Source organism: Kitasatospora sp. NBC_01266 (assembly GCF_036242395.1).
Taxonomy (GTDB): Bacteria; Actinomycetota; Actinomycetes; order Streptomycetales; family Streptomycetaceae; genus Kitasatospora.
Window position 1 is genome coordinate 1,141,243 of the sequence record NZ_CP108458.1, and the last position, 55,444, is coordinate 1,196,686.

The following is a 55,444-nucleotide window of genomic DNA, read 5'->3' on the forward strand; positions in this document are numbered from 1 at the left end:
CGATGGAGGACGCCGGCGCCGCCCCGTCGATCCGCCTCTCCAAGGGCGCCCACGTGGTGGTCAAGCGCCGCGCCCCGTGGCGCGCCGCGCTGACCATCCCGATCGACAAGTACCGCGTCTCCTTCGCGATCCCGTGGGAGGACCACGTCCTGCTCGGCACCACGGACGAGGAGTACACCGGCGACCCGCGCGACGTGCGGGCCACCGAGGCCGACATCAACCAGATCATGGACGAGGCCGGCCACGCGATCAAGGACGAGCACCTGGACCGCGACCTGGTCACCTACTCCTTCGCGGGCCTGCGGGTGCTCCCCGGCGGCCCCGGCGACACCGCCGCCGCCAAGCGCGAGACCGTGGTGACCGAGGGTCGCGGCGGCATGCTGTCGGTGGCCGGCGGCAAGTGGACCACCTACCGGCACATCGGCCGCACCGTGCTGGCGAAGCTCTCCCACGTGCGCGGCACCGGCATCGCCGAGGACATCTCGCCGATCGCCGCGACCGTCCCGCTGCCGGGCGTCGGCGCGCCGAACGCGGTCGCGCACCGCCTGCTGGTCGACCGCGAGCCCGGCTCGCGGATGGAGCCGCTGGTCGCCAAGCACCTGGCCAGCCACTACGGCACGCTCTCCTTCGACATCGCCCGCCTGATCGCCGAGGACCCGGCGCTGGGCGACCCGATCCACCCGGACGGCCCGGACGTGTGGGCGCAGGTCGCCTTCGCGGCCGACAACGAGTGGGCCTACACCCCGGACGACGTGCTGCGCCGCCGCACCACCATGACGGTGCGCGGGCTGGACACGCCGGAGATCCAGGAGCAGGTCGCGGAGTTCCTGGCCAAGCGGAACCAGGGCTGACGGCACGACAGCTGACGGTCCGTGACCGGCCGGGCGGCCACCCCCACCGGGGTGGCCGCCCGTCGTCTAGGCTCGGAGCGCCCCGTCCCGACCTTCAGGAGGCATCCCCGACGTGACCAGGCCACCGCTTCCGCACGACTTCCAGCGTCCCGTTCCGAGCTTCACCGTGACCAGCACCGACCTCACCGACGGCGGCGTGCTGCCCACGGCCCAGGTGCTGGACGGCGGCAACACCTCACCGCAGCTGAGCTGGTCGGGCTTCCCGCCCGAGACCCAGAGCTTCGCGGTCGCCTGCTTCGACCCCGACGCCCCGAGCGGCAGCGGCTGGTGGCACTGGGTGGTGTTCGACATCCCGGCCTCCGTGACCTCGCTGCCGACCGGCGCGGGCAACGGCGACTTCGCGGGTCTGCCGGCCGGCGCGGTCCAGGCGCGCAACGACTACGGGATGAAGGACTTCGGCGGCGCCGCCCCGCCGACCGGGCACGGCCCGCACCGCTACGTCTTCTCGGTGACCGCGGTGGGCAGCGAGAAGCTGGGGCTGGACGAGGACGCCTCGGCGGCGGCGATCGGCGCCACGCTCGGCTTCAAGGCGGTCGGCCGCGGCACCATCATGGCGACCTACGAGAACAAGTAGTCGGCCGGTCTTCGCGGTTGGCGTCGGGCGGGGGCCTTCGGACCCCCGCCCGACGCGTGCTGGGCGGGCTGGGCGCCGGGCTCAGCTGGGGCCGGCCGCCGGCTCCAGCACGAAGACCGGGATCACCCGGTCCGTCTTCTTCTGGTACTCGGCGTAGTCCGGCCAGGCCTGCACGGCGCGGTCCCACCACTGCGCCCGCTCGTCGCCGGTCGCCTCCCGGGCCGTCATCTCCTGGCGCTTCGGGCCGTCCTGCAGTTCGACCCCCGGGTGGGCGACCAGGTTGAAGTACCAGGTCGGATGCTTGGGCGCGCCGCCCTGCGAGGCCACCACGGCGTACCGCCCGCCGTGCTCGACCCGCATCAGCGGATTCTTGCGGATCTTGCCGCTCCTGGCCCCGAGGCTGGTCAGGATGATCACGGGCTTGCCGCGCATCGTCGTCCCCTCGGTGCCGCCGGAGGTCTCGTAGGTGGCCACCTGGTCGCGCACCCACTGCTCCGGGCTCGGCTCGTACTCGCCGGTAAGAGGCATGCTGTTCCCGTCCCACTAGCGGAGGACTCACGGCGGCTGACGCGGGGTCAGCCGCCTCAGGCCCTCGGATGGATCTGCCGCCTCCATGATTCACCAGAAGGCCGCGGCCCGGTGGGAGGTCAGCAGGTCGCGGCGCGTGCTCGGCGGCGCCGCGGGAGCCGCATCGGGAGGAGCGGACCGCGGTGGGGCGGTCGGCCGGTCAGCGGGCCGCCGCCGCGCTCCGCACCAGTGCGGCCAGCAGCGCCCCGGCGAGCGGCTGCGGGCGGGCCCGGCGGGCTGTCGCCACCCCGATGTGGCGGGCCGGGCCCGGTGGGTCGAGCGGGACGACGGCCAGCTCGGGGGTCGGCGGGACGAGCGCGATCCCGGGGATCAGCGAGACGCCCACCCCGGCGCCGACCAGGGCCTGGGCGAAGAAGTAGTCGGTGGTGGCCGCCGCGACCGCCGGCTCGAAGCCGGCCCGCTCGGCATAGCCGGCCAGCAGTGCCCTGGTCTTCAGGCAGCCCAGCACCCAGCGCTCCGACATGAGTTCCGCCAGCTCCAGGCCGGCCCGGTCGGCCAGCCGGTGATCGCGCGGCAGGACCACCGACAGCGGGTCCACCAGCAGGGGCGTCCAGTCCAGGCCGGAGCGGTCGCCGGGCCGGAACGGCCGCGACAGGTCGAAGTGGTAGGCGAGGGCCAGGTCGGCGCGGCCTTCGCGGACCATCGGCAGGGTCTGCTCCGGCTCGCCCTCCAGCACGGTGAGCTCGACCTCGGGATGCTCGGCGACGAACCGGCTCAGTGCCGCCGGCAGCAGCTGCCGCCCGCCGCTGGTGAAGGTGGCGACGGTGAGCCGGGGACGGGCCAGGGCCAGCCGGTCGATCTGCTCCTGGGCGTGGTGCAGCTCGGCGTTGATCGCCTCGGCCGCCTCCACCAGCAGCCGTCCGGGCTCGGTCAGCGTGACGCCCCGGGTGCTGCGCTCCACCACGGCGGTGCCGAGCGTGCGCTCCAGGGCGGCGATCTGCTGCGACACCGCCGAGGGTGTCAGCAGCAGCGCGGTGGCGGCCCGGTTGAAACTGCCGTGCCGGGCCACCTCGCGCAGGATCCGCAGGCGTTGGACGTCGATCACCAGGTTTCCTTATGACGGGGTGAGCAGATCACCACTTCTGCTGCTGGTCAGTCTCGGGGAGGCTCGGGGCACAGCACAAGCACGGCCGCGGTCGCGCTGACGAGAAGCTGACGGAGAAGAGGAAGCGATGCAGCAGGTGGCCGTCATCGGAGGCAGCAGGTACTTCGGTCGGCAGGTGGTCCGGCAACTGCGGGAGGCGGGTGCCGAGGTCACCCTGATCAACCGGGGCTCGGCTCCCGCACCGGACGGGGTGCGCCACCTGATCGCCGACCGCGACGACGCGCGGAGCCTGCGCGCGGCGCTGGGCGGGCGCGAGTTCGACGTGGTGCTCGACCAGGTCTGCGGGACGCCGCTGCAGGCGGCGGTGGCCCGCGAGGTCTTCCGCGACCGGGTGGCCCGCTATGTGATGACCTCGACCATCGAGGTCTACGACCCGGCCACCGACGCGTCGATCACCCCGAGTCCGCCCGACCGCCCGGTGCGGGAGGAGTCGATCGACCTGGCGAACTGGCCGGTCCGCCCCGAACTCCCTTGGCAGGATCCCGCGTTCCGCGAGACGCAGTACGGCGAGGGCAAGCGTCAGGCGGAGGCGGTCTTCGGACGCGATCCGGTCTTCCCGTTCGCCTCGGTGCGCTCGGCGCACGTCCTGGGCGGAGGACCGGCCGACTTCACCGGCCGACTGCGGCACTACGTCCAGCGGTTGCGCCAGGGCCGCCCCATCGACGTCCACCGGGTGAACTTCCGCTCCTCCTTCACCCATCGGCACGAGATCGCGGACGTCCTGGTGTGGGCCGCGGGTTCGGACTTCACGGGCCCGGTGAACGCCCGTGCGCACGGCGAGTTCGACGTGGTCGAGCTCTGTGCGCGGATCGCGGAGCAGGGCACACCAGCGCCCCGCTACCGCACGGTCGAACCGGGCGCCACGGCCTCACCGTTCGCCTTCGACCGCTACTACGGGATGGACAACTCCCGGGCCGAGCGGCTCGGTTACCGATTCTCCCGGAGCGCCGACTGGCTGTCCGGGGTGATCGCCGAGGAACTCGCCGGCTGACCCGGCCGGTTCACCCCGCCGAGCCGGCGCAGCGTGAGGGCGGCGCCGAAGAGCTGGACGCCGTGGGTGGTGTGCGGGTCGACGGCGGTCAGCCGGGTGATCCGGGCCAGGCGGTTGTCGACGGTGTTGGGGTGCACCTGGAGTGCCTGGCCGGTGCGGCGCCGGTCGAGGTCGCAGGCGAGGAAGGCGGCGAGGGTCGTGAGCAGGTCGGCCTGCCGCTCCAGCGGCTCCAGCAGTGCGGTCAGTTCGGCGGCGCTGTCGGCCGGTTGGGCCAGGTGGTAGTCGAGCAGCAGGTCCTGGATCCGGTACGCCCCCGGGGCGGGCGCGATGGCCGCGAGCCGGCGGGCCCGCGCGGCGGCGGCCGGGACGTCCGCCGGTGTCGCGGCCCGGGCGGTGCCCACGATCGGCGGCTGCGGCAGGCCGGTGGCGAGCTGCCGGACCAGGTCGGCGTGGCGGGTCCCGCCGGGCAGCAGGAGGTGGCCGCCGGCCTCGTCCGGCAGGCTGAGCGCGCGGCCCTCGGCCAGCGGGGCGAGCCGCGCCACCACCTGGCGGAGCAACCGCCGTACCGCCACCGGCTCCTGGGCCGCCTCGGCGCCCCTGCCGCCAGCGGCGGCGCGCACGCTGAGGACCAGGTAGCCGGGTTCGAGCACCAGGCCGTAGCGGTCGGCCACCTGCTCGGGCGCCTCGCCGTGGATCAGCGCCCGCGCCAACTCGCGGGCGGCCACCTGCTGGTCGGCCAACGCCGCGAGGTAGGCCTCGGTGACGATCTCGACGGTGGCGTTGAGCGCCGTGAGCTGCTGACGGCCCAGTCGGAGCAGCGCGGCCTCCTCGCCGGGGCGGGCCACGGCACTCAGCGCGTCCATCAGCCGCTCCACGCCGATGTGGTACGACCTGAGCAGCTTGGCCAGCGAGACGCCCTCCTCGGCGCGCTGGGCCGCTCGCTCCCGGAAGACTTCGGCGTCGTTCTCGGAGTACGGCAGCCCCTGGGCGTAGCGCAGGAAGCCGCGGATCGCGTGGCGGGTGGTGGCGGCGATCTCCAGGTCGCGCATGTCGCCGGGGAGCCGGTCGAAGCCGGGGATCTCGGCCCGCTGGCGCTCCACGATCTCCCTGGCGAGCTGGTTGACCCGCGGTTCGAGGCGGGCGGCGAGCCGCCTCGCCTGCTCGCGTACCCGGTCGTCCGCCGGAGGCGACTCGTCGCGTTGTGACATGTCACAACGATACGGCGCCCGGGGTGTTGGCCCGGCCGGTTGTCCGGGTCCCTGGGACGGGTGAGGGTGAGGCACGGGCGAGCGGATCTTCGCCTCGCGCTGTCACCGGGCCAGGGTGCCCGGGCGATCCGACAGAACAGGACGTGACATGGGCTTCTCCCTCACCGAATACGCCGACCAGGTCTGGCACGGCGCGGTCGACGACAGCATCGCGCACACCGGTCAGGCCGGCTCGGGAGTGATCGAGGTGATGGACGGCGTCGGCTGGTACCCGGGCTTCGGCAATGTGATCACCTTCCGCACCGGCGGTGAGATCCTCCTGTTCGACACCGGCAACCCGCTGACCGCCGGCCCGCTGCACCAGGCCGTGCGCGCGTGGAGCCCGGACCCGGTGGGCACCGCGATCTTCTCGCACGGGCACATCGACCACGTCTTCGGGATGGGCGCGTTCGACGCCGAGGACGCCCCCCGACCGACCGTGATCGCCCAGGAGCGGATCGGCGAGCGGTTCGACCGGTACCTGCTGACCAACGGGTACAACGCCGTGATCAACCAGCGGCAGTTCCAGGCGCCGAGCCTGACCTGGCCGACCGAGTACCGCAGGCCGGAGCTGACCTACCGGGACGGGCTGACCCTGACCCGGGGCGGGCTGACCTTCGAGCTGTTCCACGTCCGGGGCGAGACCGACGACGCGACCGTCGCGTGGATCCCCGAGCACCGGATCCTGTGCCCCGGCGACATGTTCATCTGGGTGACCCCCAACTGCGGCAACCCGCAGAAGGTGCAGCGCTACCCGCGCGAGTGGGCACTGGCGCTGCGCCGGATGGCGGCGCTCGGCGCGGAGATCATGCTGCCCTCGCACGGCGCCCCGGTCTTCGGCGCCGAGCGGATCCGCCAGGCGCTCACCGAGACCGCCGAATGGCTGGAGAGCCTGATCGAGCAGACCCTGGACGGGCTCAACTCCGGTGCCCGGCTGGACGACCTGGTCCAGTCGGTCCGGCCGCCCGCGCACCTGGCCGACCGGGTCTACCTGCAGGCCAAGTACGACGAGCCGGAGTTCATCGTGCGCAACCTGTGGCGCGGCTACGCCGGTTGGTACGACGGCAACCCGGCCCACCTCAAGCCCGCCCCCGACGCCCGACTTGCCGCCGCGCTCGCCGAACTGGCGGGCGGCGCGCGATCGCTGACGGAGGCCGCCCGGCGCTGGGCGGACGCCGGCGAGCTGCGGCTGGCCGGCCACCTGGCCGAACTGGCGGTCCAGGCCGCGCCGGAGGACGCCGCCCTGCACACGGTGCGCGCCGAGGTCAACGAGGCCCGCGCCGCGGCGGAGGACTCGCTGATGGCGCGGGGCATCTTCAGCTGGGCCGCCGCCGAGTCGCGGCGGCTGGCGGGCGGGGACGCGGACGCGGTGGACGGGCCCGCAGCGGGGTTGCTGGGTGCGGGGGACCAGTAGCCGGGGGCAGGCCTCCCCGAACAGCGTCCGGATCGCCTACGCGGTCGGCGGGCTGCTGTTCGGGGCCGCCTGGGCCCTGGGCCGTGGGGATCCGTGGTGGGAGCACCTGGTGCGTGTCACGGTCCTGCTGCTGGCCGTTGTGCCGCCGGCCCAGCTGCTGCGGCGCCGCCAGGCCCGGCGCGGGGGCGCGCGGCCCGGCCGGCAGGTGCCGATCGGCCGGCTCGTGCTGGCCAAACTGGTGCTGCTGGCCGTGGCGTTGGCAGCCGGCGCGCTGCTGGGCCGGTACCTGGCCGACCCCGACCTGCCGGTCGCGGCGGGCATCACGCTGGTGGTCGCCTTCGGCGGACCCCGCTACCACCGCCGTCAGACCGAGCGGGCGCGCGTAGCATCCGGTGAATGACCATCGATCAGGAAGTCGATCAGGAACTGGTGGATGCCGCCATCGCGTTGGCGCGGGCCCGGTTTCCCGGTCAGGAGTGGTCGGGAGCCGCGGCACTGCGTCTCGATGACGGCTCGGTCCTCACCAGCATCGCGCCGGACTTCCCGAACAACGCCGTGCGCCTGTGCCATGAGACGGGCGCCATCTGCGAGGCGTTCAAGCTCGGGCGGCGCGTGGTGGCCTCGGTCTGCGTGACGCTCGCCGACCAGGGGCGCGGGTACTGGATCCTGGCGCCGTGCGGCGTCTGCCAGGAGCGGCTGTTCGCCCACGGCCCCGACGTGGCGGTCGCGGTGCCGCAGGGCGCCGACCCGCGCCACTGGCGCTCGCTGCGGTTGCGGGAGGTGCAACCGCACTGGTTCGGGCGGGTCTTCCCGGAGGACGGGTGGCCGTACTGAGCGCGCGAGTCCGGGCCGACCGGGTCGGACGGCCACCTGTGCGCACAGGTTCGTCCGGAGATTCTGGCACCTCCAGGCCAACGCGGAGGTATTCGGCCATAGTTCCGCAGTGCGGCATGGGTCCGGCCACCCCGGGACATTCCTAGTAGCTGTTCGGTGAAATTCAGGTGACACGAGAGCTCGAAGGTCAGCCCCGACCGAGGTAGGGCATGGCACTCGGCATCACGGTGACCAACGGGATGTTCACTCCGAGGGGCAGGGCCGCCATGGTCACCACCATCTCCGCCACGTGGCGCACGTCCATGGTCGGTTCGACCCGGAGGCTGCCGTCGGCCTGCCGTGCGGCGGGCTGGTCCCGGTCGGCCGGCGTCACATTGCCGATGTCGATCTGGCCGCAGGAGATGTCGTAGCGGCGGCCGTCCAGGGAGAGCGACTTGGTCAGGCCCGCCACCGCGTGCTTGGCGGCGGTGAAGGCGATCGAGTCGGGCCGCGGGACGTGGGCGGAGGGGGCACCGTTGTTGATGATCCGCCCACCGCGCGGCGACTGCTCCTTCATCATCCGGTACGCGGCCTGGGCGCACAGGAAGCTGCCGGTGGCCACCGAGCCGAGCACCCGGTTCCAGTCGTCGAAAGCGAGGTCCTCGGTGGGGGTGGCCGGTATGGTGTCGGCCGCGTTGTTGAACAGCAGGTCGAGCCGGCCGAAGCGCAGCGACACCTCGGCGAAGAGCTCGCGCACCGCCCGCGGGTCGGTGATGTCGGTGGTGACCGGCACCATCCGCCCCGCCGGCAACGGCCCGGCCAGCCGGGCGGTCTCCTCCAGCGGGTCCTTGCGGCGGCCGACCAGGACGACCGACCAGCCGGCCGCGGCCAGGGCCGACGCGCAAGCCCGGCCGATACCGCTGCCGGCCCCGGTGACCACCGAGATCTTCGCCACCATGGGAACAACTCCTGTCAAAAAGTGCGAACATGACGAACAATCAGTTTCCGGACTGATGCCGATCGCCGTCAAGAGCACCTGGATCGGGCCCGATCAACCGCATGACCCCGCCGGGCGATCCGGCCGCCCGGATCCGAACCACTGTGACAGGAAGAGCGGATGACCACTCAGCAGACCTTCGACGCCGTCCCCGCAGCCGGCGCCCCGGTCGGTCCGAGCACCGGGACAAGCCGGGCTCTGTTCGAGCGCGCCAGGAACTCGCTGGCCGGAGGTGTCAGTTCGTCCTCCCGGATCACCTCGACCGGTCCGTATCCGTACCCCCTGTACATCGAACGCGGCTCCGGCGCCCACATCTGGGACGCCGACGGAAACGAGTACCTGGACTTCCTGGCCTCCTACGGCAGCGCCGTCCTCGGCCACGCCGACCCCGCGCTCACCGCGGCGCTCGGCGGCGTGCTGGCAACGGGCACGATGTTCGGCACCTGCAACCGGCCGGAGATCGAACTCGCCGAACAGATCCGGAAGATGGTCCCCTGTGCCGACCTGGTGCGGTACGCCAACTCCGGATCGGAGGCGATCCAGGGCGCGATCCGGGCGGCCCGCGGCTTCACCGGGCGCTCGAAGATCCTCAAGTTCGAGGGGCACTACCACGGCTGGGTGGACGCGCTGGCGGTCTCCAACCGGCCCACCGCCGCCGAACTGGGCCCCTACCAGGCACCCGCAGCCGTGCCGCACTCCGCCGGAATCCCGGCGGGCGTGGTGGCCGACGTGGTGGTCTGCCCGTGGAACGACCCGGCCGCGCTGCGCACGGCGCTGGACGCCCACCGCGGCGAGATCGGGACGGTGATCTGCGAGCCGATCGTCGCCAACAACGCCTGCACCATGCCGGATCCGGGCTTCCTGGAGACGCTGCGCGCGGAGTGCACCGCACGCGGGCTCGTGCTGATCTTCGACGAGGTCTGCACGGGCTTCCGGACCGGCCCCGGCGGCGCGCAGTCGCTGTTCGGCGTCGTCCCCGACCTGGCGGTCTACTCCAAGGCGCTCGGCGGCGGCCTGCCCATCGCCGCCTTCGCCGGGCGGGCGGACATCATGGACGAGGTCGCCGCCAACCGGGTCAAGCACGGCGGCACCTACAACGGGTCACCGCTGTGCGCCACCGCCGCCCTGGTCACCCTCACCCGGCTCGCCGACCCGGCCGTCACCGACCGGATCGACACGGCCGGCCGGCGCCTGATGACGGCCCTCCGCCGGGCCGGCCGCGACCACGGCGTGCCGTGCGCGGTGCAGGGCGTCGGTGCGATGTTCCAGGTGGTGTTCTCCGCCGACGGCGCGCCGACCCGGCAGTACCGCGACACCCTCGCCCTGGACCAGCAGCGCTATGCCGCCTTCCGGCACGCCCTGCTGGAGCGCGGCGTCCACGTCAACGGATACGGGCTGGCCTGCTGGTTCGTCTCGGCCGCGGTGACCGAGGAGGACATCGAAGCGGCCTGCGCGGCCATCGACGAGGCGTTCGCGCTGATCGGCTGACCGGGAGCGAACGAGCGGGCTGCCGCCGGCCGGGCCGAAGCGGCAGTTCGCGTCGGGCAGTTCGCGTCGGGCAGTTCGCGTCGGGCGACGCGCGGTTGGCGGCATGCGTTCGGCGGCATGCGTTCGGCGGCATGCGTTCGGCGCTCAGATGACCAGGCTCAGCGGCAGGATCAGCGCGATCGCCACCACCGAGATCACCGTCTCCATCACCGACCAGCTCTTCAGCGTCTGCCCCACGCTCATCCCGAAGTACTCCTTCACCAGCCAGAACCCCGCGTCGTTCAGGTGCGAGAAGAAGAGCGACCCCGCCCCCACCGCCAGCACCAGCAGCGCCGTGTGCGAGGTGGACATCCCCACCGCCAACGGCGAGACGATGCCCGCCGCCGTGATGGTGGCCACCGTGGCCGAGCCGGTGGCCAGCCGGATCAGCACCGCGATCAGCCAGCCCAGCAGCAGGGCCGAGATGTGCAGCCTGGCCGCCCAGTGGCTGACCGCGTCTCCCACGCCCACGTCGACCAGGGTCTGCTTGAAGCCGCCGCCGGCGCCCACGATGAAGACGATGCCGGCGATCGGGCCGAGCGAGGAGGCCACCGTCTCGGAGATCCGCGCCCTGCTGAAGCCGACCGCCCGGCCCAGCGTCAGCATCGCCAGCAGGACGGCCGCCAGCAGCGCGATCAGCGGCGAGCCGATGAAGTCGAGGATCCGCTGGAGGTGGTCCTTCGGGTCGTCGATCGCCACGTCCGCCAGCGCCTTGGCGAGCATCAGCACCACCGGGAGCAGGATGGTGGCCAGCACCGCTGCGAAGGACGGCGCCGGGCCGGAGCGGTCGGGCTCGCTCGCGACCACCTGAGGCGGCGTCAGCGGTCCGACCCAGCGCTCGGCGACCCGGGCGAAGAGCGGGCCGGCGATGATCAGCGTGGGCACCGCGATCAGCAGGCCGAGGGCCAGCGTGACGCCGAGGTTCGCCTTCAGCGCGTCGACCGCGACCAGCGGGCCCGGGTGCGGCGGAATCAGCCCGTGCAGCACCGAGAGACCGGCCAGCGCCGGGATGCCGACCCGGATCACGCTCAGGTTCCCCCGCCGGGCCACCAGCAGCACGATCGGGATCAGCAGCACCACGCCGATCTCGAAGAAGAGCGGCAGCCCCAGCACCGCCGCGATCAGTGCCATCGACCACGGCAGCAGCCGCGCACTCGACCGGGCCAGCACGGTGTCCGCGATGATGTTCGCGCCGCCCGAGTCGGCCAGCAGCTTGCCGAGCATCGCGCCCAGGCCGATCAGCAGACCGACGCTGGTCACGGTGGCGCCGAAGCCGGTGGAGAAGCTGTTCATCAGCTGGTCGAAGGGCGCGCCGGCGAGGACCGCGAGCAGGCCCGAGCCCACCGTCAGGGCGAGGAAGGGGTGCAGCTTCAGCCTGCCGATCGCCAGCACGATGACGCCGATGCTGGTCAGCGTGGCGACCAGCAGCCGTCCGTCACTGTGGGTGTGCGGCAGGGCGGCGGCGAGGAGATGGGGGGTCAATCGAGGTCTCCGTTGACGGGCCGCAGCAGGGTGACGGCCGACTCGACGAGTTCGTGGGGGGTGTGTCCGCCGAGTTCCAGGACCGCGCCGCGTTCGTCCGGCTGGAGCGGTTCGAGCAGGGCGTACTGGGAGTCGAGCAGCGAGGGCGGCATGAAGTGGCCGGTGCGCAGCGCGATTCGGCCGGCGACCAGGCCGCGGCTGCCGTCGAGGTGCAGGAAGAAGGCGGCGGGGCAGCCCTCCCGCAGGAGGTCACGGTAGCGGCGCTTGAGCGCGGAGCAGGTGACCACTCCCCCGGTGCCGGCCTCGCCGCGTTCGCGCAGCCAGCCGGCCAGGGCGCGCAGCCAGGGCTCGCGGTCGGCGTCGTCCAGCGGGATGCCGGCACTCATCTTGGCGATGTTGGCGGCGGGATGGAAGTCGTCGGCCTCCGCGTAGGGCAGGCCGAGGCGGTCGGCCAGCAGCCGCGCGATCGTGGTCTTGCCGACGCCGGAGACGCCCATCACCACGATGAGCGGACGGGCCCGGGACGACCGGTCGCCGTCGCGGTGGTTCTCGTCGCTGAGAGCCATGGGTTCTGCTCCTGACACTTCGCACGGCCGGCCGCGGCCACCTCTGCCGCAGCCACGATGACGCCACTATTGCTTCAAAGGTATGACTTATTCAAGAGCGTGACATCAAATCGTCATACTTATCGACCGGGGTGCCTCGCCAGCGCTTCCAGGGCCGAGTGGGGCGCGGTTGCGGGTCATCTACGCTGAGTGGATGGAGATCCAGGGGCTACCCGGCAAACTGCTCGCCGAGTTGGGACCGGCCATCGCATCGGGGGACCTGCCCGAGGGGGCGGTGCTGCGGATCGAGGAGCTGGAGGCGCGCTTCGGGGTGTCCCGCACGGTGGTGCGCGAGGCGGTGCGGGTCCTGGAGTCGATGCGGCTGGTGGCCTCCAAGCGGCGGGTCGGGATCACCGTGCAGCCCCGGGGCGACTGGGACGTCTTCGATCCGCTGGTGATCCGCTGGCGACTGGCCGGCGCCGACCGGGCCGCCCAGCTGCGCTCGCTGGGCTCCCTGCGGGTGGCCATCGAACCGGCGGCGGCGGCCCTCGCCGCGCAGTACGCGAGTGCCGACGACTGCCGGGAACTCAGCTCGCTGGCCGTGGAGTTGACGGTCACGGCGCGGGCCGCCGACCTGGCCGCGTTCCTGCGGCACGACATCGCCTTCCACGCCACCGTGCTGCGCGCCTCCGGCAACGAGATGTTCGCGCACCTGGGCGACACGGTGGGCGCGGTGCTGACCGGGCGCACCGAGCACAAGCTGATGCCGCACCAGCCGCGTGCCTACGCGGTGCAGTTGCACCGGGAGGTGGCGGAGGCGATCTGCGCCGGGGCGCCGGACCGGGCCGAGCAGGCGATGCGGACCATCGTCACGGGGGCCATGCAGGAGCTGGCCGCCGAACTGGGGTAGCCCCCAGCGCGAACCGGCGCGCCGGAGTCGGGTGTTTGCGACCGGCGCGCGCGGGCAGGCAGTGGGCACGGCGGGAGGGTCCGCCTGTCTCAGTTCCCCGGGGGTTCGTACCGATGGCCGCTGCCCGCAGACGGATGCCGGACGAGGTGCGGGCCGCCGCCGTCCGCACCGTCCTCTTCCTGGCCTTCACGCTGGTCAGCCTGACCGTGGCCACGATGGCCTCGCTGGCGCACGCGAAGAAGACGCTGACGGTGATGTTGCTGGTCAGCGGAGTCGGCGTGTTCGGGATCGCCTGGTGCCTGCTGGAGATCGTGATCTCGCGTCAGATCGCCGCCCAGCGGCGCCGCGGCCCCGGGCACGACCTGCCGCTCACCGGCAGCCGCCCGACCCGCTGAACCGGCTGCGGGTCGGGCGCGTCAGGGCGAAGCAGCGCCCGAGCGGGCGAGCGGACGAGCGGACGGGGCTCAGCCGCGGTTGCCGATCGCGGTGGCGTACTGGCTCGGCCAGCGCCGCTCCGCCGACAGCTCGCGGGCGGCGTGCTGAGCGAAGTACGGGTTGCGCAGCAGCTCGCGCCCGAGCAGGACGGCGTCCGCGCGCCCCTCGGCGATGATCTGCTCCGCCTGCGCGGGCTCGGTGATCAGGCCCACCGCGGCGACCGGCAGCCCGGTGGCCTCGCGGACCCGCTCGGCGAACGGCACCTGGAAGCCGGGGGCGACCGGGATCCGGGCGTCGGGCACCAGGCCGCCGGTGGAGACGTCCAGCAGGTCGATGCCGATCGCCTGCAACTCCTTGGCGAGCCGGACGGTGTCCTCGCCGGTCCAGCCGGTGCGCTCCTCCTGCGGGTTCTCGGTCAGCCAGTCGGTGGCCGAGGTGCGGAAGAAGACCGGCAGCTCGGCGGGCCAGACGGCGCGGACGGCGGCCGAGACCTCCAGCGCGAAGCGGATCCGGTTCTCGAAGGAGCCGCCGTACGCGCCGGTGCGGTGGTTGGAGTTCGGCGAGAGGAAGGAGTGGGTGAGGTAGCCGTGCGCGCCGTGCACCTCGACCACCTGGACGCCGGCCGCCAGCGCCCGCTCGGCCGCCTCGGCGAAGGCCCGCACGATCTCGCCGATCTGCTCGACGGTGAGCGCGTCCGGGTCCGGGTGGTCGCCGAAGGCCTGGGCGGACGGGGCCACCGTGCGCCAGCCGCCCTCGCTCTCGGGGATCGAGTGGCCACCGACCCAGGGCGACTTCGTGGAGGCCTTGCGCCCCGCGTGCGCCAGCTGGATTCCGGCCACCGCGCCGTAGCTCCTGATCCCGTCGACCACCCGGGCCAGGCCCTGCTGCTGGCGCTCGTTCCACAGGCCGAGGTCGTTGGGGCTGATCCGGCCCCCGGGGGTGACAGCGGTCGCCTCGGCCAGGATCAGACCGGTGCCGCCGGCCGCCCGGCTGGTCAGGTGGGTGAAGTGGAAGTCGGTGGCCACACCGGTGTCCGGGCCTTCGCCGGCCGCCGAGTACATGCACATCGGGGCCATCCAGACCCGGTTCGGGATGGTCAGTTCGCGCAGCGTGATGGGCTCGAACAGGGCAGACACGGCAGGCACCTCGAAGGGCTCGGGGATTGGTACGAGAGTCACCGTACTACGAAGCTCGTCGTAGTACGAGACCTGCCATACAATGACCGGGTGAACGATGACGCGAGCACCCGCCTGCCCGAGCCGGCGGCGGCCGAGATCCGCCTGGCGGCCGTGCTGCACGCGCTCGCGGAGCCGCTGCGCCTGCGGATCGCGCGCGAGCTGGCCGCCGGGCACCTGGAGATGGCCTGCATCGCGTTCGGCCTGCCGGTGACCAAGTCGACCGCCACCCACCACTTCCGGGTGCTGCGCGAGGCGGGGGTGATCCGCCAGCACCGGCGCGGCACCTCGCGGGTGAGCACGCTGCGTTCGGCAGAGCTGGACGCGCTCTTCCCCGGACTGCTGGACCGACTGCTCGCGGCCGCCGAGGCCGAGGAGCTGCGCGACCCGGCGCCGACTTCCGCGTCCGCCGCCGCGCCCACGATGGAGTGACGGCTTGGGCGTGCCGCGTAACCCGCTGGTACCCCTGTCCGCGTGATCTCCCTGCGTATCCGCGCGGCGCTGTACGCGCTCGCCCTCGCCTTCCTCAGCGTGCCCACGCCGGCCCAGGCTCAGCCGGTCGGTACAGGCACCCAGCTGCGGCTGACCATCCGGGCCGACACCACCGGAGCATCCCGGGTCGTCGAACTGCTCTGCGACCCGACCCGCGGCGACCACCCGAGGGCCCAGGAGGCCTGCGACGCGATCGCGGCCGCCAACGGCGACCTCGACCAGCTGCACGGCACGCCCGGCGTCCTCTGCGACGACCTCTACCAGCCGGTAACCGCCGACGCGGCCGGCTTCTGGCAGGGACAGCGCGTCAACTGGCAGCACCACTTCGCCAACCCGTGCGGACTGCACACCAGAACCGATCCGGTCTTCCACTTCTGACCACGCCGCCGAGCGGCCCGCTGCGCCGCTCGGCGTACCCGACACACCCCCCGGGTGTTACCTGAGTCACATCCGAAAAAATTTCCTGACGGACCGTCAACTTGACTGACGGTCCGTCAGAGTCATTGCCAGGCAGTGCACATCAGAACTGATGAACAGTCAGTTTCGAACCGAACGTGGCCAGTTGGGCGTAACGCCCACTCGCCACTTCACTCCGTAGCGGTCTACCATCGATCGGGTTGTTGTGCTCCGGGTCGGAGCGAGACACCCAGGCGTGCGGATCCTCGCAGGTCACCAGGGGTCCGAGAGCGGCCCGAGTGGGGGACGAGGGACGAGGACCGCATGGCTGTCATGACTCAGATCAGCACCCAGGGTGACCAGCAGGAGCCGGTCGCCCCCAGTGGTGCGCCCGCACTCTTCGGCACCAGCCCGGCTCCGGCGCCACGCACCCTGGTCGACGTGCTGGACGCCACCGTGAGCGCCCATCCGCACGAGCCCGCGCTGGACGACGGGCACACCCAGCTCAGCTACCGCGCGCTGGCCGCCGAGGTCGAGGCGCTGCGCCGCCGGCTGGCCGCCGCCGGGGTCGGGCTGGGCGACCGGGTGGGCATCCGGGTCCCGTCCGGCACCAACGACCTCTACATCGGCATCCTGGCCACCCTCGCGGCCGGCGCGGCCTACGTCCCGGTGGACGCCGAGGACCCGCAGGAGCGTGCCGACCTGGTCTTCGGCGAGGCCGAGGTGACCGCCGTGCTCGGCGCCGACGGCGAGCTGACCGTGCTGCGGGCCGGCAGCGGCACCGCGCAGCGGCCCACCCCGGAGCACGACGCGTGGATCATCTTCACCTCCGGCTCCACCGGCAAGCCCAAGGGCGTGGCCGTCACCCACCGCAACGCCGCCGCCTTCGTGGACGCCGAGGCCGCGATGTTCCTCCAGGAGGAGCCGATCGGCCCCGGTGACCGGGTGATGGCCGGGCTCTCGGTCGCCTTCGACGCCTCCTGCGAGGAGATGTGGCTGGCCTGGCGGCACGGCGCCTGCCTGGTGCCGGTCCCCCGTTCCCAGGTGCGCGGCGGCGCCGACCTCGGCCCGTGGCTGGCCGAGCAGGAGATCACCGTGGTCTCCACGGTGCCGACGCTGGCCGCGCTGTGGCCCGCCGAGTCGCTGGGCGACGTCCGGCTGCTGATCTTCGGCGGCGAGGCCTGCCCGCCCGAGCTGGTCGAGCGCCTGGTCACCGAGGGCCGCGAGGTGTGGAACACCTACGGCCCGACCGAGGCCACCGTGGTCGCCTGCGGCGCACTGCTGACCGGCGAGGGGCCGGTGCGGATCGGCCTGCCGCTGGACGGCTGGCAGCTGGCCGTGGTCGACGAGCAGGACCGCCCGGTCGCGATGGGCGACAGCGGCCAGCTGGTGATCGGCGGCGTCGGGCTGGCCCGCTACCTGGACCCGGTCAAGGACGCCGAGAAGTACGCCCCGCTGCCCGCGCTCGGCTGGGAGCGCGCCTACCGCAGCGGCGACCTGGTCCGGGCCGAGCCCGAGGGCCTGCTCTTCCTGGGCCGCGCGGACGAGCAGATCAAGCTCGGCGGCCGGCGGATCGAGCTGGGCGAGGTGGACGCCGCGCTGCAGGCGCTGCCCGGCGTGGCGGGCGCCGCGGCGGCCGTGCGGACCGCGCGCGGCGGCAACCAGCTGCTGGTCGGCTACCTGGTCACCCAGGAGGGGTTCGACCGCGAGGCCGCGGTGGCCAAGCTGCGCGCCGAGCTGCCCGCCGCCCTGGTGCCGCTGCTCGCGCCGGTCGCCGACCTGCCCACCCGCACCTCCGGCAAGGTGGACCGCAACGCGCTGCCCTGGCCGCTGGACCTGCCCGACTCCGGCCCGACCGAGCAGCTCTACGGCACCGAGGCCTGGCTGGCCGAGCAGTGGAGCGAGATCCTCGGCGTGCCGGTGACCAGCGCCCGGGACGACTTCTTCGCGATCGGCGGCGGCAGCCTGGCCGCCGCCCGGCTGACCACGCTGCTGCGCACCCGGTACCCGGCCGCGGCCGTGCTCGACATCTACCAGCAGCCGGTGCTGCGCAAGCTGGCCCGCCACCTGGTGCGCTCGGCGCAGGGGGACGGCGCCGAGCGCACCATCGCGCTCACCCCGCGCCGGGCCCAGCTGCTGCAGCTGCTCCTGCTGCTGCCGCTGTTCACCGTGGTCGGGCTGCGCTGGACGGTCGCGCTGCTGGCGCTGGGCAACCTGCTGCACTGGTTCGGTGCCTACCCGTGGGCACCGGGCGCCTCCTGGTGGCTGGTCGGTGCGGGCGCCGCGCTGCTCTTCAGCCCGCCCGGGCGGCTCGCCATCGCGGCCGGCGGCGCCCGGCTGCTGCTGCGCGGGCTGACTCCCGGCAGCTACCCGCGCGGCGGGTCGACGCACCTGCGGCTGTGGGCGGCCGAGCGACTGGCCGAGGCGAGCGGCGCGACCGAGCTGGCCGGCTCCTGGCTGGTCCGCTACGGCCGCGCGCTGGGCTCCAAGATCCACTCCGAGGTGGACCTGCACTCGCTGCCGCCGATCACCGGGCTGCTGAAGCTCGGCCCGGGTGCCGCGATCGAGGCCGAGGTGGACCTGTCCGGCTACTGGCTGGACGGTGACCGGCTGGAGGTCGGCACGGTCAAGATCGGCTCGGGCGCCGTGGTCGGCACCCGCAGCACCCTGCTGCCGGGCGCCAAGGTCAGCAAGCGGGCCGAGGTCGCGCCCGGCTCGGCGGTCACCGGGACGGTGCCGACCGGGCAGCGCTGGGGCGGCGCGCCCGCCGCGAAGCTGGGTCGCGCCGAGCGCGCCTGGCCCAAGCAGCGCCCGCCGCGCCGGCCGCTCTGGGCGGCGGCGTACGGGGTGGGCGGCTTCGGCCTGACCCTGCTGCCGGTGCTGGCGGCGCTGCCCGCGCTGCTGCTGGCCGGCCGGTTCATCGGCTCGCAGGACTCGCTGGGCCCCGCGCTGCGCGGCGCCCTGCTCGCCGTCGCGCCCGCCGCGCTGGTCTTCGGCCTGGGCTACGCCGCGCTGCTGGTCGGCGCGGTGCGGCTGCTCAGCCTGGGCCTGCGGGCCGGGCACCACCCGGTCCACAGCCGGCAGGGCTGGCAGGCCTGGACGGTCAGCCAGCTGATGGACCTGGCCCGGGAGACCCTCTTCCCGCTCTACGCCGGCCTGGTCACCCCGCTCTGGCTGCGGCTGCTCGGGATGAAGGTCGGCCGCCGCGCCGAGGTCTCCACCGTGCTCGCGCTGCCCAGCCTGACCACGGTGGGCGACGGCGCGTTCCTGGCCGACGACACCCTGATCGCCCCCTACGAGCTGGGCGGCGGCTGGCTGCGGATCGGCCCGGCCGAGATCGGCCGCCGCGCCTTCCTCGGCAACTCCGGGATGACCGCGCCCGGCCGGGCGGTGCCGGACCGGGGCCTGGTCGGGGTGCTCTCGGCGACCCCGAAGAAGGCCAAGAAGGGCAGCTCCTACCTGGGCCTGCCGCCGGTGAAGCTGCCGCGCACCGCCGAGGGCGGCGACCAGAGCCTGACCTACGACCCGCCCACCCGGCTGCTCTGGGCGCGCGGGCTGGTGGAGCTGGCCCGGCTGCTGCCGGTGTTCTGCTCGGTGGCGCTGGGCGTGCTGACCGTGGCCGCGTTCTGCGCGCTGGGCTCGCCGTGGCTGATGGCGGTGCTCTCGGGCGTGCTGCTGCTCCTTGCCGGGGCGCTGGCCTGCCTGGTCTCGCTGGCCGCGAAGTGGCTGCTGGTCGGGCGGTTCCGGGCGGTCGAGCACCCGCTGTGGAGCAGCTTCGTCTGGCGCAACGAGCTGGCCGACACCTTCACCGAGGTGCTGGCCGTGCCGTGGCTGATCGGCGCGGTGCCCGGCACCCCCGTGATGACGCTCTGGCTGCGCGGCCTCGGTGCCCGGATCGGGCGGGGCGTGTGGTGCGAGAGCTACTGGCTGCCCGAGGCCGACCTGGTCACCCTCGGCGACGGGGTCAGCATCAACCGCGGCTGCGTGCTGCAGACCCACCTCTTCCACGACCGGATCATGCGCATGGATACTGTGGAGCTCCGTGCGGGTGCCACGCTGGGCCCGGGCGGGATCGTGCTGCCCGGCAGCACCATCGGGGCGCGCAGCACGCTGGGCCCGGCCTCGCTGGTGATGCGCGCGGAGTCGGTCCCGGCGGACACCCGCTGGCTGGGCAACCCGATCGAGGCCTGGCAGGCGTAGCAGGATGACCGGCACAGCACAGGGAGCGGGCGCAGCAGTGGGCAGCAAGCAGGTCGACCCGTACTTTCCGGACCACGGCGACCCCCGCTACCGGGTGCACCGCTACGAGCTGACCCTCGACTACCGGCCCGGCCCGAACCGGTTGGCCGGCTCGGCCCGGATCGGCGCGCTGGCCGGCCCCGAGGCGCTGCGCGAGTTCGCGCTGGACCTGGCGGAGTTCCGGATCGGCCGGGTGCTGGTCGACGGCAAGAACGCGCACTACGCGCACCGGGGCGGCAAGCTGCGGATCCGCCCGGCGCGGGCGGTGGCGGCCGGGGCGGCGTTCACCGTCGAGGTGCACTACAGCGGCAACCCGAGGCCGGTGCGCAGCCAGTGGGGCGGCCTGGGCTGGGAGGAGCTGACCGACGGCGCCCTGGTGGCCAGTCAGCCGATCGGCGCGCCGTCCTGGTACCCGTGCAACGACCGCCCCGCCGACAAGGCCTCGTACCTCGTCTCGCTCACCACGCCGTCGCCGTACGCGGTGGTGACGGGCGGCCGGCTGCTCACCAGGACCACCCGGGCGAGCAGCACCACCTGGGTCTACGAGCAGGCCGCGCCCACCTCGAGCTACCTGGTCGGGATAGCGATCGGCGCCTTCGAGAAGGTGCTGCTGGTCGACGCCGAGCCGGGCGCGGTGCCGCAGGCCGGATACGTGCCGCCGGCACTGGTCCCGCACTTCGCGGGCGACTTCGGGCGCCAGCCGCAGATGATGCGGTTCTTCCAGGAGCTGTTCGGACCCTATCCGTTCGGCGAGTACGTGGTGGTGGTCGCGGACGAGGAGCTGGACGTCCCGGTCGAGGCGCAGGGCATGGCGACCTTCGGGACCAACCACGTGGACGGGGTGCGGGGCTCGGAGCGGCTGGTGGCGCACGAGTTGGCGCACCAGTGGTTCGGCAACAGCGTCACCATCGCGGACTGGCGGCACATCTGGCTCAACGAGGGCTTCGCCAAGTACGCGGAGTGGCTCTGGGCCGAGCACTCCGGCGGCCGCACCGCCCAGGCGCACGCCGCCGAGGCGCACCGGCTGCTGGCCGCACTCCCCCAGGACCTGCGACTGGCCGACCCCGGCCGCAAGTTGATGTTCGACGACCGGCTCTACGAGCGCGGCGGCCTGACCGTGCACGCGCTGCGGGTCGCGCTCGGCGAGGACGCCTTCCGGCGGATGCTGCGCGAGTGGGCCACCGGGCGACGGAACGGCGTGGTGACCACGGCGGACTTCATGGCCCACGCACAGCGGTACGCGGCGTCCGGCGAATCGGTGGTCGAGCTGTTCGACGCCTGGCTGTTCGAGGGCGCACTGCCGGCCCTGCCGGTGCGGCCCGAGCCGGCGGCACCGGTCGGCGCACCGGTACCGGTGGTGCCGGTGGCGGCGCGCGCTACCGCCGGTCCGCTGGGCATCCTCCGGCGGCCGCTGCGTCCGGGGCGCTGACGGCCGACCCGGCGGGGCGGGCGGGATCGCCGTCGACCACGGCATCGGCCGGGTCGGGCGGGCACACTCACCGGGCAACGGCCGGGTACGCGTCGGCGGACGGGCCGGCGGACGGGCCGGCCAGCAGGGCGTCGGCGAGTGGGGTGCGGGCGTAGAGCACAGAGCGGCCGGCCCGGTGGGCGGTGGCCAGGCCGGCGGCGCGCAGGGCGGTGAGGTGTTCGGAGACGCTCGGCGCGGACAGGGTGGTGCGGCCGGCGAGTTCGGTGGTGGAGGCCGGGGTGTCCAGTTCGGCCAGCAGCTGCGCGCGGGTGCGGCCGAGCACCCCGGCGACGGCCGCGCCGATGTCGTCAGGGGCGGGGCGGCGCTCCCAGAGGGTCGCGATCCCGTCGGCCGGGTAGGCGAGTTGGGGTGGGGCCTCGGGCACGGCACGGGTCAGCACGTGCGGCCAGGCGAAGGCGGAGGGGATCAGCAGCAGGCCGTCACCGGTGTCGGCGCGGGTGACGGCACAGTGCCGCTGCGCCAGGGTGAGCGCGTCGCCGTCCCAACGCACGGTCGGGTGCAGCGTGTTGAGCAGGTCGGCGACGCCCTGCGCGGCCACCTGCCGAGCCCGGCGGGTGATGTCGGCCTCCAGCAGAGCGCGGATCCGGGCCCAGTAGGGCGCCAGGGCGAGCTGCCAGTACGCCTCGATCTCTCTCGTCAGCCGGGCCAGACCGGCGGCCGGGTCCCGGTGCAGGGCGCGCGCGCCGGGCGGCAGCCGACCGCCGTGGTCCCGTGCGAGGCCGTCCAGCTCCAGGCGGACCTGGGCCGGATCGGTGGCCCGGACGGCCGCCAACTCCTCGGCCAGCGAGGGAGCGGGGGAACTCGGGGTCGGGTTGAGGAAGTCGGGCAGGTAGCCGGTGGCCGGGATCAGCTCGGCCAGCCGGCCCCGGTCCAGCCCGGCGGCGGCCAGCCGGGGTCGCACCTGGCGTTCCCAACCTCGGTGCGCGGCCGGGGTCCGCGCGCAGGTGAGGGCCCGGACGCTGGTGACCACCTCCCACAGGGGGGAGACCGCGAACCGGGTCTGGGCGAGGTCGCCGGCCGTGAACACGAGCGCCGTCCGCATGGCTGCCCCCTGCCTGTCTGCTACCGGTAACCGATGAGGATTCGGCCTCAGCCTAATCTGTGGAGCGGTTCGGCTCGGCTCGGGCACTATGAGGGCACGGGACACCCGCTCCCGCTGCCCACTCCGTGCTCCGCACTCCATGCCAAGGCGGCCCCTCATGTCTGTTGACGCCATGTCTGTTGACGCTCTCGCCACCGGAACCCTGCCCTCCGTCGACCCGGCCACCCGGGCCAAGGCCCGACGGCTGCGCGAACTCGCCGGCGAATCCGTGCTGGTGCTGCCCAACGCCTGGGACGCGGGCAGCGCGGCGGTGATCGCCTCGGCCGGCGCCCCGGCGGTGGCCACCACCAGCGGTGGCGTCTCCTGGTCGCTCGGGCACGGCGACGGTCAGCACGGCAGCCGCGCGGCGATGGTGGCGGCGGCGGGTCGGATCGTGGCGGCCGTCGACGTCCCGGTGACGGTCGACGCCGAGGGCGGCTACGGCCCCGGGCCGCAGGCGGTGGCCGACACCGTGCGGGCCCTGATCGCGGTCGGCGCCGTCGGTGCCAACCTGGAGGACTCCCAGGCGGTGGGCGGCCCGCTGTTCCCGGCCGGCGAGCAGGCCGCGCGGCTGCGCGCCGCGCGGGCGGCGGCGACGGCCGCGGACCTGCCGGAGTTCCTCGTCAACGCGCGCACGGATGTGTTCCTGTTCGGCATCGGTGAGCCGGCGGGCCGCCTGGACGAGGTCCTCTCCCGCGCGGCGGACTACGCCGCGGCGGGCGCCGACAGCCTCTTCGTCCCCGGCCTGCTCGACCTCGACGTGCTGACCGAGCTCTGTGCCCGCTCGCCGCTGCCGGTCAACGCGATGCTGCTGCCCGGCGGCCCGTCCGTCCCCGCGCTGGCCGCCTGCGGCGTGCGGCGGATCAGCGCCGGCACCGCGCTGGCCCAGGCCGCCTACACCGCCGCCCACCGCGCCGCGGTGGAACTCCTCGGCCCGGGCACGCTCGACGCCCTGGCCGGCCCGCTGGGCTTCGGCGAGCTGGACGGCCTCTTCTGAGGCCCGTCCGGCTCACTCCCCCGCCGCCACCTCCGCCGGGCGCTTGAACATCCGGGTGGCCGTGATCTCGCCGTGGATCGCCGGACCGTCCGGGTCCTGCGGGGCCGGCAGGCCGGGGCGCAGGTGCTCCTCGACGGAGATGTACTTGAGCCCGGCCCGCAGGTCGGCGTCGTTGCGCAGCCGGATGACCAGCGGGAACTCGGCGAGGGCGGTGGTGTCGAAGAGGCCGGTGGTGTAGATCAGCTGGACGCCGAGCGCGTCGGCCACCGCGCGCTGCAGTTCCAGCAGGTAGGTGGCGTTGGCGCGGCCGATCGGGTTGTCCAGGAAGAGCGTGCCGGCGTGCCGCAGCTGCGACTGGCCCCGGTCGTTGGCGCGCAGTGCGGCCATCGTGCAGTAGAGCGCGATGGCGGCGGTGAGCAGCTGGCCGCCGGAGAAGACGTCGGACATCTGACCCACGCTCACCCGCTCGGCGCGCAGCACCGCGTCGGGTTTGAGGATCTCCACGCTCACCCCCTTGGGGCCGATCGCCGCCGCCACCGCGCGCAGCAGCAGCGACATGCCGTCGCGCCGTAGGTCCGAGTTCTTCTTGACGGCGGACCGGGTGGCCTCGTCGATCACCTCGCCGAGCCGCTCGGCGAGCACCGTCTGGTCCGGGTCCTCGAAGCGGATCCGCAGGAACTCCTGGCCCGACCACTCGCCCAGGCCCTCGGGCAGCCGGGAGAGCCGCTGGGCGGCGCGCAGGGTGGCCAGCGAGGTCTCCACCAGGCCGCGCAGCCGGTCCACGATGGAGCCGCGGTTGCGCTCCAGCTGGGTCAGCTCGTCGGTCAGCACCCGCAGGCGCGGTGCGAAGGCCTCGGCCCAGGCGGCGGCGTGCTCCGGCAGTGCGGCGGCGGGCAGTTCACGGATCTGCTGGCGGGCGGGGGTGCGCACGGCCTCGTAGCGGGCGGCGTTGGCGTGCCGGACCAGCGCGTCACTGGCGTCGCGCACGGCGAGGTCGGCGGCGGTCAGCTCGGCGGAGGCGGTGCGCAGCGCGCGGCGGGTCTCGGTGGCGGCGGTGCGGGCCTCGGTCAGCGAGTCCAGGTACGGCTCGGCGGCCGACTCGCCGTCCTCCGCGGTGTGGTCGCGCAGACCGTCGCGCAGCTGGGCGGCCGCCTCGTCGAAGTCGGCGGCGGCGGACTGGGCGGACTGCAGGGTGCGCAGCAGCTCGCTGTGCTCGATCCGGGCGCTCTCCAACGCCTCGCGCCGCTCGGCGAGTTCGCCGGTGGCCACGCGCAGCAGCTGCTGGGCGTGCTCGGGGTCGGCGGGGACCAGCTCCGCGGGCAGTTCGGTGTGCGCCTCGCCGGAGGCCGGCGCCGAGCGCTCCACCTCGCCGCGCAGCCGGCCGAGTTGCTCGCTGGCGACGGCCGAGCGGGACTCGATGGTGGCGACCAGTTCCTCGGCGCGGGCGGCGGCGGCCTGGCGGGCCGGGCCGTCGGCGCCGTCGGGGCTGTTCAGCAGCTCCTCGGCGCGGATCCGGACCTTGTTGGTGAGGCGGTCCAACTCGGCCTGGGCGGCGGTCTGGTCGCTCTCCGCGCGGGCCTGCTCGGCCCGCAGGTCGGCGCCGACACCGACCTTCTCGTAGAGCTGGGCGGCGGCCCGGTAGGCCTCGCGCAGCGCGGGCAGCGAGGCGGTCGGCAGCTCGTCGCTGACCGCGACGGTGCCGGACAGCTCGGCCCGCTCGGCGCGCAGGGTGCGCGCGGTGCGGCGGGCGTCGTCGGCGGCGCGCTGGGCGGCCCGGCGGTCCTCGTCACAGGCCTGGGCCCGCTCGGCGCAGGCGGCCTGGCGGCGCTCGCACTCGGTGGCGTCCTCGGCCAGTTCGCGCAGCGACCTGGTCCAGGTGGCGCGCTCGCGCAGCCGGAACGCCAGGCCGGCCAGCGCGTCGGCGCGGCGGCGGGTCTGCTGGGCGGCCTCCCGGCGCTCCTCGTGGACGCCCACGGCGGCGACCCGGTCGGCCTCGGCCTCGGCGTGCTCGGCGCGGGCGGCGGCCAGCTGGGCGGTGGCGAGCTCGGCCTGTTCGGCGGCGGCCGACATCGCGTCGGCCAGCTCGGCCAGGGTGCCGGGCGGGCAACTGGCCTGCCAGGAGGCGAGCCGGGCGGCCAGCGCGCGGTCGCCGCCGAGGCGGGCGGCCAGCTCCCGGATGTGCTCGTCCCGGGCGCTCGCCCGTCCGCGCAGCTCGCGGCGCTCGGTGTCGGCGGCGGACTCGTCGTGCATGGCCGGGTTCGGCGGCACCAGGAAGAACGCGGGCTCGTCGGTGATCGGGGCGATCAGCGCGGCGGCGGTGCCCACCGCGACGGTGGAGCGCGGCAGCAGCGCGGCGGCCTGCAGCGCCTCGCGGGCCCGGTCCAGCGAGGACGGGTCGGTGACCACCACGCCGTCGACCAGTTCGGGGCGGGCGGCCAGGATCCGCTCGTGGTCGAGCGGGTCGACGGACTGGGCCAGGTAGCGCCAGCCGGGCAGGGCCGGGATGCCCTGCTCGCCGAGGTACTCGACGGTGGCCAGCACGTCGGGGCCCGGCGGCAGCAGGCCGCCGTCGCCGAGCGCGGCCAGGATCCGGGAGTCGTCGGCGGCGGCGGTGCGCAGGTCGAACAGGGTGCGCTCGGCGGTGGCCACCGCGCCTTCGAGCAGCTCGGTGAGGTCCTCGGCGGCCCGGTCCAGGACGTCGGGGGTCAGCGTGTCCGAGGTGTCGTCCGGGTCGCTTTCGTAGTACGGGGTCAGGCCCAGCAGTTCGGCCAGCCGGGTCTCGCCGGCCAGCTGCGCGGCGGTGCGCCGCTCGGCGGCCAGCGCGCGCTGGGCGGCGGTGCGGGCATCGCTGGCGCGGGCGGCGGCCAGCTCGGCGCGGCCCTCGGCGGCGGCGGCCTCGCGGGTGCGGGCGGTGGCCTGCTCGGCGGCGGCGCGGACCTGGTCGAGGCCGGCGGTGGCGGCCTGCTCCGCGTCGGCGGCCTGCAGCGCGGCGCGCACGGGGTCCACGTCGGCGGCCGGGTCGATCCAGCCGGCGGCCACGGCCGCCTGGGTCTCCTGCTCGACCTCGACCAGCCGCTGGCGCAGGTGGTCGGCGTCGGAGCGGGCCTTCTGCCCGGCGGTGGCGGCGGCCAGCGAGTCGGCCTGGGCCTTGGCGCCGTCCTGCTGGAGGTCGGCGGCGCGGGCCTCCTCGGCCTCGGCGCGTTCCTCGGCGGTGCCCGCGGCGGCCTCCAGCGCGTGGGCGAGCGCCCCGGCGGCCTGGGCCCGGGCGGCGAGCGCGGGGGCGGCGTCCAGCTCGGCCTCGCGGATCGCGACGGCGACCCGGGCCGCGCGGTCGGCGGCGGCGCGGTGGCGCAGCACGGCCTCGGCGGCCTGCCAGGCGGAGTGCAGGGTGCGGGCGTCGAGCAGTTCGCGGCGCAGCCCCGCGGCCTCGGCGGTGGCGGCGGCCAGCGAGAGGGTGGCGTGCCGGTGGGTCAGCTCGGCGGTGATCAGCGCGTGGCGGGTGCGGTCGGCCTCCGCGGCGGTGACCGCGCCGGCGGCGGTGGCCACCTCGATCGCCAGGTCCTGGGCCCGCTCGCGCTCGGCACCGGCCCGGGCGGCCAGTGCCTGGGCCAGTCGGCGGGTGCGGCGCTCGGCGGCGCGGTGCGTCTCGCGCACGCTCTCCCGGGCACCGGTGGCGGCGACGATCCGTTCCAGCAGCTCCAGCGAGCCTGCGGTGAAGTCGCGTTCGGCGGTCAGCTCGGCCCGGCGGCCGAGCTTGGCGGCGAAGCCGTGCACCAGGTCGGCCAGGCCGTCGGTGTCCCGGGTGTCGGTGACGGCGCGCAGCAGCAGGTCGGTGAAGTCGGCGTCGTGCTTGACCGCGAAGAGGCCGGCCGCTTCGCCCTCATCGGCGTTCATCTCGCGCTGGTAGCGGAAGAGTTCGGGGTCCAGGCCGAGTTCGCCGAGGTGCTCGGTCCAGCGGTCGTGGCCGTCCTCGAAGGTGAGGTCGAGGTAGGGATAGGCCTTGCCGGCCTCGGTGAGGGAGTCGCGGAAGCCCTTCATGGTGCGGCGGCGCCCGCGCGGCCGGGCGCTCGGGTCGCCGAGGGTGGCGCGCTCGGCGACCGGCAGCGAGTCCAGGGTCAGGCCGGGGCCGGGGCGGAAGGAGTACCAGGTCTCGGCGAACTTGCGCGGGTCGGAGGAGACCTGGCGGCCGCGCCACTCGCTGACCTTGCCGACCACGATCAGCTCACCGGTGACGGTGTGCTGCCACTCCAGCGCGACGTGCCCGCAGTCGTCGGCGAGCAGGAACTTGCGCAGCACGCCGGAGCTGGCGCCGCCGAGCGTGTTGCGGTGGCCGGGGAGCATCACCGAGAAGATCAGCTTGAGCAGCACCGACTTGCCGCCGCCGTTCTCCAGGAAGAGCACGCCGGCCGGGGCCGGGCGGCGCTGCGGCCCCTCCGGCTCCTCGCCGAAGAGGCCCGGCTGCTGCGGGGCGGGGTTGGCCACCGGCTCGCCGACGCCGCGCAGGTCCAGGACGGTGTCGGCGTAGCGGGCGCCGGCCGGGCCGATGGAGTAGAGGCGGACCCGGTTGAGCTCGTACATGAACTGACTTTCAGCTAAGGAGATCTCAGGGGGACTCAGAGCGAGTGGAACGGCAGGCCGGCGTCGGCGACCAGTTCCTCGGTGTGGTCGGCGGGCAGCAGGGTGGCCGTGCCGTCGCTGACCGGGACCACGCCGAGGTCGAGCAGCTCGGCCATCGCGGCGCTGCCCGCCAGGTCGCGGACCTGGAGCTGGTAGCGGGCGGTGGTGCGGTAGGTGCCGCCGGCGTCGTCCGAGGTCTTCTGCAGGAAGCCGGAGTCGACCAGGAAGGCCACCGCCTTGCCGGTGATGCCGATGGTGGAGCCGGAGAGCCGGCGGGCGTCCTTGGTGGCGCCGGTGGTGGAGCGGCGGGCCCAGACCCGCCAGGCGGCCTCCAGGCCCGGGGCCTCGCTGGTCGGGTCGGTGTTGTCGCCGGCCTGCTCGGCCTGCTCCTCCAGCCGGCGGCAGGCCTGGCGGACGAAGGCGTCCACGCCGTTGACGGTGATCCGGCCGAGGTAGCCGTCGTCGGCCAGGTCCTCGGGGCGGGGGAAGGCGAGGGCGGCGACCGCGAGGTGGGCCAGGCCGTGCAGGAAGCGGTCGGCGGTCTCGGAGGCGGCGCGGCGCGAGTAGTCGCCCATCTTGACCGCGAAGACCGAGTCCTCGGCGGCGGCCACCGCCATGCCGGCCCGGGCCGAGACCTCCAGCACCACCAGGCCGAGCCCGGCGGCCACCGCGTCGGCCAGCCGGGCGAACAGCGGGTCCTCGCGGTGGCGGCGGACCAGCTCGGCGTACTCGGCGTCCCGCGCGGGCAGCAGCTTGGCCTGCAGGCCGAAGGAGACCAGCCGGGCGGCGTCGGCGACGTCGGCGGGGGTGACCGGGTGCTCCCGCGGGGTCTCGTCCTGGGGGGTGGTCACGTGGCTTGCTCCTCGGTCGTACTGATGGATCGTCACTGCGCGTCCTGCCGGGTCACTGGGCGTCCTGCCGGCCCGCCGCCATGCCGACCGCGTCCAGCAGCGCGCTGCCCACGATCAGGTCGGCGCCGCCGAACTCCGGGTCGGCCAGCGCGGTGCCGTCGTCCACCGCGAAGAGCAGCCGCTCCTCGCCCTGGCGGTAGGCGGTGCCGACCGGGGGGCTGGCGGCGTGCACGGCGAGCAGCGCCACCAGGTAGGGCAGCTCGGGGTCCTGCTTGCGGGCGTCGGCGAGCAGGCCCGAGAGCCGGCGGGGCGCGTCGGCGGGCAGGTCGAGCAGCACCAGCGCGGCCTCCAGCTGGGCCTCGGAGAACCGGCTGTCGTCGGGGGTGGCGACCAGGTCGGGGTCGGGCAGCTCGGCGCCCAGGTGCTCGCGTTCGACGGGCGGGGTGAGCAGCAGGTCGACCAGGTCGGTCAGCCGGACGGCGGTGGGGGTGCGCAGGCCGATGCCACGGGCGAAGAAGGCGTCGGTGGGCCGGATCGCCTGCTCGATCGGCAGCCGCAGCACGGGCGCCAGCAGCTGGCCGTAGAGGTCGACCCCGGAGCGGGCGGCGGGCGCGGCGAAGGCCTGCCGGTCCTGCTCGGCGCGGAACAGCGGGCCGGCCTCCAGCAGGCGGGTCTGCAGCTGGGTGTGCCGGCGGATGCAGTCCTTGACGATGTCGACCAGCTCGGCGGCCTGCCGCTTGTGCTCCGCGCCCTCGGCCTCGTCACGGGCCCGGCGGATGTTGGTGAGGATCGCGTTCTCGTGCCGGTAGCGGTCGGCGATGTGGTCCAGCGCCTCGTCGATCAGGTCGGGGATGGCCTGCATCCAGTCCACCGCGCGCACGTTGCGCCGGGTCGCGTCCAGCGCACGGCGCAGCGTCTCGGCGTACTGGACGGTGCGGTAGCGGGCCTGCTCGGCGGCGAGCTGGGCGTCGGCCAGCCGGCCGCGCCGGATCAGCACCTCCAGCTTGACCTCGGCGGCGATCTGCGCCGAGGTCACATCGGTGTCCAGCGCGCCGACCAGGACGTTGACCGCCTCGTCGGTGGTGCGCAGGTAGACCCCGCCGTCCGGGCCGGGGACCTCCTCGATCAGCTTGAAGTCGTAGTCCCGGCGGACGTAGCCGCCGTCCGCGCCGAAGGTGCCGTAGACGGCGCGGAAGCCCCGGTCGACGCTGCCGACGTTGATCAGCGACTCCAGCACCCAGCGGGCCACCCGCTGGTGCTCGGTGCCGGGGCGCTGCGGGTGCTGGGCGGCGACCCGGGGCAGCAGGCGGGCCAGCACTATCTCGCGGTCGGCTCCGGTGTCGAAGTCCATGTGCAGGGTGACCAGGTCGATCGCCGCCAGGCCGACCTCGGCCATCGCGTAACCGCCGTACTCACCGGCCAGGTTGACCTTGCGGTTGTCCAGGTCGTGCAGCGGTGCGGTGCAGGCCAGCGCCTTGAGCCGACGGGCCAGTCCCTCGTCGGCGGCCGGGCCCGGCGCGGGGCGGGCGGCGCCGGTGGGCGCGGGGAACTCGCGCTCGGTGGGCTGATCAGCGATGACGGTCACGGTGGACAAGCCTAGGGCCATCGACCGACAGGGCCTGAAATGGGGTGGTCCTCCCGGTTTGCCCCGAGCTCGGACGGCACTCTCGGGGAAAGTTGAACGCGTTCAAATATCGGCCTACAGTCAGCTCCGCCGGATCACGCCGCTGCCCTGGGGGGAATCACATGACGGCCGAGGCCGCCGAGCTGCGCACCGTACGCCGCTGGCTCTGGATCTTCATCGTCTGCCTGGTACTCAGCGGGCTGACCGCCTTCCCGCTGCGCGCCGAGACCGACTGGGCGCTCGCCCTGGCCCACCGGGTGCCCGCGCCGGCGCTGCTGCTCGCCTGGCTGGACCGGGTCCACGCCGGGCTGATAGAGACCGGCGAGCGCTACCCGTTCCTCTTCTACGGGACCGACTGGCTGGCGTTCGCGCATCTGACGAGCGACTGAGCTGCGACGCAGCGGAGAGTGGGGGCCGCCGAGATGGGGGCACCTCCCGGCCGAAGGCTGGGGGCGAGGCGGCACCCGCCCGCAGCGAAGGAGCAGCTCACAAAGCGGCCCAGTGAAGCTGTTCGCCGGGGCGTTCTGGGGGCCGCTGCGCGATCCGGTGCGCAATGTCTGGGTGATCCAGTGGGCGCTCGGGGCCTGCGCGGCGATCGTGCCGCTGGCACTGATCTGCGGACCGCTGCGCGGCATCCCGGTCTTCTGGCGATGTATCGACATGTCGTTCGGAGTGTTCGGGGCGATCCCGCTGCTGCTGGTGCTGCGGGCGATCCGGCGCCTGGAGCGGGCCCAGGCACCGGCCGGCGCGGTACCCGCGTCACTCCTCCAGTACTGAGCGCACCGTGGTCCAGCACTGCGGGTCGGCCGCCACCAGCAGCCCGGTGCGCTCCTCGGCCGCGCGGTACTCCGCGCCGTCCAGCCGCCGCGCCACCCCGCCCGCCTCGCGCACCAGCAGCACACCCGGCGCGTGGTCCCAGGGCAGCGTGCGGTGGTAGCGCAGGAAGTCGAGTCGCCCGGTCAGCAGGTCCGGGTAGTCGACGCCGGCGCTGCCGGTCCCGGAGCCCAGCTCGGCGAGCCGCCCGGCCGCCCGGGCCACCCGCTCGCGCGCGGCCGGGTCCAGGAAGCGGGAGAGCGCCGCCCCGCGCAGTTCACCGAGCGTGCCGGGCGCCGGTGCGCGCCGCAGTCGCACGCCGTCCCGCCACGCGCCCGCGCCCTGCTCCGCGCGATAGACGTGACCGGTCGCGGGCTGCACGATCCAGCTGGCCACCGCCTCCCCCGCGCGCACCAGCGCCGCCATCACCGCGTAGTGCGGCCGGCCCGCCACGAAGTTGGCGGTGCCGTCCAGCGGGTCGACCAGCCAGGCGGCCGGCGCTTCGCGCAGCGCCGCCGCCAGCCCGGGGTCGGCCGCGCTCGCCTCCTCCCCCACCACGGGGATGTCGAGCAGCGCACGCAGCCGACGGGTGATCAACTCCTCCGCCTCCCGGTCAGCGGCAGTGACCACCTCGCCCGGACTCTTCTCGCTCACCTCCCCCTCGGCCAGCGCCTGGTAGCGGGGCAGGACGGCGGTGACCGCCGCCTCCTGAAGAATTTGCGTGACCTCGTCAATCATGCAGAGCATCGTAGGCAGCCCGGGGCAGGGCGGCGACCAGCCGAGTCGCGTGCGCCCGAACGGGGTGACCGGGGCGGACCGGGCCAACCCGGAAGCCCTACCATCCCCTCAGGCATCCACAGCAGCTCTGGGAGGCAGTGGCTCGTGACCGATGCGGTGATCGATCTCAATGCGGACCTCGGGGAGGGGTTCGGGCGCTGGACACTGACCGACGATGAAGCCCTGCTCTCGGTCGTGACCAGCGCAAACGTGGCCTGCGGGTTCCACGCGGGCGATCCGTCCACGATGCGTCGGGTCTGCGCGCTGGCGGCCGAGCGGGGGGTGCGGATCGGCGCCCAGGTGTCCTACCGGGATCTGGCCGGCTTCGGGCGACGGGCGATGGACGTGCCGCCGGACGAGTTGGCCGACGAGATCGCCTATCAGATCGGCGCGTTGCAGGTGTTCGCCCGGGCGGCCGGATCCCGGGTGAGCTACGTCAAGTCGCACGGCGCGCTGTACAACAAAGTCGTGTCGGACAGTGAGCAGGCCGAGGCCGTGGTCGCCGGCGTGCTGCGGGCCGGGGCGGTCTGCGACGGCCCGCTGCCGGTGCTCGGGCTGCCGGGCTCCAAGCTTCTGCAGGTGGCGGAGGGGGTCGGGCTGCCGGTGGTCACCGAGGCCTTCGCCGACCGCGCCTACACCTGGACGGGCACCCTGGTATCACGCCGGGAGGCGGATGCGGTGATCCACGATCCGGAGACGGTGATCGCGCGCGCGGTCGGGATGGCCAGGGACGGACTCGTCACCGCGATCGGCGGGGAGCCGGTGGCGGTCGACGCCCGCTCGCTCTGCGTGCACGGGGACACCCCTGGGGCGGCGCAGCTGGCCTGGCGGGTGCGGGGGGCGCTGGCCTCGGCCGGGATCCGGGTGGAGGCGTTCACCTGATGGCTGACCGGCTGATCATCCATCAGGTCGGCGAACACGCGCTGCTGCTGGAGGTGACCGACGGCGAGCGGGTGGCGGAGCTGTACGAGCGGCTGCTGGCCGAGCGGGCGGCCGGGCGGCTCGGCGCGGTGACCGAACTGGTGCCCGCCGCGCGGACGGTGCTGCTGGACGGACTGCCGCGCCCCGCCGAACTGGCCGCGCGGCTGGCCGACTGGCGGGTGGCCGGGCGGGCGCCGCTGACCGGACCGCTGCTCGAGGTGCCGACCGTCTACGACGGCGCCGACCTGGCCGAGGTGGCCGCGCTCTGGGGAGTGACGCCCGACGAGGCGGTGGCGCTGCACAGCGGGATCGAGTACCGGGTGGCGTTCTGCGGCTTCGCACCGGGCTTCGGCTACCTCACCGGTCTGCCGGCCGAGCGCGAGGTGCCGCGCCGGGCCACCCCGCGGGCCGTCGTCCCGGCCGGGTCGGTGGCGGTGGCGGGCCCGTACACCGGGGTGTACCCGCGCTCCTCGCCCGGCGGGTGGCAACTGCTCGGCCGCACCGGGCTGGCGCTCTGGGACACCGCGCGCGAACCGGCCGCGCTTCTGACCCCGGGGGTGCGGGTCAGGTTCGTCCCGGTGGGAGGCAGCCGGTGACCGCAGTGATCGCCGCCGGGCTGCTCGTGGTGCGGTCCGGACCGCTGAGCACCGTGCAGGACCTGGGCCGGTTCGGCGTCGCCCACCAGGGCGTGCCCCGGGCCGGGGCACTGGACCAGCCCGCGTACGCCGCCGCCAACCGGCTGGTCGGCAACCCGCCCGGCGCCGCCGCCGTGGAGAGCACGCTCGGCGGCCTCACGGTGCGGGCGGTGGACGCCCCCCTGCTGGTGGCCGTAACCGGCGCGCCGGCCGCGGTGCGGGTGGACGGACGCCCGGCGGCCTGGGGCACGGCGGTGCGGCTGCCGGTCGGCGCGACGCTGGACGTCGGACCGGCCGACTTCGGCGTGCGCAGCTACCTCGCGGTGCGGGGCGGGATCGCGGTGCCACCGGTGCTGGGCAGCCGCTCGGCCGACCTGCTCACCGGGCTCGGCCCCGCCCCGCTGCGGGTCGGCGAGCTGCTGCCGATCGGCGCGGCCGGCGCCGGGACCGGGGTGCCGGGCGTCGACGTCCTGCCGCTGCCCGCGATGCCGGCGGAGCTGGTGCTGCGGCTGCTGCCGGGACCGCGCGCCGACTGGTTCCGGCCGGACTCGCTGACCGCGCTGGCCAGGGCCCGCTACCGGGTGGCGCCGGCCAGCAACCGGGTGGCGCTGCGCACCGAGGGCCCCGGGCTGATCCGGCGCCGGCACCAGGAACTGGCCAGCGAGGGCATGGTGCTGGGCGCGGTGCAGGTGCCGCCGGACGGGCAGCCGGTGGTCTTCCTCGCCGACCACCCGGCCACCGGCGGCTACCCCGTGCTCGGCGTGGTGCCGGAGGCCGACCTGGCGGCCGCCGCGCAGGCCAGGCCGGGGATACCGGTACGGTTCGTCCCGGCACGGCGTTGACCCGGTCCGGTTGACCTTCACCCAGGGGGAAGCTCCAGCATCCTCCTGCCGGGCGACAACGCCCGGCAGGAGGAGGGGGACGGGGTGGACCGGCTGACCATCGGGGCGTTCGCGCGGGCCTGCGGGCTGACACCGAAGGCGCTGCGGCTCTACGACGAGCTGGGCCTGCTGCGCCCGGCCGAGGTGGACCCGTACTCCGGCTACCGCTTCTACGCCGCCGAGCAGTTGGACCGCGCCAGGCTGGTCGCCCACCTGCGCCGGATCGGCCTGCCGCTGGCCCGGATCCGGCTGCTCTGCGAGCTGGCGCCCGCCCTGGCCGCCGCCGAACTCGGCGCCTACTGGGACGGCGTACTGGCCGACACGGCCGCGCGGCAGGACCTGGTCACCCTCCTCCTGGACCACCTCACCGAGGGGACAGGCATGAGCACCACACTGGGACTTCGCTACGCGGCCCGGACCGACCGGGGCCTGGTGCGGGCCCGCAACGAGGACACCGCCTACGCGGACGGCGCTCTGCTGGCCGTCGCGGACGGGTTCGGCGGGCCCGAGGCGGCCGGGGCCGCCGTCGAGGCGCTCAGGCGCTTCGACGCGGCCGCCGTCGGCCCCGGCGACCTGCTGAACGCCCTCGCCGAAGCGGTGCGGGAAGGCGTCGACGGGACGCCGGACCGGACCGGGACCACGCTCACCGCCCTGCTGCTCGCCGGTTCGCGCCTCGCGCTGGTGCACATCGGGGACTCCCGGGCGTACCTGCTGCGGGACGGCGAGCTGTTCCAGATCACCCACGACCACACGCTGGTCCAGGCGATGGTCGACCAGGGCCGGATCACCGCCGACGAGGCCGCCTCGCACCCGCAGCGCGCCATGCTGCTGCGCGCGCTGACCGGCCCCGGGACCGAGGCCCGGCCCGACCTCTCGCTGCACGCCGCCCGGCCCGGTGACCGCTACCTGCTCTGCTCGGACGGACTCAGCACCACCGTCCCGCAGGCCGCCCTGCACACGGCGCTGAGCACCATCGCCGACCCGGAGCAGGCGGTGCAGCAGCTGATCGCGCTCGCCAACCGGGCCGGCGGTCCCGACAACATCGCCTGCGCGGTGGCGGATGTCGTCGCGGCGGGCTGAGGGCATGACACCACGCCTCGCCCCGCCCGACCTGCGGCCGCTGCGGCTGCCCGCGTTCCGCCGGTTCTTCCTCTCCTCCGCCCTGACCGCCGTCGGCGGCCAGCTCACCGCGTTCGCCGTGCCGCTCCAGCTGTACCGGCTCACCGGCTCCTCGCTCTGGGTGGGGCTCGGCAGCGCGGCCGGGCTGCTGCCGATGGTGCTCGCCGCGCTCTGGGGCGGGGCGGTGGCCGACCGCCTGGACCGGCGCCGGGTGCTGCTGCTCGGCAACGCCGGGATCGCGCTCTGCTCGCTGCTGCTCTGGACGCAGGCGGCGACCGGCGCTGGCTCGGCCGTCGTGCTGCTGCTCCTGATCGCCGCTCAGCAGGCCTGCTTCGGTGCCAACTCCACCGTCCGGGGCGCGATCGCGCCCCGGTTGGTCCCGGCCGAACTCCTGCCCGCGGCCAACGCGCTGCAGACCAGCGTCAGTTGGCTGGGCGGCATCGGCGGCCCGCTGCTCGCCGGCGCGCTGCTCACCGTCAGCGGCCTCGGCCCGCTCTACCTGCTGGACACCCTCGGCCTGCTCGCCGCGCTGCTGCTGTGCCGCCGGCTGCCGGCGCTGGCGCCGATCGGCGGCGGGGCGAGCGGCTCGATCCTGCGCGGTGTCGCGGACGGCCTGCGCTATCTGACGGGGCAACGGATCCTGCTGGTCGCCTACCTGGCCGACTTCACCGCGATGTTCTTCGGCATGCCCGTCGCGCTCTTCCCGCAGCTGGCCCGGCAGGGCTTCGGGACCTCGGCGATCGGGGTCTTCTCGGCCGCGATCTCGCTGGGCGCGCTGCTGGCGGGCGCCTGCTCCGGCAGCTTCACCCGGCTGCGCCGGCACGGCGCGCTGGTGACCTGCGCGGTCTGCGGCTGGGGCCTGGCGATCGCCGGCTTCGGCCTGGCCCGCTCGCTCTGGTCGGCGGCGGTGCTGCTGGCGCTCGGCGGGGCGGCGATCGTGGTGCTGAGCGTGTTCCGCAAGACCATCCTGCAGGGCGCCGCCACCGACGCGATGCGCGGTCGGCTGCAGGGTGCGGACACCGTGATCGCGGCCGGCGGGCCGCGCCTGGCCGGGCTGGCGCACGGCGCGGCGGGCGCCGCGTTCGGCACCGGCTGGGCGATCAGCGGCGGCGGCGTGCTGGTGGTGCTGGTGATGCTCGGCACCGTCGCCGCCGCGCCCGCCTTCTGGCACTACGCGCCGGCCCCGGCGGCCCTGGCCTAGCCCCTGGCGGTGAGCCGGCCGCGCACCGCCGCGTGCACCTCGGCCTCCTCGGCCGGGTCGGCGGCCAGTCGGCGCAGGCGCTCCAGCACCCTGGCGTCACCGGTGGTCACCACATGGCGGGCGGCCAGCTCGCGAGTGGCCTCCTCGCAGTCCCAGAGGCACTCGACGGCGACACCGCTGGAGAAGTGCCGATCGGTGACGGCCAGCGCCCGGGCGGCGCGTCCCCGCAGGTCGGAGGAGGTGGCCTCACCGTAGATGTGGCGCAGGATCGGGACGGCTTCCACGGCGGCCAGCCGCCCCGCACCGTCCACCAGGCCGGCCAGCGCGGCGTCCCGCACCCCGTGCGTCAGCACCCGCTGCCGCAGCCCGGCGACCACCGCCGGGGCGTCGGCCGGCTCGCCGATGTCGGCGAGCAGCAGCACGGCGGCCTCGCCGAGCACGCTGTCCCCGCCGCCGGTGGCCGGGTCGGCCCAGCGGCGGGCCCGGACCAAGGCGCGCGGCCCGCGCATCCTGGCCAACGCGTCCAGCGCGGCGCGGACCACGCGCCGGTCGGCGTCGGCCGCCGCCGCCTCGATCAGCTCGGTGAGCGCCTCGTCGTCCTGGTCGACCAGGTGCCGCAGGGCGGCCCGGCGGGCCCCCTCGGCGCCGTCGCGGGCGGCGGCGAGCAGGGTGTCGCGGTCCTCGGGACGGGCCACCGCGGCCAGACAGCGGGCGGCGGCAGCCGCCCGGCGCTCGACGGCGGCCGGGTCCGGGCGCACCGCGCTGTCCCCCTGGTCGGCCCAGGCGAGCACGTCGGCCACGCTCCAGCCCGGCGTGACCTGGCCTCTGCCCAGTTGCCGCTGCCACAGGTCGAAGGGGGACTGCTCGCTCGCGGCGGCGACCCGCGGGTGCTGCTCGGCCCACAGCCGCCACGGCCGGGGTTCGTAGGCGGCGCGGATCGCCGCGCGCAGCTCGGTCTCGCCCTGCGGGGTCTCGGGGAAGCGGCGCAGCACGGCGGGGGCCAGCGCGAGCAGTGCCGCGTCCTCGTCGCGCAGGCCCAGCTCGTCCAGCGCCCAGGCCCAGTTCCCGCCGCTCGCGGCGTACTGGCGCAGCAGCAGCAGGGCGTCGCGGCGGCCGTAGCCGGCCAGGTGGCCGAGGACGGCCAGGGCCAAGCCGGTGCGCTGCTCGTCCGGGTCGAGCAGGTCGTCGGGGTGGCTCAGGTGCCGCTCGATGCCGCCGAGCGGGGCTTCCAGGTCCATGTAGACGCGGGCGTAGTAAAGGGAGCGGTTCTCGACCTGCCAGTCGCCACGGGGGTCGCTGGTGACGCACTCCTCCAGGGCGGCGACGGCCTCGTCACGGTCGGCTGCGAGCGCATGCAACTGCCCGTCACCGCGTCCTCGCTGAAGCAGGCCGAGGAGGCTGTTGCTGGGGGCTATCACGGGCTCGAACATGAGGTCAGCATCCGTTGCGGCGGTCGTCGTGGCAACGGGATTTCCGTCGCCGGGGGTCTGGTGGTCACGCTGGGCGGGCGCCCGGGCGCCGGAATCACCGTAGGTTACCGCCTGCCTGCCCAGGACGCACACACCTCAATCGGATCCGGTTCTCGGCCGAGCGGGCTCGGCACCTTCACAGGTGCGTTCGGCATATGCCAGATGAAAGTTCGCTCCGTTTCTGCCATTCTTCCCACACGGAGGGTGATGTTGTGCCAGAGTCGACTCACCACTCCCCCAGTCACCTCTACCAAGCCCTGTGGGACCGCCGATGAGTCTCCCCCTGCGCAGCGCACCCCCCGCCAAGGCCACTGCCGCCATGGAATGGGACCTGGTCCGGGACACCGTGCACTGGTCGGCGCAGGTCTACCCGATCCTGGCCCGCGATCCCGGTCTCGGCCCGCTGACCCTCGATCAACTGCCCGGCCAACTGGTCCCGCAGGACCGGCCGGCGCTCTGCCGGATGGTGACCGAGGCCCTGGTGCACGGCAGCCCGCTGGACGGCGTGATCAGGATCCAGCAGGCGGGCGGGACGGTCGCGGCCGTGCACTGCTCCGGGCGCCCGGTGCTCGGCCCCGACGGCCAGGTGGTCTCGCTGCGGATGCTGATCCGAGCCTGCTGACCTGCCCCGCCGCCCGCCCGGGTCCGCCGGGCGCGCGCTCGCGTCCTCCTCGTGTCGTGCTGCCCTGGCCGATCGGCCGGTACCCCGCGCGACATATGCTGTCCGCCGCAGCGTCGGCACAGGGCGGACCTGCACCCAGGGAGGACCTGTTCCATGGACAGCCAGATTCTTCACAAGGCCGCGTTCCTGCTGCACGACTGCCACGAGCCCGAGCAGGTCGTGGTGGAGCGGCTGAAGGAGTACTTCCCCACGCTGACCCTGGTCGAGCGCGAGCGCTACGTCCAGGAGGCCTGGGACCAGGTGCACAGCGCCGCCGTCGACACCATCTGAACCATCTGAGACCGCTCTAATCAGCGGGGCGGCGGGCCGGCGGCACCGCCGCCCTGATCTCGGCCCGCAGCTCGGCCACCTCCGGCAGCGCCTGGTAGCGGGCGGCCAGCCGGTCCATCCGGTGCAGTCGGTCCCAGGTCCGGTGCGACGAGGTGTTGCCGATCTGGGCCAGCGCCTGGCGGGTCTGCCGCTGGGCCTCCTCCGGCTCCCCGGTGAGCCAGTGCACCGAGGCGATCGTGACCAGGTCCAGCACCGTGGAGCGCTCCTGGCCCTGCCCGGCGCGCAGCCGCATCGCGGCCCGCACATGTGCCACGGCCTGCTCGGCGGCGTTCGGATCGTGCTCCGCCAGGGTGCGGTAGACCAGGGACTGCATGCCGTGCAGCTCGGCCTCGTTGAAGGTCTGCATCCAGACCGGCTGCGGATCCGCCGCACCCTGGGTGTAGTACTCCTCGGATTCACCGAGCAGCCGCGCCACCTCCTGGGTGCGGCCCAGTGAGGCCTGCGCCCAGGCCTCCACCGTGTTCAGCATCGCCCGGGTCAGCGGCCCCATGCCGGGGCCGGCGCCCGCGTGGGCCATCCGCATCAGCTCCAGGGCCTCGGCGGCCCGGCCGTGGTGCAGCAGCTGGCGGGCGCAGCGCGAGATCGCCTCACCGGCGCGCGGCCGGTCGCCGGCCTCCTTGGCGGCCTGCGCGGCGATCACGAAGTAGCGCTGCCCGGTCGCCTCCAGACCGACGTCGTGCGACATCCAGCCGGCCAGCGCCGCCAGGTTGGCCGCCACCAGCCACAGCCGCCTCGCCAGCTCCGGTGGATGCCGGTGGGTCAGCATCCCGCCCACCTCGTTGAGCTGGCCGATCACCGCCTTGCGCTGCAACCCGCCGCCGCGCGAGGCGTCCCAGGCCCGGAACACCTCGAACGAGCGCTCCAGCGCGACGACCTCCTCCAGGCCCGCCGGGCCGGGCTCGTAGACGTCCACGATCGGTCGGCCCGGGGTGCCGGTGATCACCTGGCGCGGCCCGGGGCGGCTCGCCGCATAGGCGACATCGCCGCCGGCGAGCCAGTGGTAGAGGGAGTCGGGGATGACGGAGGCACCCGGCAGCTCCGTGACGGTATCGGCCAGTCCGCGTCGGTTGAGCATGAGATCCATTCCCGTGAACTCGGTGAGGATCTCGGCCGTCCGCTCCGGCTCCGCGGCCTCGGCAGCACCCGCCTTGGCCGAACTGAATCGCCGATGCCGCGCCAGACCGAGGTCCTCGATGGAGACGACACGGCCGAGCCGCTCGGTGAACACCGCGGCCAGCACCCGCGGCACCGGATCGCGCGGGACCTCGCCCCGTTCGATCCAGCGCCGCACCCGCGAGGTGTCGGTGGACAGCTGCTGCTGCCCCATCGCCGCACCACGCCGGTTGACCAGCCTGGCCAGCTCGCCCTTCGACCAACCGGTCAGGGCGAACAGGTCGGCGAGTCTGGTGTTGGGTCCGCTGCTCACATCAAGCCCCCAGGCTCCTCGGCTGGTTCGAGCCTAATGGCCTGTCACATGCCAGGCGAGCATTCGCCAGGCTTCGCCACCGTGCGCCAACTGGTCAGCCAGCCCGGCCGGGGTGTCAGGTAGAGATGCGCAACCCCACCCGGGGCCCGGATCACTCCGAGCCCTGGAAACAACGGCCGGGGAGGGGATCCCCGGGGTGTTGACGGGCCGCTCGGCGGCCTGGCGAAAGGGGGTGGCGCGACCGGGTGGCGCATCGGCGCCGGGCCCGGCCGACCGCACGGGCCAGCGCATTTCCCCAGGGTGCGTTGGTTCGCTCGGCCGGCCGGCCCCGGCACTGCGCTCCGCCCGACGCGGTCGACCGTCCGTCCCACCCCTGGGCGGTCAACCGCGACCGGGTACGCCGGAGCACACCCCCCGTGCGCCGTCGTACACACCAGCGAGCCAGGTCGTACACACCAGCGAGCCGGACCGCACCGCGGCGACCGGCTCCGCGGCACCACCGTCTGACCCCCGCCAGGGCCGCCGCCTTGGCTGACATATGCCGTCGGCAAGGAAGGGAATCCCTCCCCCTCATGTACTCCTCCGCGACTTCCCCCACCGCGCCCCGGACCGGCATCCCGCAGCGGCCGCCGTCCTCCGTGGCGGTCCGCCGGCCCGGGCCGAAGCCGGCCGTCCCGGCCCGTCCCGCCGGGCGGATCGAGGCACCCGCCTACCTGCCGCGCGCCGGTGAGCGCCTGCTGCGCCCCCGCGCGCCCCAGTACGCCACCCCCAACGGCGTGGGCGCAGCGGCGGCCGAGGGCTGGGGCCGGGTGGACACCACCGCCCTCGCCACCCCGGCCGTGCGGGCCGCGCTCGCCCACATCACCCGGATATGTCCCGCGTTCTCGGCGCGTCAGGTGCTGCGCGAGGACGGCGCGCACATCCTGATCACCGGGCTGATCGGGCGCACCGCCGTGGTCGCCAAGTGCCTCTCCCCGCAGGCGGTGCAGAGCGAGCGGCGGGCCGTGCTGGTGGAGCGGTTCCGCCGCGAGGTGGCGATCTACCGGACCTTCGTGCGGCATCGCCCCCCGGTGCGGATGCCGCGTCTGGTGGCGGCCGACCACGACCGCTGCGTGCTGGTGCTGGAGCGGATCCCGGGCCGCCCGGCCGCGCTGGAGCGCCACCCGGCGAACGCCCCGACCCCCGGCGAGGTGCGCGCGATCCTCGGCTCGATCCGCTCGCTCAACCTGTGGCGCCCGCCGGTCGACGTCTTCCACCAGCCGCTGGACTACCAGTTCGAGATCGGCCGCTACCACTCGGTCGGGCAGCTCACCGACCGGGACGCGGGCGACCTGCGGCAGTTGCTCCACGGCCTCTCGCACACCGGCTGGCAGCTGTGCCACGGCGACGCGCTGCTCAGCAACATCATGCTGGCCCCCTCGGGTCCGGTGGTGCTCGACTGGGAGCAGGCCGGCTGGTACCTGCCCGGCTACGACCTGGCGGTGCTCTGGAGCGTGCTCTCCGGCGACACCGCGGCCCGTCGCCAGATCAGCCAACTCGCCCAGGTCGGCGGCACGGTGGCCCGGGACGCGTTCCTGGTCAACCTGGTGCTGGTGCTGATGCGCGAGCTGCGGATCTACGACGTGCCGGGGGCCGGCGAGGAGCAGCGGCTGATGATCCGTCGGCTGTACGACGACGCGGCGCTGGCCCGGCGCGCGGTGCGGGCCGCGGTGGGCACGCGCTGAGCGGCGGGGCCGGTGGGCGGCGGCCCGCCGGCAGGTTCGGTAGGCACGGGTGTTCGGTCGGGGCAGCCCGCTCGGTCAGGGCGGGCTGCTCGGCCGGCCCCGGCTCAGCAGACGCCGCGCGGTCGGGCGGACCCGGCCAGCAGGGCGGCCCGGCCGACCTCGGCCAGCACCTGCTCCTCGCAGCGCCCGTGCAGCCGGCAGCTGAGCGCGTCCCGCAGGTAGCGCTCCAGCGGGTGGCGTCGGCTCAGGCCCGGAGCACCGGTGAGCGCCACCGCCCGCTGCACCGCGTCGACCACCGCGCGGGAGGCCAGCAGTTGGGCCGAGCCGGCCCGCGCCGCGGCACCGGGCTCGCCCGCGTCGATCCGCGCCGCCAGGCCGGCCACCAGCTCTTCCGCCCCGACCAGCGCGCTCGCCACCTCCCCCAGACCCACCTGGTAGCGCGGCAGGGTGCCCAGCGGCTCCCCGAGGTTGGCCGGGGTGCGCAGGTTCAGGAACCGGACCAGCCAGTCCCGGGCCGCCCGGCCCACGCCGAGTTGCACCGCCACGAGCGCCAGGTCGCGCCAGGCGGCACCGAGTCCGGTCGCCGGGTCGGGCTCGACATCGAGCGGACGCAGCCCGAGCGCGGCCTCGGCGGACACCGCGACCCCGGTGAAGACCAGGTCGTGGCCGGCACTGGCCCGCAGCCCCAGATGGTCCCCGACCGGGTCGACCTCGACCCCCGGGCTCTCGCCACGGACCAGGAAGAGACCGGTACGCGGCTGCGGCTCGTCGGTGACCGCCCGCACCGCCAGCCAGGCCAGCGCCTCGGCGCCGGTGCAGCCGGTGCGACGGCCCGTCAGCAGCCAGCCGCCGCTGCCGTCCCGCCGGGCCAGCAGCGGCACGGCCTGCGCCGGGTCGGTGGCCGACGGATCCGCGTCGAGCGTGTTGACCAGCGCGGGCCCGCGCCGGGACTCGGTCAGCAGGCGGCGGTAGGCGGCAGCGGGCCAGCCGCCACTGCGGTCCTGCTCGGCGTGGAGCAGCAGGGTGTGGGCGGTGACCAGGGCCACCGAGGCATCGCCCCGGGCCAGTTCGGCCAGCACCTGGACGGTGTCGGCGAGCCGGCCGGCCGGGCCGCCGTAGCGCTGACCGACCGTCAGGGTGAGCAGGCCGGCCTCGTGCACCGCCTCGATGCCCTGGTAGGGGAAGGTCGCGTCGCGGTCGTGCTCCTCCGCGCGGGCGGCCAGCAGGTCCACCACCCGGGGCAGCTTGGCCAGCGCCCCGGTCAGCGCTGACGGGGCGTCCGACGGCAGCGGACGGTCCGCCGGGCGGGCTGTCGCGGCGTGGTCTGGCGCGGCCTGGTCTGGCGCCGCGCGGTTTGTCACAGCCGAGTCCGTGGTGGCGCGGTCGGCGGCTGACGGACGGTCGGTTCGAGCGGTCATGGCGCTGCTGCCTCCGGGCGGCCTGCGTGGGGGCTCGGCAGCCGGCATCGGCTGCACGGCGGTGGGGGCGTGCGGGAGCGCGAGGCGCGGCCGATCCGGTGTCGGGGCAGCGCGGTCGTCCTCGGCCGGAGCGCGGATCGGTCAGGACCCGCGCGGGTCAGGGCGGGCCCTAGCGACAGATGGCGCTGGCGGTCCGCCGCAGGTCCAGGTAGCTGCGACGGACCAGCAGCAGGCGGCAGGACGACATGCTGGTGACTGTACGAAGCGTTGATCGAAACCGTCAAGCGCTGCCCGAAAGCGTCAAGCACCACTCGAACAGCACTCGGGCCGGGCGCGACGCGCCCTTCAGCCCTGCTGGAACAGGTCCGCCGGGAGCGGCTTGAGCAGCTGGTAGAGATCGTCCGCGATCGGCCGGTCCCAGCTGGCGATGGTGACCTGGACCTGGTCGCTGCGGTCGAACTGGGCGCAGAACACCCGCTCCTCGGAGACCTTGACCTTCTTCACGATCAGCAGGTCATCGCCGAGCATCACCGGGAAGTCCTCGGCCGAGACGAACTCCACCGGCTCGTCCGACTCCAGCGCCGCGAGCAGCTGTCTGATCTCGAACGGCACGCCGTCCTCGGGGTTGCGCGCCGGCGAGCCCTCCGGCAGGTTGCCGATGAACATCGCCGGGCCACGACCGCCGAACAGGTCGTAGCGCAGGAAGATCCCCTGGCAGGAGCCGTCCGGGCCGGTCATCACCGCGGCGCCGAAGAGGCCGGGCCAGTCGCCCGGGTCCATCGCGAGGACGTCGAAGTCCGGGCCCGCGGGGGTGCCGGAGCGTCGGCGGAGAAATGACATGTCGCCATCGTACGTGCCCGGGGGCGCGCGACCGCACGGGGCGGCGCCGAGGCGCGTTGCCCGGGCGTTCACAAGGGCGCGAGCTCCACGCTCCGAGACGAATGTTGACGCTGAGCAACCGTCCGGGCTACGGTCGCGGATGTACGGCAGCTGCTGTGGACCCGTTCCACGTGGGGGTGGCCTGCTGTGGCGCATTCGCATGCGCCCAACCCTCCCTTGCCACCCTTGGCACAGGTCGTGCAGCGACTGCGGTTCTTGTGTACCACGTCAGTTCGTTGTTTCGTGCAACTTTTTCAAGCATCAGCTCTGCAACCCTTCACCCAAAGCTTGGTTCGTGGGTTCCCCGACTCTGTCGCGCCTGCGGACCACGCCCTGGACACCGACGCGTGGGGGCGTTCGGATCCCGGGCACTGGTGGCCTGGGCCCTCGTGGCCCCGCCGCCCGCCTCCCGGCGGCGCCGGTCTTCGCGGACCGGCATCGGGGACAGCCGGAGGGGCCCGGTCTCGCGAACCGGGCCGTACAGCAGGCGCCGTGCACGACCGCGTGGGGGCGGTCGGCACGGCGCCTGGCTGCTTTTCCGGAGCCTGGTCCGCCGAGAGCCGGTCCGCCGACGGCCAGTCCGCCGGGGGCCAGTCCGCCGACCGGGCAAGCGAAAGGGCCGCCGGTTGACTGAACCGACGGCCCTGGGAGTCGAGCTGAACTCAGGTCAGGTCGAACTCGCCGTCCTGGGCGCCGAGTACGAAGGCCCGCCACTCCTCCGGGGTGAACACCAGCACCGGCCCGTCCGGAAAGCGTCCGTCGCGCATCGCGATGTAGCCATCCACGAAGGCGATCTGGACGTCGCCGGGCGACCCGTCCTCCTGCTTGGCGGAGAGCCACTCGGCCCCCGTGGTGTCCAACTTGGGCTTGCGCGCCGGCGGGACGGCCGGTCCGCCCTGGGCGGTCTCGTCTGCGCTGGTCTCGGTTGTCACTGGTGCTGCTCCTCCCGAACGTCCTTCAGGGTGGTCAGCGTAGCCGTCCGCACCACCGCCCGGACCGCACTGCGCCGGACTCCTCCGGTCAGGCGGGATCGCGGCGATCCTGGCCGCACGAGCGGCGGTGACGTGCTAAGCGACGTGCCGCGCACCCCTGGCCGGGCGACCTGGCCGGTCGTCATGCCCGCAGCGCGCGGCGCCTCGGCGCGGCGGGGCGGGAGCGGTGGGCGGATTTGCGAGAGTGGGCGGCGAGAGTCGGCAGAGTCGGACGGTGGCAGACCCGGAGGGAGCAGCCGATGGGGCAGGTCAGCCCGCGGGGCGCGAGCGGGGCGGACGTCATCCCGATCGGGGAGGCGCCCTCGGCCGCCCGGGTACCGAACCAGGCGCCGACCCGCTCGGCCGCGCTGGGCCGGGTCGGCGTGGTGCTGGTCTCGCACAGCCGGGACCTCGCGCAGGACACCGCCGATCTGGCCAGGGCGATGGCGCAGACCGACGATCCGGCCGCGGTGGCGGCCACCGGCGGGCATCCCGGGGACGGCCTGGGCAGCAGCGCGCTGCTGATCGCGGCGGCGGCCCGCCGGGTGGACCAGGGGCACGGGGTGGTGGTGCTGGCCGACCTGCCGTCGGCGGTCCACGTGGTGCTGTCGGTGCTGGCGGCGGCGGACGAGCACGGGCTGCCGTTCCCGGTGCGGTTCGCCGACGCGCCCTTCGTGGAGGGCGCGGTGGCCGCCGTGCAGACCGCCTCGGCGGGCGGCGACCTGGCCGCGGCGGTCGAGGCGGCGGAGGAGGCCTACCGGCAGCGCAAGCTCTGAGTCCGATGCGGCAGAGCACCGGAACCGGCAGACGATCAGATGAACAGTCTGTAGAGGGGGTACACGGAACGTGTCCGGTCGGCTACGATCGGCCCCGCCCGCCGCCTCAACCCAGTTCCCGGGAGGAATCTCGTCATGCGCGTGGTCGTCACCGGCGGAGCCGGGTTCATCGGCGCCAACCTGGTGGCGGCGCTGCTGGACCGGCTCGAGATCACCGAGGTCCGGGTGGTCGACGACTTCAGCAGCGGGCACAAGGCCAACCTGGCCGGCCTGGCGGCAACCGTCCACGAGGGCTCGATCCTGGAGCCGGAACTGCTCGACGCGGCCTTCGCCGGCGCCGACGCCGTGGTGCACCTGGCCGCGCTGCCGTCGGTGCCGCGTTCGGTGGCCGATCCGACGGCCAGCCACCGGGTCAACGCCACCGGCACCCCGCCCGTGCTCGAAGCCGCCCGGCGGGCCGGCGGGCTCCACGTGGTGGCGGCCTCCTCCTCCGCGGTCTGCGGGGCCGGGCCCGAGCTGCCCAAGCGCGAGAGCATGCGGCCCGAGCCACTGAGCCCCTACGCGGTCGACAAGTTGGCCGCCGAGGGCTACCTGAGGGCCTATCACCACTGCTACGGGCTGGGCGTGCTGCCGCTGCGGTTCTTCAACGTCTTCGGACCGCTGCAGCCGGCCGACCACGCCTACGCCGCCGTGGTGCCCGCCTTCCTCACCGCCGCGCTGGCCGGGCGCCCGGTGACGGTGCACGGCGACGGCGGGCAGACGCGCGACTTCGTCTACGTCGGCACGGTCGCGCAGGTGCTCTGCACGGCGGTGCTGCGCCGGGTGGTCGACCCGGAGCCGGTCAATGTCGCGCTCGGCACCGGGGCCACCCTGCTGGAGCTGATCGCCGAACTGGGCGAGGTCCTCGGGCGGCCGCTGGACGTGGCGCACACCGAGCCCAGAGCCGGCGACGTGCGCGATTCGGTGGCGGACAGCACGCGGCTGCGCGAGCTCTTCCCCGATCTGGCCCCGGTGCCGCTGCGCGAGGGCCTGGCCGGCACCGCGCGGTGGTTGCGCACCCAGCAGCCGCAGCCGTAGCCGCCTGGGACCACGGCACTGCCACCCGCCCGTGCAGCCGGCGGATATCCCGGTGTCGGTGCTGTCCCGTACAACCATCCGCAGGACGTGGGAGTCCGTTAGTACATCGAGCGATCTCTCGCCGGGTGCGCCCGGCCCAGGCCTTGGGGGCAGCCGTGCCGCGACCGGACACCAGGACACCGGACTTCAGGGCGCAGGAGGCCGGCGCGTCGGGCCCCGGGACGTCAGGCCGCCCGGCGTCGGCTCCCGGCAGGCCCGACCAGGCCGGCGCCGACCGGCTGGTCCACTGGCTGCGCCACTCCCCCGCCCAGCCGCTCTTCCGCGCCCACGCGGCGCGCCGCCTGGTGGTGCTGGCCTACCGCCGGGTGACCGACCGGCGGGCCTTCGGCGCCCAGCTCGACCGGCTCCGCCGGGTCGCGGTCCCGATCTCGCTGCCCGCCCTGGAACAGGCGGTGCGCGAGGGCCGGCCGCTGCCGCCGCGCAGCGTACTGATCACCTTCGACGACGCCGATCGCGGTGTGCTGGACCACGCGCTGCCCGCGCTCACGGCGCGCGGGCTGCCCGCGGTGGCCTTCGTGGTCACCGAGCTGATCGGCACCGACCGCCTGTCCTGGCGCCAGGAGGCCGCGTTCCTGCTCGCCAACGGCGGCCACGCCCGGGCCGTCACCGGCGACGGCCTCGCCGGACGGCTGGCCCGGCTGGCCGCGCTGCCCGACCCGGACCGCCGCCGCAGCCTGCACGAACTGCGGGTCAGCTCGCCCGCCCGCCCGCCGCGACGGGAACGGCTGACCCCGGAGCAGCTGCGCCGGCTGACGGCCGACCAGGTGGTGATCGGCAACCAGACCCTGGGCGACGCCGACCTGCGACGCTGTGACGACGCCACCGTGCGGGCCGAGATCCACACCGCCCACCAGGCGCTGACCGACTGGCTCGGCGCCGCGCCCACCGCCTTCGCCTACCCCGGCGGCCACCACGACCCCCGGGCCGCCGGCCTGCTGACCGACCTCGGCTACCCCACCGCCTTCGTCAGCGACCACCGCCTCAATCCGCGGCTGCCCCGCGAAGCCCTGCGGGTCAGCCGGCTGCCGGTCGACGCGAGCTGCGACCGGGCCCAGTTCGAGGCGGTGCTGTCCGGGCTCCACCCGGCGGTCCGGCGCTGGCGGGGCGTCTAGGGTCTGTACGCCCAGGGCCTGTCCGAGGCCACCGAGGACCAGCTCCAGCACTCCCGCGAGGCGCTGCGCGGACACTTCGCGAGCTGGCCGGAGGCGGTGCGCGTGCCGCTGATCGTGGTCAGCGCGCTGGGGCCGGACGCCAACCAGGCCCAGATCTGGTCCGGGGAGATCATTCGCCGGACGAACGAGCGCAAGCAGCTCCCGCACGCGCGGCCGGCCGCCTCGGTACCGCGCAGCGAGCACCGGGTTCTGGCGGACGCCGGGCACGGCTGGCTGCACGAGGAGCGTCAGGATGCCGTGCTGCAGGCGATCAAGGACCTGCTCGACAGCTGAGGCCGCGCGACTCGGTCCGCTACCGGACGCCGATCAGCTCACCATCCGGCCGCGCGTCCGGCTGCAGCGCGCGCCCCTGCGGGTAGCGGGCGGCCACCGGGGGCAGCGGGGTGACCTGGCCGGCGTGCAGCACGGTCAGGGTGCCGCCGCCGGTGCGGGCCAGCGTCTCGGCGGACAGCCGGCGCAGCGCCTGGGCGGCGACCGCTTCGGCGGAGCCGTGCAGGACGAGGTCAGGGTGGGCGACGGCGGCGACGGCGGCCCGGATCGGGTCGGCGACCAGCTCGTAGTGCGTGCAGCCGAGCACGATGTCCGTCGTCCCGGGCGGGGTGAGCGCGGCGGCGGCGGCGATCGCCGCGCTCAGGGCCTGCTCGTCGGCGTGCTCCACGGCGTCGGCCAGACCGGGGCAGCCCACCTCGGTGATCTCCGCCTCGCCGCCGAACTCCGCGATCAGCCCGCGCTGGTACGCGCTGCCGGTGGTCGCCGGGGTGGCCCAGATCGCGACCCTGCCGCCGGCCCGCGCGGCCGGCTTGATCGCGGGGACGGTGCCGATCACCGGCAGCTCCGGTTCCAACTCGGTGCGCAGCGTGGCCAGCGCGTGCACCGACGCGGTGTTGCAGGCGACCACCAGCACGTCCGGCCGCAGCACGGCGGCGGCGCGGGCGCAGGCCAGCGCGTGTTCGGTGAGGTCGGCGGGGGTGCGCGGGCCCCAGGGCATGCTCTCCGGGTCGCTGGAGAGCACCAGATCGGCATCCGGACGCAGGGTCCGCAGGACAGCCGCCGCCGCGATCAGGCCGATTCCGGAGTCAATCAGTGCGATCTTCACGACATATGACCCTAGCCGATCCGGCCATGCTGACCATCGAGGCGGTACCGCTGCGGCAGACTGCGACGGTGAGGCCGCTGCCGTGGGTGAACCGAGTGGCCGAGATGGCGGGAGTGATCGAAGTGGCGGGAGTGACCGGATGGCCGCAGTGACCGCAGTGACCGCGTTGGCCGGCCTGTCGCTGGCCTGCTGGCTCTGGCTGGCCTGCGGTCAGGGCCTCTTCTGGCGCACGGACGTGCGACTGCCTCCGGACCGCCCCGATCCGGCCCACTGGCCCGAGGTCGCGATCGTGGTACCGGCCCGGGACGAGGCGGCGGTGCTGCCGCTGAGCCTGCCGGGGCTGCTGGGTCAGAAGTACCCGGGACGGGCGCGGGTGATCCTGGTGGACGACCACAGCTCCGACGGCACGGCGCAGGTGGCCCACGCGCTGGCCGCCGAGATCCCGGGCGGCCTGCCGCTGACCGTCACCACCCCGCCGCCACTGCCCGAGGGCTGGACCGGGAAGCTCTGGGCGGTGCGCCACGGAGTCGAGCTGGCCGGCGAGGTGGAACTGCTGCTGCTCACCGACGCCGACATCGCGCACGGTCCGCAGACCCTGGCCGCGCTGGTGGCCGGCGCCCGGTCGCAGCGCCTGGACCTGGTCTCGCAGATGGCCCGGCTGCGTACCGAGACCGGCTGGGAGCGGCTGATCGTGCCGGCCTTCGTCTACTTCTTCGCCCAGCTCTACCCGTTCCGCTGGAGCAACCGCCCCGGCGGCCGGACGGCCGCGGCCGCCGGCGGCTGCTCGCTGGTCCGCCGGGAGGCGCTGGAGCGGGCGGGCGGGGTGGCCGCGATCCGTGGCGCGGTGATCGACGACGTCTCACTGGCGCGCGCCGTCAAGCGGGCCGGCGGGCGGACCTGGCTGGGCCTGGCCGAGCGGCCCGACGAACTGGCCGTCCGCAGCGTGCGCCCGTACCCCGGGCTGGGGCCGCTGTGGCGGATGGTCTCGCGCAGCGCCTACGCGCAGCTGCGGCACTCCCCGGTGCTGCTGCTCGGCACCGTGCTGGGGCTGGCACTGATCTACCTGCTGCCACCGGTGGCGACCGCCGTGGGGCTGGCCACCGGCGCCTGGCCCCTGCTCGCCGTGGCGGCCGCCGCCTGGGCGCTGATGACCGCGACCTACCTGCCGATGACCCGCTACTACGACCGGCCCACCCCGGCGGCGCTGCTGCTGCCGTTCACCGCGCTGCTCTACCTGCTGATGACGGTGGACTCCGCTGTGCAGCACTACCGGGGCCGGGGCGCGGCCTGGAAGGGGCGGACCTACTGATCCGGGCCTTCCAGCGCTTCGTGACAGCTGCTTCGTGACAACTGCTCCGCGCTGGTTGTGCTTCGTGCTAGTGCTTCGTGCGCACCCGCTCCAGCAACTGGTCGATCACCTGGGGCACCGCGTCCACCCCGCCGGCCCGGGTCGGCGAGGTGAGGTACTGCCCCTGGACCACCGCGCTGGGCAACTCGGTGATCTCGTAGCGCTTCAGGTCGTCCGGCGCCTGCGCGACCTCCTGGCGGACCTGGTCCGACTCGTACGCGGTGGTGAAGCTCTTGCGGTCCACCCCCTGGCTCGCCGCCCAGTCGGCCGCGGCGTCCTCGGTGGTCAGGTCGCGGTTCTCGTCGCGCACCGCGTGGAAGACGGCGAGCTGCAGCCGGTCCACCTGGCCGAGCCGGTCCAGCGTGTAGTAGAGGCGGGCATGCCCGCGCTCCACCGTCTGGTCGGACTCGCCGGGCCAGACGGCGGGCAGCCGGCGCAGCACCACGTCGGAGGGCTGGCGGGCGGCCCACTGCTCCAACGGCTGCTCCAGCAGCTGGGAGTGCACGCAGCCGTACCAGAAGACCTCGACCACCTCGCGCTTGGCCGTCTCACGCACGGGTTGCGGGTGTTGCAGGCTCACATACGAGGTGTCCGCCGAAACGGCGTTGCTGGCGGGCACGGTGGCACCGAGGGTGCCGGCGACGGAGAGCAGCAGAACGGCTGCACGGGTGACGGGCTTCATGCCCGTCACCGTGTCAGTTCGCGTGCGCTACAAGCCAGTTGCCTCGCCCAACTTCGCCCGTTCGAGCGTAGCGGGCTGATCCGGACGGGCCTCGATGGCCGCGGCGGCCGCAGCGCCGTCCAGCTCGGCGGGGCCGGCCGGGACAGCCGGCGCGGCATCGGTCGCCGCCTCGCCGGCCGGTGTCGGCGTCGGTGCCCCGGCCGCCCGGCCCGCCGCGCTCTCGAAGAACCGCAGCAGCTCGACCGGGAACGGCAGCACCAGAGTGGAGTTCTTCTCCGCGGCCACCTCCACCACGGTCTGCAGCAGGCGCAGCTGCATCGCGGCCGGCGTCTCGGACATCTTGTGCGCCGCCTCGGCCAGCTTGGCGGCAGCCTGGAACTCGCCGTCGGCGGTGATGATCCGGGCCCGCCGCTCGCGGTCGGCCTCGGCCTGCCGGGCCATCGAGCGCTTCATCGAGTCGGGCAGCGCGACATCCTTGATCTCCACCCGGTCGATGTGCACGCCCCAGCCGACCGACGGGCTCTCCAGCATCAACTCCAGGCCGCGGTGCAGCTGCTCGCGCCCGGAGAGCAGGTCGTCCAGCTCGCTCTTGCCGATGATCGACCGCAGCGAGGTCTGCGCGACCTGCAGCATCGCGAAGGAGTAGTTCTGCACGTCCACCGTGGCGCGCACCGGCTCGACCACCCGGAAGTACAGCACCGCGTCCACCCGGACCGTGACGTTGTCCTTGGTGATCCCCTCCTGGGCGGGCACCGGCATGGTGATCACCTGGACGTTGACCTTGCGCATCCGGTCGGCAAGCGGCACCAGCAGGGTCAAGCCGGGCTCGCGCACCTTGCCGCGCACCCGCCCGAGCCGGAACACCACGCCCCGCTCGTACTGCTGCACCACCCGGACGCTGGTGGCCAGGAGCAACAGCCCGAGCACCACCACACCGATGATCACATCAGGCATCGAGACTCGCCCATCCCCTCCGACGGCGCGCCGCCGCACCGGGCCCCCGTAGGTCCGGTCGGACGGGCCGCGCCGTGCGGCTCAGTATGCGCCCGACCAGGGCGGGGCGACAGATGTCCGGCGGGCATCCGCTCGGCCACCCGCGACGGGTGGGCGACCGGCGCCGGCCGACGGTCAACAGCGTGACGGCACCCGCCATCACTCGGGCGCGCTTTCGGCGGTGCCCCGCTCCTCCGGAGAGCCCTGGCGGGCCCCGGCGGGTGCGTATGCGGATGATCTGATCGATCGTCAACTTCCGTACCGGCATTGGGCATAGCGGGTGAACGTGAGTGGACCCCGGCGGGCGGGGCCGGTCAGGATGATGTCCCGAAAGCGGGCCGGGCCATCGCCCCGCGTGATCCCCTGGAGTCAGAGCCGTGTTCAAGGGCTTTCGCAGCTTCCTGCTGCGCGGAAACGTCGTCGACCTGGCCGTCGGTATCGTCATCGGCGCGGCTTTCACCGCCGTGGTCACCGGCTTCGTCACGGCGTTCCTGACGCCGCTGATGGGCGTGGCCACGGGCGCGGTGGGCGACTTCAGCAAGGAGACCTTCACGGTCGCCCGGACGACCTTCCCGTACGGCGGGTTCCTGAACGCGCTGATCAGCTTTGTGCTGGTGAGCGCGGTGATCTACTTCGTGGTGGTGGTGCCGGTGAGCCGCCTGCAGTCGCGACTGGAGAAGCCCAAGGCGGCGGAGCCGGCCAAGGTGGACTGCCCGCAGTGCCTGAGCCGGATTCCGGCCGCGGCCTCGCGCTGCGCGTTCTGCACCGCCGAGGTGGCCGCGCAGCCGGGTTTCCCTGCCCAGGCGATGCAGCGTAGCTGATCAGACAGCCATCGGCCGACTCGGCGGCGTGGCGGCGTGCGCCGGTGTGAGCCCCCCGGCGCGGGGGCTCACACCAGTTTCTCATGACCGAGTTTGACCGAAAAACACCAGCAAAATGTCCGTTCTCTGACAGTTCGCCAGGTTTAGTCGAGCGAAGACTGCGTAAACACTCGAACTGCCACCCCTCCCAGTCTCCTCAGGGGCGCATTCTGGGCTTACGGTATGCCCCATGACCTCGCCCCGCTCCTACGACGGAGTCGGCTACTACCCTCCGTCCTTCTCGTCGGGCACGCCCATCTACGACAGCTTGGTCGCAGAGCGCGGAGTCCCCCAGATCGCGCCGATCAACGTGCCGGCCGCACTCCCACCCGCGCCCAGCGTCGCGGGCGGCTACGGCGGCTCGGCCATGGAGTCGACCAGCCTGCTCCCGGCGCTGCCGCCGGCCCGGCTGGCGCTCGGCCCCGGCCCCAGCAGCCCCGGCTACCAGAGCTCGCAGCCCGGCCCCGGCTACGGCGGCCAGCCGTACGTGCCCGGCCCCCGGATGCCCGGTGCCCCGATGCAGCAGGGCTACCAGCAGCCGCCCGCGCCGCAGCCCTGGGACCAGCAGCCGGGTGCCTTCCGGCCGACCGGGCCGATGGGACCCGCGCCGGTGGCCCCGGTGCGGCCGATGCCGCCGCAGCAGTTCTTCCAGCAGCCCGGCCAGCAGTTCGCCGGCCAGCAGGCCCCGGCCCCGCAGCCGCCGCAGGGCTATGCCGGCCAGCAGCAGCCGGGCGGCCAGCAGCAGTTCGGGCAGCCGCAGTTCGGCCAGCAGTCCTTCGGCCAGCAGCCGGTGGGCCAGCAGCAGTTCGGCCAGGCTCCGCAGCCGGGCCAGCCCTACCAGGGGCAGGCCTTCTGACCGAGCGACAGCCGGTCGGCTGACCGAGCAACACCACAGGGGGACGTCATTCACGGGCCGCCCGGAACACCGCAGCGCGGTGGGCCGGGCGGCCCGCGCGTCTTCTGCCGACGTCCGACGTCCGCAGTCCGACGCCCGGGGTCCGGGGTCCGGGGTCCGACGCCCAGGGTCCGACGTTCGAGGTCCGTCGGCAGCGGTCCGGGGTCAGGGGTCCGTCGGCAGCCGTTCGGCGGCGGGTCGGGAGCGCCCGCGCGAGCTGGCAGGATGGGTCCATGCCACTCCTCACCGGCCTGCACCGATACCCCGTCAAATCGATGTACCGGCAGGACCTCACGCATGCCACCGTGGAGCCCTGGGGGCTGCGCGGCGACCGGCGCTGGATGCTCGCCCGCCCCAGCGGCCTGGCCGTCACCCAACGCGACCTCCCCGAGCTCGCCCGGTACCGGATCGAACTCGCGGACGACGACGCCCTGTTGGTCACCTCCCCCGAGGGCGACGCGCTGCGGATACCCGCGCCCCGGGTGCGGGACGGCGCCATCCGCACCGAGGGCGACGTGTTCGGCACCAGGTTCGCCGCCGTCGAGGCCGATCCCAAGGCCCAGCTCTGGTTCGCCGAGCGCCTGGGCCCGCACCAGCTGGGCGAGATCCGGCTGCTGCACCTGGAGGATCCGCTGGCCCGGCACATCGCGCCCGCCTTCAGCGCGCCCGGCGAGACCGTCAGCCTGGCCGACGGCTTCCCGCTGCTGGTCACCACGACCGCCTCGCTGGCGGCGCTGAA

52 protein-coding genes and 1 pseudogene (2 of these 53 running past the window's edge) are annotated in these 55,444 nt (G+C 74.4%); 33 read left to right on the forward strand and 20 right to left on the reverse strand.

Features of this window, described 5'->3' with window-relative positions; all coding sequences use genetic code 11:
• Both OG403_RS05130 and OG403_RS05135 read left to right on the forward strand, forming a co-directional pair.
• On the forward strand, nucleotides 1-851 hold the 3' portion of the coding sequence (locus OG403_RS05130) for a glycerol-3-phosphate dehydrogenase/oxidase (RefSeq protein WP_329561786.1). 745 nt of this gene lie to the left of the window's left edge; only the last 851 of its 1,596 coding nucleotides appear in the window; its start codon lies off the left edge, out of view; it ends in the stop codon at nucleotides 849-851.
• Between the two features lie 103 nt (nucleotides 852-954).
• On the forward strand, nucleotides 955-1,485 hold the full coding sequence (locus OG403_RS05135; protein ID WP_329572106.1) for a YbhB/YbcL family Raf kinase inhibitor-like protein: 531 nt from the start codon (nucleotides 955-957) through the stop codon (nucleotides 1,483-1,485).
• A gap of 81 nt (nucleotides 1,486-1,566) precedes the next feature.
• On the opposite strand, the gene OG403_RS05140 is transcribed toward OG403_RS05135, so the two are convergent.
• Together OG403_RS05140 and OG403_RS05145 are read right to left on the reverse strand one after the other, a co-directional pair.
• The gene (locus OG403_RS05140) at nucleotides 1,567-2,013 is read right to left on the reverse strand and encodes a nitroreductase family deazaflavin-dependent oxidoreductase (RefSeq protein ID WP_329561788.1); all 447 of its coding nucleotides are present in this window, start codon (nucleotides 2,011-2,013) and stop codon (nucleotides 1,567-1,569) included.
• Nucleotides 2,014-2,212: 199 nt separating this feature from the next.
• Complete coding sequence (locus tag OG403_RS05145; RefSeq protein WP_329561789.1) at nucleotides 2,213-3,118, reverse strand: LysR substrate-binding domain-containing protein; 906 nt, start codon at nucleotides 3,116-3,118, stop codon at nucleotides 2,213-2,215.
• 127 nt (nucleotides 3,119-3,245) lie between these two features.
• Here OG403_RS05145 and OG403_RS05150 point away from each other — a divergent pair, with 127 nt between their 5' ends.
• Complete coding sequence (locus OG403_RS05150) at nucleotides 3,246-4,169, forward strand: reductase (protein ID WP_329561790.1); 924 nt, start codon at nucleotides 3,246-3,248, stop codon at nucleotides 4,167-4,169.
• Here OG403_RS05150 and OG403_RS05155 read toward each other — a convergent pair.
• The gene (locus OG403_RS05155; protein ID WP_329561792.1) at nucleotides 4,106-5,377 is read right to left on the reverse strand and encodes a helix-turn-helix domain-containing protein; all 1,272 of its coding nucleotides are present in this window, start codon (nucleotides 5,375-5,377) and stop codon (nucleotides 4,106-4,108) included. The genes OG403_RS05150 and OG403_RS05155 overlap by 64 nt on opposite strands.
• 148 nt (nucleotides 5,378-5,525) lie before the next feature.
• On the opposite strand from OG403_RS05155, the gene OG403_RS05160 reads away from it, so the two are divergent.
• The 3 genes from OG403_RS05160 to OG403_RS05170 are packed head-to-tail and all read left to right on the forward strand — an operon-like array spanning nucleotide 5,526 to nucleotide 7,664.
• Nucleotides 5,526-6,830 carry an alkyl sulfatase dimerization domain-containing protein gene (locus OG403_RS05160; RefSeq protein WP_329561794.1) on the forward strand — a complete coding sequence of 435 codons (1,305 nt, stop codon included), beginning with the start codon at nucleotides 5,526-5,528 and terminating at the stop codon, nucleotides 6,828-6,830.
• Nucleotides 6,814-7,230 (forward strand): hypothetical protein, encoded by a 417-nt coding sequence (locus OG403_RS05165; protein WP_329561795.1) that lies wholly within the window; start codon nucleotides 6,814-6,816, stop codon nucleotides 7,228-7,230. Before OG403_RS05160 ends, OG403_RS05165 begins: the two co-directional genes overlap by 17 nt.
• Nucleotides 7,227-7,664: a cytidine deaminase gene (locus OG403_RS05170; protein ID WP_329561797.1), complete on the forward strand. Its 438-nt coding sequence runs from the start codon at nucleotides 7,227-7,229 to the stop codon at nucleotides 7,662-7,664. Before OG403_RS05165 ends, OG403_RS05170 begins: the two co-directional genes overlap by 4 nt.
• Nucleotides 7,665-7,851: 187 nt before the next feature.
• Here the strand turns inward: OG403_RS05170 and OG403_RS05175 are convergent, their stop codons facing one another.
• Nucleotides 7,852-8,601, reverse strand: a complete 750-nt coding sequence (locus OG403_RS05175) for an SDR family oxidoreductase (RefSeq protein ID WP_329561799.1) — start codon at nucleotides 8,599-8,601, stop codon at nucleotides 7,852-7,854.
• 159 nt (nucleotides 8,602-8,760) lie between these two features.
• On the opposite strand from OG403_RS05175, the gene OG403_RS05180 reads away from it, so the two are divergent.
• Nucleotides 8,761-10,128, forward strand: coding sequence for an aspartate aminotransferase family protein (locus OG403_RS05180; protein WP_329561801.1), 1,368 nt, complete (start codon nucleotides 8,761-8,763; stop codon nucleotides 10,126-10,128).
• Nucleotides 10,129-10,272: 144 nt separating this feature from the next.
• Here OG403_RS05180 and OG403_RS05185 read toward each other — a convergent pair whose 3' ends face one another.
• Together OG403_RS05185 and OG403_RS05190 are read right to left on the reverse strand one after the other, a co-directional pair.
• Nucleotides 10,273-11,649: a GntT/GntP/DsdX family permease gene (locus OG403_RS05185; RefSeq protein WP_329561803.1), complete on the reverse strand. Its 1,377-nt coding sequence runs from the start codon at nucleotides 11,647-11,649 to the stop codon at nucleotides 10,273-10,275.
• The gene (locus tag OG403_RS05190; protein WP_329561805.1) at nucleotides 11,646-12,215 is read right to left on the reverse strand and encodes a gluconokinase; all 570 of its coding nucleotides are present in this window, start codon (nucleotides 12,213-12,215) and stop codon (nucleotides 11,646-11,648) included. Before OG403_RS05190 ends, OG403_RS05185 begins: the two co-directional genes overlap by 4 nt.
• 193 nt (nucleotides 12,216-12,408) lie before the next feature.
• Between OG403_RS05190 and OG403_RS05195 the strand changes: the two genes are divergently transcribed.
• Both OG403_RS05195 and OG403_RS05200 read left to right on the forward strand, forming a co-directional pair.
• The gene (locus OG403_RS05195; protein WP_329561807.1) at nucleotides 12,409-13,104 is read left to right on the forward strand and encodes a FadR/GntR family transcriptional regulator; all 696 of its coding nucleotides are present in this window, start codon (nucleotides 12,409-12,411) and stop codon (nucleotides 13,102-13,104) included.
• Nucleotides 13,105-13,217: 113 nt separating this feature from the next.
• Nucleotides 13,218-13,499 (forward strand): hypothetical protein, encoded by a 282-nt coding sequence (locus tag OG403_RS05200; protein ID WP_329561809.1) that lies wholly within the window; start codon nucleotides 13,218-13,220, stop codon nucleotides 13,497-13,499.
• A gap of 69 nt (nucleotides 13,500-13,568) precedes the next feature.
• Here the strand turns inward: OG403_RS05200 and OG403_RS05205 are convergent, their stop codons facing one another.
• A complete protein-coding gene (locus OG403_RS05205; RefSeq protein WP_329561811.1) occupies nucleotides 13,569-14,675 on the reverse strand; it encodes an NADH:flavin oxidoreductase/NADH oxidase in 1,107 nt (368 codons plus the stop codon).
• Between the two features lie 90 nt (nucleotides 14,676-14,765).
• Between OG403_RS05205 and OG403_RS05210 the strand changes: the two genes are divergently transcribed.
• From OG403_RS05210 to OG403_RS05225, 4 genes are all read left to right on the forward strand, one after another.
• The gene (locus OG403_RS05210; protein ID WP_329561813.1) at nucleotides 14,766-15,146 is read left to right on the forward strand and encodes an ArsR/SmtB family transcription factor; all 381 of its coding nucleotides are present in this window, start codon (nucleotides 14,766-14,768) and stop codon (nucleotides 15,144-15,146) included.
• 42 nt (nucleotides 15,147-15,188) lie between these two features.
• Nucleotides 15,189-15,584, forward strand: coding sequence for an SSI family serine proteinase inhibitor (locus OG403_RS05215; protein WP_329561815.1), 396 nt, complete (start codon nucleotides 15,189-15,191; stop codon nucleotides 15,582-15,584).
• Nucleotides 15,585-15,926: 342 nt separating this feature from the next.
• Entirely contained in the window at nucleotides 15,927-19,802 is a 3,876-nt protein-coding gene (locus OG403_RS05220; protein ID WP_442910860.1) for a Pls/PosA family non-ribosomal peptide synthetase, read from the forward strand.
• Between the two features lie 4 nt (nucleotides 19,803-19,806).
• Nucleotides 19,807-21,270, forward strand: coding sequence for a M1 family metallopeptidase (locus OG403_RS05225; protein ID WP_329561816.1), 1,464 nt, complete (start codon nucleotides 19,807-19,809; stop codon nucleotides 21,268-21,270).
• Between the two features lie 67 nt (nucleotides 21,271-21,337).
• On the opposite strand, the gene OG403_RS05230 is transcribed toward OG403_RS05225, so the two are convergent.
• A complete protein-coding gene (locus OG403_RS05230; RefSeq protein ID WP_329561818.1) occupies nucleotides 21,338-22,372 on the reverse strand; it encodes an ArsR/SmtB family transcription factor in 1,035 nt (344 codons plus the stop codon).
• A gap of 172 nt (nucleotides 22,373-22,544) precedes the next feature.
• Between OG403_RS05230 and OG403_RS05235 the strand changes: the two genes are divergently transcribed.
• A complete protein-coding gene (locus OG403_RS05235) occupies nucleotides 22,545-23,408 on the forward strand; it encodes an isocitrate lyase/PEP mutase family protein (protein ID WP_329561819.1) in 864 nt (287 codons plus the stop codon).
• A gap of 12 nt (nucleotides 23,409-23,420) precedes the next feature.
• On the opposite strand, the gene OG403_RS05240 is transcribed toward OG403_RS05235, so the two are convergent.
• The 3 genes from OG403_RS05240 to OG403_RS05250 are packed head-to-tail and all read right to left on the reverse strand — an operon-like array spanning nucleotide 23,421 to nucleotide 30,452.
• Nucleotides 23,421-27,986: a hypothetical protein gene (locus OG403_RS05240; RefSeq protein WP_329561820.1), complete on the reverse strand. Its 4,566-nt coding sequence runs from the start codon at nucleotides 27,984-27,986 to the stop codon at nucleotides 23,421-23,423.
• Nucleotides 27,987-28,021: 35 nt separating this feature from the next.
• Entirely contained in the window at nucleotides 28,022-28,876 is an 855-nt protein-coding gene (locus OG403_RS05245; protein WP_329561822.1) for a hypothetical protein, read from the reverse strand.
• Between the two features lie 52 nt (nucleotides 28,877-28,928).
• A complete protein-coding gene (locus tag OG403_RS05250; protein ID WP_329572109.1) occupies nucleotides 28,929-30,452 on the reverse strand; it encodes a hypothetical protein in 1,524 nt (507 codons plus the stop codon).
• A 170-nt stretch (nucleotides 30,453-30,622) separates the two neighbouring features.
• Between OG403_RS05250 and OG403_RS05255 the strand changes: the two genes are divergently transcribed.
• Nucleotides 30,623-30,889, forward strand: a complete 267-nt coding sequence (locus OG403_RS05255; protein ID WP_329561823.1) for a hypothetical protein — start codon at nucleotides 30,623-30,625, stop codon at nucleotides 30,887-30,889.
• Between the two features lie 130 nt (nucleotides 30,890-31,019).
• Nucleotides 31,020-31,277 (forward strand): annotated as a pseudogene (locus OG403_RS05260) (hypothetical protein); the annotation flags it as partial.
• Here the strand turns inward: OG403_RS05260 and OG403_RS05265 are convergent.
• Nucleotides 31,260-32,051, reverse strand: coding sequence for an inositol monophosphatase family protein (locus OG403_RS05265; protein WP_329561825.1), 792 nt, complete (start codon nucleotides 32,049-32,051; stop codon nucleotides 31,260-31,262). The pseudogene OG403_RS05260 and the gene OG403_RS05265 sit on opposite strands and share 18 nt — an antisense overlap.
• A 156-nt stretch (nucleotides 32,052-32,207) precedes the next feature.
• Here OG403_RS05265 and OG403_RS05270 point away from each other — a divergent pair, with 156 nt between their 5' ends.
• The 5 genes from OG403_RS05270 to OG403_RS05290 all read left to right on the forward strand — a co-directional run bounded on the left by OG403_RS05270 (nucleotide 32,208) and on the right by OG403_RS05290 (nucleotide 36,847).
• On the forward strand, nucleotides 32,208-32,972 hold the full coding sequence (locus tag OG403_RS05270; RefSeq protein WP_329572111.1) for a LamB/YcsF family protein: 765 nt from the start codon (nucleotides 32,208-32,210) through the stop codon (nucleotides 32,970-32,972).
• Nucleotides 32,972-33,607 (forward strand): 5-oxoprolinase subunit PxpB, encoded by a 636-nt coding sequence (gene pxpB / locus OG403_RS05275; protein ID WP_329561826.1) that lies wholly within the window; start codon nucleotides 32,972-32,974, stop codon nucleotides 33,605-33,607. The genes OG403_RS05270 and pxpB overlap by 1 nt, the downstream gene beginning before the upstream one ends.
• Before the next feature lie 5 nt (nucleotides 33,608-33,612).
• A complete protein-coding gene (locus OG403_RS05280; RefSeq protein WP_442911047.1) occupies nucleotides 33,613-34,488 on the forward strand; it encodes a biotin-dependent carboxyltransferase family protein in 876 nt (291 codons plus the stop codon).
• 84 nt (nucleotides 34,489-34,572) lie between these two features.
• Nucleotides 34,573-35,607, forward strand: a complete 1,035-nt coding sequence (locus OG403_RS05285) for a MerR family transcriptional regulator (RefSeq protein WP_329561829.1) — start codon at nucleotides 34,573-34,575, stop codon at nucleotides 35,605-35,607.
• Between the two features lie 4 nt (nucleotides 35,608-35,611).
• Nucleotides 35,612-36,847, forward strand: a complete 1,236-nt coding sequence (locus OG403_RS05290; protein WP_329561831.1) for an MFS transporter — start codon at nucleotides 35,612-35,614, stop codon at nucleotides 36,845-36,847.
• Here the strand turns inward: OG403_RS05290 and OG403_RS05295 are convergent.
• The gene (locus OG403_RS05295) at nucleotides 36,844-38,277 is read right to left on the reverse strand and encodes a HEAT repeat domain-containing protein (protein ID WP_329561833.1); all 1,434 of its coding nucleotides are present in this window, start codon (nucleotides 38,275-38,277) and stop codon (nucleotides 36,844-36,846) included. The two genes, OG403_RS05290 and OG403_RS05295, sit on opposite strands and share 4 nt — an antisense overlap.
• Before the next feature lie 310 nt (nucleotides 38,278-38,587).
• On the opposite strand from OG403_RS05295, the gene OG403_RS05300 reads away from it, so the two are divergent.
• Together OG403_RS05300 and OG403_RS05305 are read left to right on the forward strand one after the other, a co-directional pair.
• A complete protein-coding gene (locus OG403_RS05300; protein WP_329561834.1) occupies nucleotides 38,588-38,938 on the forward strand; it encodes a PAS domain-containing protein in 351 nt (116 codons plus the stop codon).
• A 153-nt stretch (nucleotides 38,939-39,091) separates the two neighbouring features.
• On the forward strand, nucleotides 39,092-39,268 hold the full coding sequence (locus OG403_RS05305) for a hypothetical protein (protein ID WP_329561835.1): 177 nt from the start codon (nucleotides 39,092-39,094) through the stop codon (nucleotides 39,266-39,268).
• 16 nt (nucleotides 39,269-39,284) lie between these two features.
• Here the strand turns inward: OG403_RS05305 and OG403_RS05310 are convergent, their stop codons facing one another.
• Entirely contained in the window at nucleotides 39,285-40,754 is a 1,470-nt protein-coding gene (locus OG403_RS05310) for a DNA-binding protein NsdB (RefSeq protein WP_329561837.1), read from the reverse strand.
• A 572-nt stretch (nucleotides 40,755-41,326) separates the two neighbouring features.
• On the opposite strand from OG403_RS05310, the gene OG403_RS05315 reads away from it, so the two are divergent.
• A complete protein-coding gene (locus tag OG403_RS05315) occupies nucleotides 41,327-42,478 on the forward strand; it encodes a phosphotransferase (RefSeq protein ID WP_329561839.1) in 1,152 nt (383 codons plus the stop codon).
• Nucleotides 42,479-42,582: 104 nt separating this feature from the next.
• Here OG403_RS05315 and OG403_RS05320 read toward each other — a convergent pair whose 3' ends face one another.
• The 3 genes from OG403_RS05320 to OG403_RS05330 form a co-directional block, all read right to left on the reverse strand.
• The gene (locus OG403_RS05320; protein WP_329561840.1) at nucleotides 42,583-43,839 is read right to left on the reverse strand and encodes an acyl-CoA dehydrogenase family protein; all 1,257 of its coding nucleotides are present in this window, start codon (nucleotides 43,837-43,839) and stop codon (nucleotides 42,583-42,585) included.
• A 402-nt stretch (nucleotides 43,840-44,241) separates the two neighbouring features.
• Nucleotides 44,242-44,736: a hypothetical protein gene (locus tag OG403_RS05325; RefSeq protein ID WP_329561842.1), complete on the reverse strand. Its 495-nt coding sequence runs from the start codon at nucleotides 44,734-44,736 to the stop codon at nucleotides 44,242-44,244.
• 701 nt (nucleotides 44,737-45,437) lie between these two features.
• A complete protein-coding gene (locus OG403_RS05330; RefSeq protein WP_370147056.1) occupies nucleotides 45,438-45,707 on the reverse strand; it encodes a DUF397 domain-containing protein in 270 nt (89 codons plus the stop codon).
• Between the two features lie 299 nt (nucleotides 45,708-46,006).
• Between OG403_RS05330 and OG403_RS05335 the strand changes: the two genes are divergently transcribed.
• From OG403_RS05335 to OG403_RS05350, 4 genes are all read left to right on the forward strand, one after another.
• The gene (locus tag OG403_RS05335; protein WP_329561844.1) at nucleotides 46,007-46,522 is read left to right on the forward strand and encodes a PTS-dependent dihydroxyacetone kinase phosphotransferase subunit DhaM; all 516 of its coding nucleotides are present in this window, start codon (nucleotides 46,007-46,009) and stop codon (nucleotides 46,520-46,522) included.
• Between the two features lie 135 nt (nucleotides 46,523-46,657).
• Nucleotides 46,658-47,599, forward strand: a complete 942-nt coding sequence (locus tag OG403_RS05340) for an NAD-dependent epimerase/dehydratase family protein (protein WP_329561846.1) — start codon at nucleotides 46,658-46,660, stop codon at nucleotides 47,597-47,599.
• Nucleotides 47,600-47,754: 155 nt separating this feature from the next.
• Complete coding sequence (locus tag OG403_RS05345) at nucleotides 47,755-48,771, forward strand: polysaccharide deacetylase family protein (RefSeq protein WP_329561847.1); 1,017 nt, start codon at nucleotides 47,755-47,757, stop codon at nucleotides 48,769-48,771.
• 102 nt (nucleotides 48,772-48,873) lie between these two features.
• Complete coding sequence (locus OG403_RS05350) at nucleotides 48,874-49,104, forward strand: hypothetical protein (RefSeq protein ID WP_329561849.1); 231 nt, start codon at nucleotides 48,874-48,876, stop codon at nucleotides 49,102-49,104.
• 19 nt (nucleotides 49,105-49,123) lie between these two features.
• On the opposite strand, the gene OG403_RS05355 is transcribed toward OG403_RS05350, so the two are convergent.
• A complete protein-coding gene (locus tag OG403_RS05355; RefSeq protein WP_329561851.1) occupies nucleotides 49,124-49,927 on the reverse strand; it encodes a glutamate racemase in 804 nt (267 codons plus the stop codon).
• A 26-nt stretch (nucleotides 49,928-49,953) separates the two neighbouring features.
• On the opposite strand from OG403_RS05355, the gene OG403_RS05360 reads away from it, so the two are divergent.
• Together OG403_RS05360 and OG403_RS05365 are read left to right on the forward strand one after the other, a co-directional pair.
• Nucleotides 49,954-50,079 carry a hypothetical protein gene (locus tag OG403_RS05360; RefSeq protein WP_329561853.1) on the forward strand — a complete coding sequence of 42 codons (126 nt, stop codon included), beginning with the start codon at nucleotides 49,954-49,956 and terminating at the stop codon, nucleotides 50,077-50,079.
• Nucleotides 50,067-51,236 carry a glycosyltransferase gene (locus OG403_RS05365; RefSeq protein WP_329561855.1) on the forward strand — a complete coding sequence of 390 codons (1,170 nt, stop codon included), beginning with the start codon at nucleotides 50,067-50,069 and terminating at the stop codon, nucleotides 51,234-51,236. Before OG403_RS05360 ends, OG403_RS05365 begins: the two co-directional genes overlap by 13 nt.
• 67 nt (nucleotides 51,237-51,303) lie before the next feature.
• On the opposite strand, the gene OG403_RS05370 is transcribed toward OG403_RS05365, so the two are convergent.
• Entirely contained in the window at nucleotides 51,304-51,957 is a 654-nt protein-coding gene (locus OG403_RS05370; RefSeq protein WP_329561856.1) for a thiol:disulfide interchange protein DsbA/DsbL, read from the reverse strand.
• 27 nt (nucleotides 51,958-51,984) lie between these two features.
• Complete coding sequence (locus tag OG403_RS05375) at nucleotides 51,985-52,911, reverse strand: slipin family protein (RefSeq protein ID WP_329561857.1); 927 nt, start codon at nucleotides 52,909-52,911, stop codon at nucleotides 51,985-51,987.
• Nucleotides 52,912-53,327: 416 nt separating this feature from the next.
• On the opposite strand from OG403_RS05375, the gene mscL reads away from it, so the two are divergent.
• From mscL to OG403_RS05390, 3 genes are all read left to right on the forward strand, one after another.
• Nucleotides 53,328-53,771, forward strand: coding sequence for a large conductance mechanosensitive channel protein MscL (gene mscL / locus OG403_RS05380; protein ID WP_329561858.1), 444 nt, complete (start codon nucleotides 53,328-53,330; stop codon nucleotides 53,769-53,771).
• Nucleotides 53,772-54,000: 229 nt separating this feature from the next.
• Nucleotides 54,001-54,666: a DUF6643 family protein gene (locus OG403_RS05385; RefSeq protein ID WP_329561859.1), complete on the forward strand. Its 666-nt coding sequence runs from the start codon at nucleotides 54,001-54,003 to the stop codon at nucleotides 54,664-54,666.
• 272 nt (nucleotides 54,667-54,938) lie between these two features.
• A protein-coding gene (locus OG403_RS05390) for an MOSC domain-containing protein (RefSeq protein WP_329561860.1) crosses the window boundary here: on the forward strand, nucleotides 54,939-55,444 show its 5' portion. The gene runs 373 nt beyond the window's last position; the window shows 506 of its 879 coding nt (coding positions 1-506); the start codon lies at nucleotides 54,939-54,941; its stop codon lies beyond the right edge, outside the window.

Bases quoted from the DNA above. Each gene is read 5' to 3' on its own strand.
- OG403_RS05140 (WP_329561788.1), bottom strand. From the start codon at position 2,013: ATGCCTCTTACCGGCGAGTACGAGCCGAGCCCGGAGCAGTGGGTGCGC.
- OG403_RS05150 (WP_329561790.1), top strand. From the start codon at position 3,246: ATGCAGCAGGTGGCCGTCATCGGAGGCAGCAGGTACTTCGGTCGGCAG.
- OG403_RS05155 (WP_329561792.1), bottom strand. From the start codon at position 5,377: ATGTCACAACGCGACGAGTCGCCTCCGGCGGACGACCGGGTACGCGAG.
- OG403_RS05160 (WP_329561794.1), top strand. From the start codon at position 5,526: ATGGGCTTCTCCCTCACCGAATACGCCGACCAGGTCTGGCACGGCGCG.
- OG403_RS05170 (WP_329561797.1), top strand. From the start codon at position 7,227: ATGACCATCGATCAGGAAGTCGATCAGGAACTGGTGGATGCCGCCATC.
- OG403_RS05175 (WP_329561799.1), bottom strand. From the start codon at position 8,601: ATGGTGGCGAAGATCTCGGTGGTCACCGGGGCCGGCAGCGGTATCGGC.
- OG403_RS05180 (WP_329561801.1), top strand. From the start codon at position 8,761: ATGACCACTCAGCAGACCTTCGACGCCGTCCCCGCAGCCGGCGCCCCG.
- OG403_RS05190 (WP_329561805.1), bottom strand. From the start codon at position 12,215: ATGGCTCTCAGCGACGAGAACCACCGCGACGGCGACCGGTCGTCCCGG.
- OG403_RS05195 (WP_329561807.1), top strand. From the start codon at position 12,409: ATGGAGATCCAGGGGCTACCCGGCAAACTGCTCGCCGAGTTGGGACCG.
- OG403_RS05200 (WP_329561809.1), top strand. From the start codon at position 13,218: ATGGCCGCTGCCCGCAGACGGATGCCGGACGAGGTGCGGGCCGCCGCC.
- OG403_RS05220 (WP_442910860.1), top strand. From the start codon at position 15,927: ATGGCTGTCATGACTCAGATCAGCACCCAGGGTGACCAGCAGGAGCCG.
- OG403_RS05225 (WP_329561816.1), top strand. From the start codon at position 19,807: ATGACCGGCACAGCACAGGGAGCGGGCGCAGCAGTGGGCAGCAAGCAG.
- OG403_RS05230 (WP_329561818.1), bottom strand. From the start codon at position 22,372: ATGCGGACGGCGCTCGTGTTCACGGCCGGCGACCTCGCCCAGACCCGG.
- OG403_RS05235 (WP_329561819.1), top strand. From the start codon at position 22,545: ATGTCTGTTGACGCTCTCGCCACCGGAACCCTGCCCTCCGTCGACCCG.
- OG403_RS05240 (WP_329561820.1), bottom strand. From the start codon at position 27,986: ATGTACGAGCTCAACCGGGTCCGCCTCTACTCCATCGGCCCGGCCGGC.
- OG403_RS05255 (WP_329561823.1), top strand. From the start codon at position 30,623: ATGACGGCCGAGGCCGCCGAGCTGCGCACCGTACGCCGCTGGCTCTGG.
- OG403_RS05265 (WP_329561825.1), bottom strand. From the start codon at position 32,051: ATGATTGACGAGGTCACGCAAATTCTTCAGGAGGCGGCGGTCACCGCC.
- pxpB (WP_329561826.1), top strand. From the start codon at position 32,972: ATGGCTGACCGGCTGATCATCCATCAGGTCGGCGAACACGCGCTGCTG.
- OG403_RS05290 (WP_329561831.1), top strand. From the start codon at position 35,612: ATGACACCACGCCTCGCCCCGCCCGACCTGCGGCCGCTGCGGCTGCCC.
- OG403_RS05295 (WP_329561833.1), bottom strand. From the start codon at position 38,277: ATGTTCGAGCCCGTGATAGCCCCCAGCAACAGCCTCCTCGGCCTGCTT.
- OG403_RS05300 (WP_329561834.1), top strand. From the start codon at position 38,588: ATGAGTCTCCCCCTGCGCAGCGCACCCCCCGCCAAGGCCACTGCCGCC.
- OG403_RS05305 (WP_329561835.1), top strand. From the start codon at position 39,092: ATGGACAGCCAGATTCTTCACAAGGCCGCGTTCCTGCTGCACGACTGC.
- OG403_RS05315 (WP_329561839.1), top strand. From the start codon at position 41,327: ATGTACTCCTCCGCGACTTCCCCCACCGCGCCCCGGACCGGCATCCCG.
- OG403_RS05325 (WP_329561842.1), bottom strand. From the start codon at position 44,736: ATGTCATTTCTCCGCCGACGCTCCGGCACCCCCGCGGGCCCGGACTTC.
- OG403_RS05335 (WP_329561844.1), top strand. From the start codon at position 46,007: ATGGGGCAGGTCAGCCCGCGGGGCGCGAGCGGGGCGGACGTCATCCCG.
- OG403_RS05340 (WP_329561846.1), top strand. From the start codon at position 46,658: ATGCGCGTGGTCGTCACCGGCGGAGCCGGGTTCATCGGCGCCAACCTG.
- OG403_RS05360 (WP_329561853.1), top strand. From the start codon at position 49,954: ATGCTGACCATCGAGGCGGTACCGCTGCGGCAGACTGCGACGGTGAGG.
- OG403_RS05365 (WP_329561855.1), top strand. From the start codon at position 50,067: ATGGCCGCAGTGACCGCAGTGACCGCGTTGGCCGGCCTGTCGCTGGCC.
- OG403_RS05370 (WP_329561856.1), bottom strand. From the start codon at position 51,957: ATGAAGCCCGTCACCCGTGCAGCCGTTCTGCTGCTCTCCGTCGCCGGC.
- OG403_RS05375 (WP_329561857.1), bottom strand. From the start codon at position 52,911: ATGCCTGATGTGATCATCGGTGTGGTGGTGCTCGGGCTGTTGCTCCTG.
- OG403_RS05385 (WP_329561859.1), top strand. From the start codon at position 54,001: ATGACCTCGCCCCGCTCCTACGACGGAGTCGGCTACTACCCTCCGTCC.